Origin of the sequence: Ureibacillus sp. FSL W8-0352 (assembly GCF_038004345.1) — a bacterium.
Lineage (GTDB): Bacteria > Bacillota > Bacilli > Bacillales_A > Planococcaceae > Ureibacillus > Ureibacillus thermosphaericus.
The window spans coordinates 115,344-173,014 of sequence record NZ_JBBOQT010000001.1 but is presented as its reverse complement, the minus strand read 5'-3'; the positions used below and the strand labels follow the sequence as shown (position 1 = coordinate 173,014).

Annotated in this window: 64 protein-coding genes and 1 pseudogene (1 of these 65 only partly in view); 1 reads left to right on the top strand and 64 read right to left on the bottom strand. The window is 36.1% G+C overall.

What is annotated here, in order from left to right; all coding sequences use genetic code 11:
- Nucleotides 1–229: 229 nt before the first annotated feature.
- From frr to NST98_RS00645, 52 genes and pseudogenes are all read right to left on the bottom strand, one after another.
- Nucleotides 230–787: a ribosome recycling factor gene (gene frr / locus NST98_RS00900; protein ID WP_016836789.1), complete on the bottom strand. Its 558-nt coding sequence runs from the start codon at nt 785–787 to the stop codon at nt 230–232.
- On the bottom strand, nt 787–1,512 hold the full coding sequence (gene pyrH, locus NST98_RS00895; RefSeq protein ID WP_016836788.1) for a UMP kinase: 726 nt from the start codon (nt 1,510–1,512) through the stop codon (nt 787–789). Before pyrH ends, frr begins: the two co-directional genes overlap by 1 nt.
- 95 nt (nt 1,513–1,607) lie before the next feature.
- Nucleotides 1,608–2,492, bottom strand: a complete 885-nt coding sequence (gene tsf / locus NST98_RS00890) for a translation elongation factor Ts (protein ID WP_340714141.1) — start codon at nt 2,490–2,492, stop codon at nt 1,608–1,610.
- Between the two features lie 127 nt (nt 2,493–2,619).
- Nucleotides 2,620–3,339, bottom strand: coding sequence for a 30S ribosomal protein S2 (gene rpsB / locus NST98_RS00885; protein ID WP_016836786.1), 720 nt, complete (start codon nt 3,337–3,339; stop codon nt 2,620–2,622).
- 161 nt (nt 3,340–3,500) lie between these two features.
- The gene (locus tag NST98_RS00880; protein ID WP_340714140.1) at nt 3,501–4,106 is read right to left on the bottom strand and encodes a hypothetical protein; all 606 of its coding nucleotides are present in this window, start codon (nt 4,104–4,106) and stop codon (nt 3,501–3,503) included.
- An 8-nt stretch (nt 4,107–4,114) separates the two neighbouring features.
- Nucleotides 4,115–4,429 carry an RNA polymerase subunit sigma gene (locus tag NST98_RS00875; protein WP_340714139.1) on the bottom strand — a complete coding sequence of 105 codons (315 nt, stop codon included), beginning with the start codon at nt 4,427–4,429 and terminating at the stop codon, nt 4,115–4,117.
- A gap of 14 nt (nt 4,430–4,443) precedes the next feature.
- Nucleotides 4,444–5,208, bottom strand: coding sequence for a FliA/WhiG family RNA polymerase sigma factor (locus NST98_RS00870; RefSeq protein ID WP_096550672.1), 765 nt, complete (start codon nt 5,206–5,208; stop codon nt 4,444–4,446).
- Between the two features lie 172 nt (nt 5,209–5,380).
- Entirely contained in the window at nt 5,381–5,743 is a 363-nt protein-coding gene (locus NST98_RS00865; protein WP_340714138.1) for a hypothetical protein, read from the bottom strand.
- Entirely contained in the window at nt 5,740–6,243 is a 504-nt protein-coding gene (locus NST98_RS00860) for a chemotaxis protein CheD (protein ID WP_340714137.1), read from the bottom strand. The genes NST98_RS00865 and NST98_RS00860 overlap by 4 nt, the downstream gene beginning before the upstream one ends.
- Nucleotide 6,244: 1 nt before the next feature.
- On the bottom strand, nt 6,245–6,868 hold the full coding sequence (locus tag NST98_RS00855; protein ID WP_340714136.1) for a chemotaxis protein CheC: 624 nt from the start codon (nt 6,866–6,868) through the stop codon (nt 6,245–6,247).
- A gap of 24 nt (nt 6,869–6,892) precedes the next feature.
- Entirely contained in the window at nt 6,893–7,339 is a 447-nt protein-coding gene (locus NST98_RS00850) for a chemotaxis protein CheW (RefSeq protein WP_340714135.1), read from the bottom strand.
- Between the two features lie 23 nt (nt 7,340–7,362).
- The gene (locus tag NST98_RS00845) at nt 7,363–9,435 is read right to left on the bottom strand and encodes a chemotaxis protein CheA (RefSeq protein ID WP_340714134.1); all 2,073 of its coding nucleotides are present in this window, start codon (nt 9,433–9,435) and stop codon (nt 7,363–7,365) included.
- Nucleotides 9,436–9,450: 15 nt separating this feature from the next.
- A pseudogene (locus NST98_RS00840) lies at nt 9,451–10,523 on the bottom strand (protein-glutamate methylesterase/protein-glutamine glutaminase).
- Between the two features lie 51 nt (nt 10,524–10,574).
- Nucleotides 10,575–11,444: a MinD/ParA family protein gene (locus tag NST98_RS00835; protein WP_096550667.1), complete on the bottom strand. Its 870-nt coding sequence runs from the start codon at nt 11,442–11,444 to the stop codon at nt 10,575–10,577.
- Nucleotides 11,441–12,577 (bottom strand): flagellar biosynthesis protein FlhF, encoded by a 1,137-nt coding sequence (gene flhF / locus NST98_RS00830; protein WP_126434462.1) that lies wholly within the window; start codon nt 12,575–12,577, stop codon nt 11,441–11,443. The genes NST98_RS00835 and flhF overlap by 4 nt, the downstream gene beginning before the upstream one ends.
- The gene (gene flhA, locus NST98_RS00825; protein WP_016836774.1) at nt 12,574–14,607 is read right to left on the bottom strand and encodes a flagellar biosynthesis protein FlhA; all 2,034 of its coding nucleotides are present in this window, start codon (nt 14,605–14,607) and stop codon (nt 12,574–12,576) included. The genes flhF and flhA overlap by 4 nt, the downstream gene beginning before the upstream one ends.
- Nucleotides 14,608–14,625: 18 nt before the next feature.
- Nucleotides 14,626–15,714, bottom strand: coding sequence for a flagellar biosynthesis protein FlhB (gene flhB / locus NST98_RS00820; protein WP_016836773.1), 1,089 nt, complete (start codon nt 15,712–15,714; stop codon nt 14,626–14,628).
- Nucleotide 15,715: 1 nt separating this feature from the next.
- Nucleotides 15,716–16,489 carry a flagellar biosynthetic protein FliR gene (fliR, locus tag NST98_RS00815; RefSeq protein WP_016836772.1) on the bottom strand — a complete coding sequence of 258 codons (774 nt, stop codon included), beginning with the start codon at nt 16,487–16,489 and terminating at the stop codon, nt 15,716–15,718.
- A gap of 5 nt (nt 16,490–16,494) precedes the next feature.
- Nucleotides 16,495–16,764, bottom strand: a complete 270-nt coding sequence (gene fliQ, locus NST98_RS00810) for a flagellar biosynthesis protein FliQ (protein ID WP_016836771.1) — start codon at nt 16,762–16,764, stop codon at nt 16,495–16,497.
- A 13-nt stretch (nt 16,765–16,777) separates the two neighbouring features.
- A complete protein-coding gene (gene fliP / locus NST98_RS00805) occupies nt 16,778–17,443 on the bottom strand; it encodes a flagellar type III secretion system pore protein FliP (protein ID WP_340714133.1) in 666 nt (221 codons plus the stop codon).
- Entirely contained in the window at nt 17,443–18,057 is a 615-nt protein-coding gene (locus NST98_RS00800) for a flagellar biosynthetic protein FliO (RefSeq protein WP_339288854.1), read from the bottom strand. The genes fliP and NST98_RS00800 overlap by 1 nt, the downstream gene beginning before the upstream one ends.
- Before the next feature lie 44 nt (nt 18,058–18,101).
- Entirely contained in the window at nt 18,102–18,464 is a 363-nt protein-coding gene (locus NST98_RS00795; protein WP_016836768.1) for a response regulator, read from the bottom strand.
- 24 nt (nt 18,465–18,488) lie between these two features.
- Nucleotides 18,489–19,721: a flagellar motor switch phosphatase FliY gene (fliY, locus tag NST98_RS00790; RefSeq protein ID WP_016836767.1), complete on the bottom strand. Its 1,233-nt coding sequence runs from the start codon at nt 19,719–19,721 to the stop codon at nt 18,489–18,491.
- Nucleotides 19,714–20,709: a flagellar motor switch protein FliM gene (gene fliM / locus NST98_RS00785; protein ID WP_016836766.1), complete on the bottom strand. Its 996-nt coding sequence runs from the start codon at nt 20,707–20,709 to the stop codon at nt 19,714–19,716. Before fliM ends, fliY begins: the two co-directional genes overlap by 8 nt.
- 28 nt (nt 20,710–20,737) lie before the next feature.
- Nucleotides 20,738–21,166 carry a flagellar basal body-associated protein FliL gene (gene fliL / locus NST98_RS00780; protein ID WP_016836765.1) on the bottom strand — a complete coding sequence of 143 codons (429 nt, stop codon included), beginning with the start codon at nt 21,164–21,166 and terminating at the stop codon, nt 20,738–20,740.
- Nucleotides 21,156–21,377: a flagellar FlbD family protein gene (locus NST98_RS00775; RefSeq protein ID WP_016836764.1), complete on the bottom strand. Its 222-nt coding sequence runs from the start codon at nt 21,375–21,377 to the stop codon at nt 21,156–21,158. Before NST98_RS00775 ends, fliL begins: the two co-directional genes overlap by 11 nt.
- 91 nt (nt 21,378–21,468) lie before the next feature.
- A complete protein-coding gene (locus NST98_RS00770) occupies nt 21,469–22,509 on the bottom strand; it encodes a flagellar hook-basal body complex protein (protein WP_016836763.1) in 1,041 nt (346 codons plus the stop codon).
- A gap of 77 nt (nt 22,510–22,586) precedes the next feature.
- Complete coding sequence (locus NST98_RS00765; RefSeq protein ID WP_026018946.1) at nt 22,587–22,958, bottom strand: TIGR02530 family flagellar biosynthesis protein; 372 nt, start codon at nt 22,956–22,958, stop codon at nt 22,587–22,589.
- Between the two features lie 13 nt (nt 22,959–22,971).
- Complete coding sequence (flgD, locus tag NST98_RS00760; RefSeq protein WP_016836761.1) at nt 22,972–23,631, bottom strand: flagellar hook assembly protein FlgD; 660 nt, start codon at nt 23,629–23,631, stop codon at nt 22,972–22,974.
- Nucleotides 23,632–23,634: 3 nt separating this feature from the next.
- Nucleotides 23,635–24,891 (bottom strand): flagellar hook-length control protein FliK, encoded by a 1,257-nt coding sequence (locus NST98_RS00755; RefSeq protein WP_016836760.1) that lies wholly within the window; start codon nt 24,889–24,891, stop codon nt 23,635–23,637.
- Between the two features lie 15 nt (nt 24,892–24,906).
- Entirely contained in the window at nt 24,907–25,518 is a 612-nt protein-coding gene (locus NST98_RS00750) for a magnesium transporter MgtE N-terminal domain-containing protein (RefSeq protein WP_040764304.1), read from the bottom strand.
- Nucleotides 25,519–25,522: 4 nt separating this feature from the next.
- A complete protein-coding gene (fliJ, locus tag NST98_RS00745) occupies nt 25,523–25,972 on the bottom strand; it encodes a flagellar export protein FliJ (protein WP_016836758.1) in 450 nt (149 codons plus the stop codon).
- A complete protein-coding gene (fliI, locus tag NST98_RS00740; protein WP_026018945.1) occupies nt 25,972–27,294 on the bottom strand; it encodes a flagellar protein export ATPase FliI in 1,323 nt (440 codons plus the stop codon). Before fliI ends, fliJ begins: the two co-directional genes overlap by 1 nt.
- Nucleotides 27,295–27,299: 5 nt before the next feature.
- The gene (fliH, locus tag NST98_RS00735) at nt 27,300–28,097 is read right to left on the bottom strand and encodes a flagellar assembly protein FliH (RefSeq protein ID WP_340714132.1); all 798 of its coding nucleotides are present in this window, start codon (nt 28,095–28,097) and stop codon (nt 27,300–27,302) included.
- On the bottom strand, nt 28,081–29,097 hold the full coding sequence (gene fliG, locus NST98_RS00730; RefSeq protein ID WP_096550657.1) for a flagellar motor switch protein FliG: 1,017 nt from the start codon (nt 29,095–29,097) through the stop codon (nt 28,081–28,083). Before fliG ends, fliH begins: the two co-directional genes overlap by 17 nt.
- A gap of 18 nt (nt 29,098–29,115) precedes the next feature.
- The gene (gene fliF, locus NST98_RS00725) at nt 29,116–30,714 is read right to left on the bottom strand and encodes a flagellar basal-body MS-ring/collar protein FliF (RefSeq protein WP_340714131.1); all 1,599 of its coding nucleotides are present in this window, start codon (nt 30,712–30,714) and stop codon (nt 29,116–29,118) included.
- 60 nt (nt 30,715–30,774) lie between these two features.
- Nucleotides 30,775–31,044 carry a flagellar hook-basal body complex protein FliE gene (fliE, locus tag NST98_RS00720; protein WP_408056478.1) on the bottom strand — a complete coding sequence of 90 codons (270 nt, stop codon included), beginning with the start codon at nt 31,042–31,044 and terminating at the stop codon, nt 30,775–30,777.
- 70 nt (nt 31,045–31,114) lie between these two features.
- Nucleotides 31,115–31,570 (bottom strand): flagellar basal body rod protein FlgC, encoded by a 456-nt coding sequence (gene flgC, locus NST98_RS00715; RefSeq protein WP_016836753.1) that lies wholly within the window; start codon nt 31,568–31,570, stop codon nt 31,115–31,117.
- 2 nt (nt 31,571–31,572) lie between these two features.
- Nucleotides 31,573–31,965, bottom strand: coding sequence for a flagellar basal body rod protein FlgB (gene flgB / locus NST98_RS00710; RefSeq protein ID WP_340714130.1), 393 nt, complete (start codon nt 31,963–31,965; stop codon nt 31,573–31,575).
- A gap of 367 nt (nt 31,966–32,332) precedes the next feature.
- Complete coding sequence (locus NST98_RS00705; protein WP_172597782.1) at nt 32,333–32,482, bottom strand: hypothetical protein; 150 nt, start codon at nt 32,480–32,482, stop codon at nt 32,333–32,335.
- Between the two features lie 523 nt (nt 32,483–33,005).
- Nucleotides 33,006–33,785: a GTP-sensing pleiotropic transcriptional regulator CodY gene (codY, locus tag NST98_RS00700; RefSeq protein ID WP_016837419.1), complete on the bottom strand. Its 780-nt coding sequence runs from the start codon at nt 33,783–33,785 to the stop codon at nt 33,006–33,008.
- 78 nt (nt 33,786–33,863) lie between these two features.
- Complete coding sequence (gene hslU, locus NST98_RS00695) at nt 33,864–35,252, bottom strand: ATP-dependent protease ATPase subunit HslU (protein WP_340714129.1); 1,389 nt, start codon at nt 35,250–35,252, stop codon at nt 33,864–33,866.
- Nucleotides 35,252–35,788 carry an ATP-dependent protease subunit HslV gene (gene hslV / locus NST98_RS00690; RefSeq protein WP_040764442.1) on the bottom strand — a complete coding sequence of 179 codons (537 nt, stop codon included), beginning with the start codon at nt 35,786–35,788 and terminating at the stop codon, nt 35,252–35,254. The genes hslU and hslV overlap by 1 nt, the downstream gene beginning before the upstream one ends.
- Before the next feature lie 25 nt (nt 35,789–35,813).
- Nucleotides 35,814–36,713, bottom strand: a complete 900-nt coding sequence (gene xerC / locus NST98_RS00685) for a tyrosine recombinase XerC (RefSeq protein ID WP_172597855.1) — start codon at nt 36,711–36,713, stop codon at nt 35,814–35,816.
- A 280-nt stretch (nt 36,714–36,993) separates the two neighbouring features.
- Nucleotides 36,994–38,307: an FADH(2)-oxidizing methylenetetrahydrofolate--tRNA-(uracil(54)-C(5))-methyltransferase TrmFO gene (gene trmFO / locus NST98_RS00680; RefSeq protein ID WP_340714128.1), complete on the bottom strand. Its 1,314-nt coding sequence runs from the start codon at nt 38,305–38,307 to the stop codon at nt 36,994–36,996.
- A 19-nt stretch (nt 38,308–38,326) separates the two neighbouring features.
- Nucleotides 38,327–40,405, bottom strand: a complete 2,079-nt coding sequence (gene topA / locus NST98_RS00675; protein ID WP_340714127.1) for a type I DNA topoisomerase — start codon at nt 40,403–40,405, stop codon at nt 38,327–38,329.
- Between the two features lie 108 nt (nt 40,406–40,513).
- Entirely contained in the window at nt 40,514–41,395 is an 882-nt protein-coding gene (dprA, locus tag NST98_RS00670; protein WP_340710106.1) for a DNA-processing protein DprA, read from the bottom strand.
- Nucleotides 41,396–41,515: 120 nt separating this feature from the next.
- Nucleotides 41,516–42,418 (bottom strand): succinate--CoA ligase subunit alpha, encoded by a 903-nt coding sequence (gene sucD, locus NST98_RS00665; protein WP_016837427.1) that lies wholly within the window; start codon nt 42,416–42,418, stop codon nt 41,516–41,518.
- A gap of 18 nt (nt 42,419–42,436) precedes the next feature.
- Nucleotides 42,437–43,597: an ADP-forming succinate--CoA ligase subunit beta gene (sucC, locus tag NST98_RS00660; protein ID WP_340714126.1), complete on the bottom strand. Its 1,161-nt coding sequence runs from the start codon at nt 43,595–43,597 to the stop codon at nt 42,437–42,439.
- A 175-nt stretch (nt 43,598–43,772) separates the two neighbouring features.
- Nucleotides 43,773–44,048: an EscU/YscU/HrcU family type III secretion system export apparatus switch protein gene (locus NST98_RS00655; protein ID WP_340714125.1), complete on the bottom strand. Its 276-nt coding sequence runs from the start codon at nt 44,046–44,048 to the stop codon at nt 43,773–43,775.
- The gene (locus NST98_RS00650; RefSeq protein ID WP_340714124.1) at nt 44,045–45,901 is read right to left on the bottom strand and encodes a hypothetical protein; all 1,857 of its coding nucleotides are present in this window, start codon (nt 45,899–45,901) and stop codon (nt 44,045–44,047) included. Before NST98_RS00650 ends, NST98_RS00655 begins: the two co-directional genes overlap by 4 nt.
- The gene (locus NST98_RS00645; RefSeq protein WP_340714123.1) at nt 45,898–46,677 is read right to left on the bottom strand and encodes a ribonuclease HII; all 780 of its coding nucleotides are present in this window, start codon (nt 46,675–46,677) and stop codon (nt 45,898–45,900) included. Before NST98_RS00645 ends, NST98_RS00650 begins: the two co-directional genes overlap by 4 nt.
- A 148-nt stretch (nt 46,678–46,825) precedes the next feature.
- Here NST98_RS00645 and NST98_RS00640 point away from each other — a divergent pair, with 148 nt between their 5' ends.
- Nucleotides 46,826–47,311 (top strand): PCYCGC motif-containing (lipo)protein, encoded by a 486-nt coding sequence (locus NST98_RS00640; RefSeq protein ID WP_096550647.1) that lies wholly within the window; start codon nt 46,826–46,828, stop codon nt 47,309–47,311.
- 52 nt (nt 47,312–47,363) lie between these two features.
- On the opposite strand, the gene ylqF is transcribed toward NST98_RS00640, so the two are convergent.
- The 12 genes from ylqF to smc all read right to left on the bottom strand — a co-directional run.
- The gene (ylqF, locus tag NST98_RS00635) at nt 47,364–48,239 is read right to left on the bottom strand and encodes a ribosome biogenesis GTPase YlqF (RefSeq protein ID WP_016837436.1); all 876 of its coding nucleotides are present in this window, start codon (nt 48,237–48,239) and stop codon (nt 47,364–47,366) included.
- A 54-nt stretch (nt 48,240–48,293) separates the two neighbouring features.
- Nucleotides 48,294–48,857, bottom strand: coding sequence for a signal peptidase I (lepB, locus tag NST98_RS00630; protein ID WP_016837437.1), 564 nt, complete (start codon nt 48,855–48,857; stop codon nt 48,294–48,296).
- A gap of 108 nt (nt 48,858–48,965) precedes the next feature.
- A complete protein-coding gene (gene rplS / locus NST98_RS00625; RefSeq protein ID WP_016837438.1) occupies nt 48,966–49,310 on the bottom strand; it encodes a 50S ribosomal protein L19 in 345 nt (114 codons plus the stop codon).
- A gap of 194 nt (nt 49,311–49,504) precedes the next feature.
- Nucleotides 49,505–50,242, bottom strand: coding sequence for a tRNA (guanosine(37)-N1)-methyltransferase TrmD (gene trmD / locus NST98_RS00620; RefSeq protein ID WP_340714122.1), 738 nt, complete (start codon nt 50,240–50,242; stop codon nt 49,505–49,507).
- Nucleotides 50,239–50,760, bottom strand: coding sequence for a ribosome maturation factor RimM (rimM, locus tag NST98_RS00615; RefSeq protein WP_096550645.1), 522 nt, complete (start codon nt 50,758–50,760; stop codon nt 50,239–50,241). Before rimM ends, trmD begins: the two co-directional genes overlap by 4 nt.
- 141 nt (nt 50,761–50,901) lie before the next feature.
- Nucleotides 50,902–51,132 carry a KH domain-containing protein gene (locus NST98_RS00610; protein WP_016837441.1) on the bottom strand — a complete coding sequence of 77 codons (231 nt, stop codon included), beginning with the start codon at nt 51,130–51,132 and terminating at the stop codon, nt 50,902–50,904.
- A gap of 23 nt (nt 51,133–51,155) precedes the next feature.
- The gene (gene rpsP / locus NST98_RS00605) at nt 51,156–51,434 is read right to left on the bottom strand and encodes a 30S ribosomal protein S16 (protein ID WP_016837442.1); all 279 of its coding nucleotides are present in this window, start codon (nt 51,432–51,434) and stop codon (nt 51,156–51,158) included.
- Between the two features lie 102 nt (nt 51,435–51,536).
- Nucleotides 51,537–52,898, bottom strand: coding sequence for a signal recognition particle protein (gene ffh, locus NST98_RS00600; protein ID WP_340714121.1), 1,362 nt, complete (start codon nt 52,896–52,898; stop codon nt 51,537–51,539).
- A gap of 12 nt (nt 52,899–52,910) precedes the next feature.
- The gene (locus tag NST98_RS00595; RefSeq protein ID WP_016837444.1) at nt 52,911–53,243 is read right to left on the bottom strand and encodes a putative DNA-binding protein; all 333 of its coding nucleotides are present in this window, start codon (nt 53,241–53,243) and stop codon (nt 52,911–52,913) included.
- A 145-nt stretch (nt 53,244–53,388) separates the two neighbouring features.
- Nucleotides 53,389–55,041 carry an IS1182 family transposase gene (locus NST98_RS00590; protein WP_340714120.1) on the bottom strand — a complete coding sequence of 551 codons (1,653 nt, stop codon included), beginning with the start codon at nt 55,039–55,041 and terminating at the stop codon, nt 53,389–53,391.
- A 170-nt stretch (nt 55,042–55,211) separates the two neighbouring features.
- Entirely contained in the window at nt 55,212–56,453 is a 1,242-nt protein-coding gene (gene ftsY / locus NST98_RS00585) for a signal recognition particle-docking protein FtsY (protein ID WP_340714119.1), read from the bottom strand.
- A gap of 1 nt (nt 56,454) precedes the next feature.
- A protein-coding gene (gene smc, locus NST98_RS00580) for a chromosome segregation protein SMC (RefSeq protein WP_340714118.1) crosses the window boundary here: on the bottom strand, nt 56,455–57,671 show its end. It continues 2,356 nt past the right edge of the window; only the last 1,217 of its 3,573 coding nucleotides appear in the window; the start codon falls outside the window, past its right edge; the stop codon is at nt 56,455–56,457.

Below are 57,671 nucleotides of genomic sequence, written 5' to 3'. Positions count from 1 at the left end.
AACGTTTTGGACGTATTCTTATTAATAATATCAAAAACAAATATACGTGTCTTTTATTTCCTTGATAATTATTCGTATTTTTTGTAATGTTTTACTATCATATGTATTTTTTGTTCAATCATATCAATAATAATTGATGGATAAAACATAGATGAGATAAATGAAAATGACGTCCTAGATGAAAGGACGTCACATTCCTACAGAAAGTTCTGTTATAACTGAGTAAGCATTAAATTGCAAGGATTTCTTCTTCTTTTTCTTTTGCCAAATTTTCTACTTTTGCAATAAAATCATCAGTTAATTTTTGAATATCATTTACTTGACCACGTAGTTCGTCTTCCGTAATCTCACCATTTTTCTCCATTTTCTTCAAATCATCATTCGCATCACGACGAACGTTACGAATTGCAACTTTTGCGTCTTCCGCTTCTTTTTTCACGATTTTCACTAATTCTTTGCGACGTTCTTCTGTTAAAGGTGGAATTGTTAAACGGATTACATTTCCATCGTTTGTAGGCGTAATACCAATATCAGATTTTAAAATCGCTTTTTCAATTTCACTTAAAATTGATTTATCATAAGGTGTAATGACAAGGAGTCGTGCTTCTGGAACCGAAATACCAGCAAGTTGGTTAACCGGTGTTGGTACCCCATAATAATCAACAGTGATTCGATCGAGTAATGAAGCGTTTGCTCGACCAGCACGAATTGAAGCAAGTTCGCGGGTAAAGGCAGCAATGGATTTGTTCATTTTTTCCTTCGCTTGTTCATATACATTATTTGACATTATGCATTCCTCCTAACAACTGTCCCAATTTTATCACCTAAAACGGCACGTTTAATATTACCTTTTTCCATAATAGAGAATACTATTAATGGGATGTCGTTGTCCATACATAAAGTGGAAGCAGTGGAATCCATCACTTGTAAACCTTGTTGAATGACATCTAAATAAGTGAGTGTATCATATTTCACTGCATCTTCGTGAGTTTTTGGATCCGCAGAATAAACACCATCGACATTATTTTTCGCCATTAAAATGGCTTCTGCTTCTATTTCTGCAGCTCTTAATGCAGCTGTTGTATCTGTAGAGAAAAATGGATTTCCAGTACCAGCAGCGAAGATTACTACACGTCCTTTTTCAAGATGACGCACTGCTTTTCTACGTATGTAAGGTTCCGCCACTTGGGTCATTACGATTGAAGATTGCACTCGAGTTTCCACGTTGAGTTTTTCTAATGCATCTTGAAGTGCAAGAGAGTTCATCACAGTCGCAAGCATTCCCATATAGTCGGCAGAAGCACGATCCATTCCCATTTCACTTCCTATTTTACCACGCCAGATGTTTCCTCCGCCAACTACAACTGCAACTTCAACACCAAGATCTACAACTTCTTTAATATCTTCAGCAACTGACTTAATGATTTTTGGCGAGATGCCGAATCCTGCTTCTCCTGCCAATGCCTCACCACTAATTTTGATTACAACTCGTTTATACTGCGGCACACTCATAGTAAACCTCCGTTATGTGAATAATGTATTTTCATTTCTGAAAAATAGGGAACACTTAGAGTGCTCCCCATAAAGTTTGTGTATTTATCCTACAATTATTTACCTTTCACTTGGCTCATAACTTCTTCTGCAAAGTTGTCTGCACGTTTTTCAATACCTTCTCCAACTTCATAACGCACGAATGAAGTTACGTTACCGCCAGTAGATTTCACGAAATCGCGTACTTTTTTATCAGAATCTTTAACAAATGCTTGATCAAGTAAGCAAACTTGTTCGAAGAATTTTCCAAGACGACCTTCAACCATTTTTGCCACAATATTTTCTGGTTTACCTTCGTTTAATGCTTGTTCAGTTAACACTTTGCGTTCACGTTCAACTTCTTCCGCAGGTACTTCTTCGCGAGTAATGTATTTTGGATTGATTGCAGCGATATGCATAGCGATATCTTTTGCAGCATCAGCATCTGTTGAACCTTCAAGTACAACTAAAACTCCGATACGTCCACCCATGTGCAAGTAAGAACCGAATGTATCAGCATCTGTTTTAGTTTTCACTTCGAAACGACGAAGAGTGATTTTTTCACCAATTGTTGCAACAGCAGAAGAAATTTGTTCTGCGATGCTAACACCTTCTTCATTTTTTACTTCTAAAGCAGCTTCTAAAGATTCAGGTTTAGCTTTTAATAATTGTGCCGCTAAGCTTTTTACTAATTCTTGGAATTGGCTGTTTTTCGCAACGAAGTCAGTTTCAGCGTTTACTTCTAAAATTACAGCATCGTTACCTTCAGTTAAAATGTAAGTTGTACCTTCCGCAGCGATACGATCAGCTTTTTTACTTGCAGATGATAAACCTTTTTCACGTAGGTAATCGATTGCAGCATCGATATCACCGTTCGTTTCTACAAGGGCTTTTTTACAATCCATCATACCTGCGCCCGTTTTTTCACGAAGTTCTTTTACTAATTGAGCAGTAATTGCCATTGAAAGTTCCTCCTTGGATAATTTATGTTTACTATAAGTTTTAGCCTTTTTATATAATAAGAAACCGTAGTTTCTTAAAAAAAGGTGATAAGTGAAACATCCACTTATCACCCTTTGTAGTAGTGAATTACTCAGCAACTACTTCTTCAGCTGGAGCTTCTGATTCACCTTGTTTAGACTCGATAAGAGCATCTGCCATTTTAGCAGTTAATAATTTTACAGCACGAATCGCATCATCGTTTGCAGGAATTACGTAGTCAATTTCATCTGGATCGCAGTTTGTATCTACAATTCCTACAATCGGAATATTTAATTTACGAGCTTCAGCTACAGCGATACGTTCTTTACGTGGGTCTACTACGAACATTACGTCAGGTAATTCAGTCATTTCACGAATACCGCCAAGGAATTTCACTAAACGTTCATGTTCTTTTTTCAATTTCGTAACTTCTTTTTTAGGAAGAACGTCAAAAATTCCTTCTTCTTCCATTTTCTCAATTTCTTTCATACGAGCAACACGTTTTTTAATTGTGTCGAAGTTTGTTAACGTTCCACCTAACCAACGTTGGTTAATGTAGAAGTTGCCTGAACGTTCAGCTTCCTCTTTAATAGCGTCTTGTGCTTGTTTTTTTGTACCAACAAAAAGAACTTTTCCGCCATTAGCGCCAACTTCACGCATGAACTCGTAAGCTTCTTCTAATTTTTTTACAGTTTTTTGTAAGTCGATAATGTAAATGCCGTTACGTTCAACAAAAATGTATTTTTTCATTTTTGGATTCCAACGGCGAGTTTGGTGTCCGAAATGTACACCAGCTTCAAGTAATTGTTTCATTGAAATTACTGACATGAATTTTCCTCCTAAATATATTGGTTTTGTTCCTCCGCATTTCTCATCTGAATAAGCAACTTAAAAGATTACTTTTAAGCACCACTTATTCATCAAAATGCGTGTGTAATAATCACACCACTTGGTAATATAACACAATCCCTTTTACTGTGCAAGAAATTTTATGAATTGAACTTTAATAAAAGTTCAATTTCCGTTTTTCCTTTTTGCGTAATTTTTGCGATTTCCTCAATCGATTTACCTTCTTGATGAAGAGCAACGATTTTTTCTTTGAGTGTTGGTGATGTCATTTGTAAATTAGTTTCAGTGAGTTTTTGCTGTTTTTCTTCATTTACCGCCTCTTCATTCACCTTCTCTCTATTAGACGTATGAGATTTTTGTTGTTGAATGTAGGCATTTTTTGCAACAGCTTTCGGAATCACTTGCAACTTTTCTATTTTTGGATTCCCATTGTTTTCTTCATTTTTTAATTGAACACTGTCTTTATTAATATGATCAGAAATTTGTTTATTTATTTGTTCATTTGCCATGTTATAGCTTTCATTTGATTGAGGTTTTGATAGCTTTATTAATTCATCAATAAAACGCTCATTTTCTTCCTTCACTTCCAACAAATAGACGCTAATTGCATTTTCCATTTCTTCCATTAATTTATCTTGTCGCAATTCCAAATCTTTAAATTTAGCGATTTTCGCATTTAAAATGAAAATGAGGAAAAAGCTAATCAATTGAGAAATAATCAATAGAATGATGATTATGGTAGTCATAAAATCTCCTATCCGGTAAAATCTATATACTTTCCTTTATATGGATGTTGTACTCTCTGCTGTTCTTGTTGTTGTTTCTTTTGTCCATTGTGATTGTTGGATGATTGTTTTCCTTTTCGTTTTTTTTCTTTTTCTTCTTCAGAAACTTCTGAGATTTTTTCGGTGTCATTCACGCTAAGCTGCTTTCTTTCAATCTCTCTTTTTAACGACTCGTTAGCATGATATTGTTGCTGAACGACGTGCTGTTGATGCTCCCCAACCATTTTCCCAGCGTCAACAGTTTTCGGAATAGCAATTTGTAATTCAACACCTTTTAAACTCATTAGCTCCTCCTAATTTAAGCATTAGCCTCGCTTGATAGCAGTTTTCTCAATTTCAATAACGCTTTTGAGTGAATCTGCGAAATACGAGATGTGGATAAATCTAACATTTCTCCAATTTCCGTCAATGTCATTTCTTCAGAATAAAATAGACTTAATACAAGTTGTTCCTTCTCACTTAACTTTTTAATATTTTCAGCAAGTTCGTCCACTAGTTCTTTATGAAGCGCCTCTTGTTCAGGTGTTCGTGTATTTTCATCTCGAATGACACAAGCTTTCCCATCAGTATCTTCAGAATCTTGCTGCGTTTCGTTTAGAGATAATATATTTGAAAAGAAATGTTCTTGTACTGTTTGATATACTTCTTCGACAGGCATATTCATATGTTCTGCCAGTTCTTCAGGTGTTGCATGGCGCATTAATTTTTGTTCTAATTGTTCAATTGTAGCTTCCATTTTTTTCGCTTTTTCCCTTGCAGTACGAGGTAGCCAATCCTCTTTTCTTAGGCCATCAATAATGGCTCCCCGTACACGAAAAGATGCGTATGTATCAAACTTTAAATCTCTATTAATATCAAATTTATTTAAAGCGTCAAATAGTCCCATCATACCTAAGCTAGTCAAATCATCCCGAGACACATTTTTTGGCAATCCAGTACCTATACGTTGAACATGATAGGACACAAGCGGTATGTATTTTTTTATTAGTAAATTCCCTGCATGCGGATCTCGATCTTTTATCCAGCTATTCCATAATTTTTGTTCATCTAGCTTACTTACCATCGAATCCACCTTTCTTTAACAAACGCTTTTCTTTCCATTATTATACCAAATATAGGTTTAAAAAACACAGCATTCTATAGGACTAAATCATTTACTAACCATTAGAAAATTCCTCTTAATAGATATGAAAAAAGAGCCTAAATTCGGCTCTCTACAATTTATAAAATAGTTCTTAGGTATCTCTTTCTTCTAGCAACCTACGCACGACATCTGCAATTTCTTCTGGATTTTCATCTTGAAAATCATTAGAAGCTCTTCTAAATCTATTATCCATTTCCTCATCCATTATATTTTCACTGTTCTTAGATGCAACTTCTTCAATAAAATCTGCAAAAAGCGCGTCATCGGGTGTATACAAAATATAGCCTATTAAATACCGTATAGCGAACATTACAACAAAGGCAGCGAGTGCAACAATGAATGAAACAAGTAAAATCTGCGAAGGAAATATAGAAATTTGAAACATAATCGCAAAGGTAATGGTAAATGCTATTAAACTACCCCAACAATTATAAAATATAGAGCCATACATCATATTTCGCTCACCCCTTTATTGACTGTTCGAATCATTAATTTACTAGTATCAGGATCAAATTCAATCGTCCTACCGCTATTACCACCTGTATCTTCCGCAATGAGAGGAATCCCCAATTCTTTTAATACTTTTTTCACAGCTTCAACATTGCGAGGACCTATTCTCATCATATTCTTATCTGAAGCAAATTGGAACATTTGGGCTCCACCAGCTATTTTGGCCTTTAACCGATACTTTCGAGCCCCTTCTACTAATAACATCTCTAGTAGACCTTGAATACCAGTATCGGCAAATTTTGCACAATTGATTGTTTCTGAACGGCTTAATGAAGAATCCGGTAACATAATATGAACAAGCCCTGCAACCTTCTTCGTTTCATCATATAAAACGACTCCCACACATGATCCTAGTCCCGAAGTTCGAATCGTATCCGGAGATTTGACTACATCCATTTGGGCAATTCCAACTTTAACTACCTTTCCTTCCTTCGATGCAAACATACTATTCGACCCCTAACGCCTTAAATATTACATTAAAAGACTCAGGGTCAGGTAATAATAAAAAGTGCCCTTTCATTTCTGTATTTTCAAGCCCTTCTTCCGAAATGGATGTATTGATGACAATCACATAGTCGCTTACTTGAGAAATTTCAATGAGGCCAATACTAATGATTGCCCCAAACATATCAATGCTTAAACCAGGTACTGTAGGATACATTTTTAATTGCAAAAAATCAGACAAGGCGGATAGATAAGATCCAGATAATATGTTTCCCATTTCTTGCATTGCGGACATTCCGATGAAAGAGCCATTGGATTGAAAATCGAACTGGTCATCTTGAATGAGATGTTGAATGAACCGATTGGCCTGTTCAATCGGCAATATGAAAAACATGCTTCCTTCTAAATCGCCTTCGATTCGCAAGAAAATACCTACAACTACTTTTTCCGGTCCGCCAGCTAAATTCATCATTTCATTAAATGTAATCATTTCTACTTTTGGGACGCGCATTTCGATTTTTTTCTTTAGCAAATCCGATAAAGCAGTCGCTGCATGAGCTGCACCTATATTTCCAATCTCCTTCAGAATGTCTAAATGCATAGAATTAATTTTAGGATGCCCCATATGAATCCCTACTTTTTTAATATACTATTCAGATTTATTTAATACTTTATCTAAATGTAGCAATATTAATAAACGATTATCAATTTTAGCAACCCCTGAGATGAATGCTTCTTCTATCACACCTACTACTTCTGGTTGAGGTTCAATAGAATTCACTGGAAGATCTATGACATCGTTCGCGGAATCTACTACAAATCCTACTTCCATGTCATCATACTGAACAATGATAATTCTTACGGATTCAGTATTTTCCGATGATGGAAGACCAAAACGTTCACGCAAATCAATAATAGGTGTTACAACTCCGCGCAAATTGATGACACCTTTTACGAACTTTTCTGTTCTTGGTACTCGAGTAATATGCATCATTTTCTCAATACCTTGAACTTGGCTTACAGGAATAGCATATTCCTTATCCATTAATTGGAAAACTATTACTTTTATACTTTCTTGCTCTACTACAGTTGCCATTTACAACACCTCATTTCATGGAATTATTTCATTAACGCATTAATATCAATAATTAACGCTACTTGTCCATTACCTAAAATTGTTGCACCTGAAATGGCAAAAATATTTTTTAAATAGTTGCCTAATGTTTTTAAAACAATTTCTTGTTGGCCAATGAATGAATCAACGACTAAACCAGCTAATTTATCACCTTTTCGAACAATCACAACAGATAAATACTCATCATCATAAATTTCATTGCGCGGTACTTCAAATACTTCATCTAAGAAAATTAACGGAACAACTTTTCCTCGGAAATCAATTACTTTTTGATTATGAGCATTTAAAATCTCAGATTTCTTAATAATTGAAGTTTCGATAATTGATGATAACGGAATCGCATAAATTTCTTTCTCAATTTCTACGAGCATGACAGAAATAATAGATAGTGTTAATGGCAATTGAATGGAGAATTTCGAACCAACATCTTGTTCTGACTCAATAGAAATGCTGCCTCCAAGAGACTGAATCGTTGTTTTTACTACGTCTAAGCCGACACCGCGCCCAGAAACATCCGTTATCTTTTCGGCTGTTGAGAAACCTGATTCAAATATGAGTTCATTAATTTGCTTATCGGTTAATACTAACGCCGATTCTTTCGTCACAATACCTCGATCGATTGCCTTTTTTAATACTTTATCTTTGTTGATTCCAGCTCCGTCATCTTCTATTTCAATAAATACATAATTTCCACTATGATATGCCCGTAAGATGACCGTACCTTCTTCTGGTTTACCTTTTGCTTTTCTCACTTCCGGACTTTCGATACCATGGTCTACAGAATTACGGATTAGGTGAACTAACGGATCGCCAATTTCATCGATTACTGTACGGTCTAGTTCCGTTTCTGCACCGATAATTTCCAGATTTATTTTTTTATTTAAATCTCTGGATAAAGAACGAACCATTTTAGGGAAGCGGTTAAATACCGTTTCAATTGGAATCATGCGCATTGTAAGGACAATATTTTGTAAATCTCCCATCGTACGGCTCATTCGCTCAACTGTTTCTGTTAATTCTGAATGTTTAACATCTGTCGCAATCGATTGTAATCGTCCCCGGTCTATTACTAATTCTTCAAATAGATTCATTAAAATATCAAGGCGCTCGATGCTTACCCGAATCGTTTTTGACTGTGCACTTTGTTTCGTCGCATTCGATTCTTTCTTTAACGGTTCAGATTTTTTCTGCTGTTTTGAAGGTTGTTGTTCAGATTTTTTTGATTCTTGTTGAAGTTGTTCTTTTGAAACCAATTCTTCTTTGCTTGCTTCTTTAATCATTTCTTTCGTCAATGGTATTACTACAACTTTATCAATCTCAGAAACTTTATTAATTTTCTTTTGAATTTCTTCCGCAGAATCTTTCGTAATGAATGTTACTTGGAATGTTTGATCGAACTGTTCTTCCTCAAGCTTTTCAACCGTTGGAAAAGATTTTAATACTTCACCATTTTTTTCCAAAACCTCAAAAACCATGTATACTCGAGCTGCCTTTAATAGACAGTCAGGTCGAAGGGAAACAGTAATTTCATAGACATTAAACCCTTGTTCTTTCGATTGTTGCAATACTGTAACATCGTACTCATCATAAATTAAATATCGGTCAGTAGTAGGTTCTTCCGTGTATACATCTGCTGCCATTTCTTGTTCAGTTGGAGTGCTTGTAGGAATCAGTTGACCTGCTTCAATCGCTTTTAATTTCGATACTATATCGGAAACATCCCGTTTCCCATCACCGCCATTTGCTATATCCACTATCATCGCTTCTAAATGGTCTACCGATTCAAATACAATATCTAATAGATTTGAATCAACAACGATTTTTTCATTTCGAATGGCATCTAGAACGTTTTCCATTTTATGTGTTAAATCCGCTAAGTCTTCAAATCCCATCGTAGCAGCCATTCCTTTTAATGTATGAGCCGAGCGGAAAATCTCATTAACGATGTATAAATCATTCGGATTCTTTTCAAGTTCTAATAATTGATCGCTACAAGCTTGTAAATGTTCTTTACTTTCTTCTATAAACATGTCCAAATATTGCTGATTCATTTCCATTCGAAAACACTCCCTTTATGACAAATATTTCATCATTGTCTCTGAAATTTCATCTAAATTGACTACTTCATCAACTAACTTTGTCTCAACGGCAGCTTTTGGCATACCATAAACGATACAAGTTTCAGCTGATTCAGCAATCGCGATGACATTTCCAGATTTCTTCAATGCCATTAACCCTTTAGAACCGTCATTACCCATCCCAGTCATGATGATTGCAATTTTATCCAATTCATTAAACTGGCTAATATTTTCAAAGAGAACATCAACGCTTGGTCTGTGGCCAGCTCTTGGTGGTTCCTGATTATCTAAAACAATTTGATAATGTTGGCCATTTTTTTCATTTTTAAATGGTAACCACCTGGTGCAATATAAGCTGTTCCTTTTTCAACGATTTCACCCTGTTCAGCTTCCTTCACTCGGATTTTACTAAGATGGTTTAACCTGTCTGCTAATGATTTTGTAAACCCTGGTGGCATATGTTGAACAATTAATATGGGTGCCGATAAGGATTCAGGCAAATTTGTAATCACTTCTTGCAAAGCTCGCGGCCCACCAGTTGATGTACCTATTAATACAATCTTCTCTGAAGTTTTTGTCCAATTTTTATTACTAGTAGATGAAAATTCTGTTACTACTTGCGTTTCATTAGTGTTTAGGGTTGTTTCTTGTTGAATATTGTTTATATAATGTTTTTTTGGATTAATTTGCTTTCTTAATTTTTCAATCGGAATTTTTGAAGCGAGCTCTACTTTTCGAATAAGCTCGTCCTTAACTTTATGTAAATCAAGAGAAATCGTGCCCCCAGGTTTTGTCACAAAATCAACTGCCCCATATTCCATTGCCTGCAATGTTTTCTGAGCACCTTTTTCAGTAAAACTGGATATCATAACGACAGGAACAGGGGAAATTTCCATTATATGCTTTAACGTTTCAATACCATTTAATTCCGGCATTTCAACATCCATTGTGACAACATCTGGGTTTAGTTGTTGAATTTTTTGAATTGCATCCTTTCCATTCCTTGCTGTACCAATTACTTCAATCGATGGATGTTGATGAAAGAAATCACTGATTACTTTCCTCATGAAAGCGGAATCGTCTACTATTAGCAATTTATGTTTTTTCGAAGGTTCCAATTAATCACGACCTTTCGAGAAAATACGTTTTAGTCTAGTAATAAATGAATTGGATGAAAGAGGAATCTCTTCTCCTAACTTATTATGAATAAAACGATTTACAATTTCATGTAATGATTTTGAAATTTGAGCATTTGGATATGAAATTGAAAAAGGAACTTGCTCAATCACTGCTTTTCTGACTGCACTATCCTCTGGCAACCAACCAAGAATCACAACTTCTTTTGATAAAAATTTCAACATTGCATTTTTTAGCCTCTGCAACGTTTCCCTTCCTTCTTCATTTGAAAACGCTCGATTACATAATAGATAAAATGTTTTACTCGGTTCTTTTAAATAAATGAATTTCATCATTGAATAGGCATCTGTAATCGAAGTTGGCTCAGCAGTTGTGATTACAATGACTTCCTCAATGGACGTAACCACATCTAGCGCCCAATTTGTTGCTCCTGCTCCCATATCGAATAAAATATAATCATAATTTTTCTGCAATTCTTCAAATGCATGTATGAAGGCATCAAACATCTCTTCTGACCATTCAATGACCGATGAAAAACCGGAACCTCCGGAAATGTAATGAATGTCTTGTGGACCTGCATAAATGATTTCTTCGAATGAAACATGTCCTTCTAAATAGTCCTTTAAATTATATTGAGCCTGTTTTCCTATTAAAATGTGAACATTTGCCATTCCGAGATCCATATCTAATATGACAACTTTTTTCCCACGTTTCGCTAGATTAATAGCAAAGTTTGTTGTAAAATTACTCTTTCCTACTCCGCCTTTACCGCTAACAACAGCAATGGATCTCCCTAATGCACCTTGACGCTCCAACATTTTCATTCGTAATTTTTCTGCTTGATCTCTCATTTGAATTCTCCTTGGAAGAACAATTCAAGTAATTTGTCTGCAGTTGCTTCTTCAATATCTTCCGGTACTTCTTGCCCAGTTGTATAGTAAGCAAGTCCTTTATTATATTTAATCATTAAATTATACATCGCGCCAATAGAATTTGTTTCATCAATTTTAGTGAAGACAAACTTCTCAACAGGTAATTCATTAAATTGTTCGATTATCGTTTCAATATCTTTCTCTTTAGCAGTCAAAGATAGAACAAGATAAGATTCAACTTCTTCATCGAAAGAAATCAGTTTCTTTAATTCATTCACATATTTTGCTTCTTTATAGTTGCGCCCAGCTGTATCAATGAACACTAAATCTAAATGTTCAAATTTTTTTATTGCTTCTTTATAATCATTGAAGTTGTAAACAATCTCTACGGGGGCTTGAAGAAGATTAGCGTATGTTTTTAACTGTTCAATTGCTGCAATTCGATATGTATCGGTTGTTATAAATCCGATTCTTTTCTTCTTCTCCAAAACACTTCGAGCTGCCATTTTAGCAATCGTCGTTGTTTTTCCTACCCCTGTCGGACCTAAGACACACACGTATTTTTTCTCATAGGATAAACCTCCTAATGGGAGGGGAGAAAGTTTCGCTTGTAAAATTTTTTTTGCAATGTTTTTTATTTCTTGATTAGATATTTCCTTCGTCGTTTGCATATGTACAAAAAGCTCATCACAAATGGCCGTGATGAGCTCTTGATTAAGCTCTTGACGTTTCATATATTCAGCAAATGGTTTAAGTTCATCAGGCAATGAAGATTGAATTGATTCATGTTTCATTGATTGTAATATTTTTTTTAAGCTGTCAATCTCTTCTTTTAGCTCCAAAACATTTCCTGCTATAGGTAGTTCGTCTTTTTTTGGAACGATGGGCTGAACTTTAACAGGGCTATCCATTTGTTCTGGCATATCAAATTTTGGACGTTCAACTACGTCAATTCCAGCCAGAACCTCAAAATTTTTCTGTCTTATCAATCCGAAAAATTTCTTTTTGACAATTACTTTAGAATTGATGATGACAGCATCTTCACCTAATTCTGAACGCACTTGTTTCATCGCTTCAGCAATAGAAGGCGCTATATATTTTTTCATTTTCATTCAACAGTCACCACCCCAACACTTTGGATTTCAACGTTGGCATCCAATTCGTTATAAGACAATATAGGAATTTGTGGGAAATATCGTTCCGTTAATTGTCTTAAATACATTCGAATACCTGGTGAACATAAAATAATTGGCGTTTGTTCCATGTATGAGACTCTTTCCACTTCTTTTGCAATGGACTCAAGAACGTTTTGAGATTCTTGCGGATCCATCGCCAAGTAATTTCCATGTTCTGTTTGCTGAACGCTATCTGCAATGATTTTTTCTAATTTTGCCGGAACGGTAATTACTTTTAATTGCGATCCGTCTTGTACATATTGCCTTGTAATTTGTCGTGCAAGGGCTTGTCTTACGTATTCTGTTAGTACATCCGTGTCACTTGTCAATTTTGCATAATCTGCCAAAGTTTCAAAAATAACTGGTAAGTTGCGAATCGAAACATGTTCCTTTAATAATTTTGCGAGTACTTTTTGAATTTCACCAATCGATAATGGGGTTGGTGTTAGTTCGTCGACTAAAATAGCATGTGTTTCTCTCAAATGATCGATTAGTTGCTTTGTTTCTTGTCGACCGAGTAGTTCATGAGCGTTTGCACGAATGACTTCTGTTAAATGTGTGGATACAACACTTGGCGGGTCAACAACAGTAAATCCTCGCATCTCCGCCTCTTCTTTTACTTCCTCAGTAATCCATTTTGCAGGGAGACCAAAAGATGGTTCAATTGTATCAATACCTTCAATCGAATCGTCATCACCAGGGCTCATCGCTAAATAATGGTCTAATAATAATTCTCCCCTTGCCATTTCATTTCCTTTAATTTTAATACGATACTCATTCGGCTGTAATTGGATGTTATCTCGAATGCGTACAACAGGAATTACAAGACCTAGTTCTAATGCAAGCTGACGACGAATCATCACAACTCGGTCAAGCAAATCCCCACCTTGCTGCGCATCAACTAAAGGAATTAAACCATAACCAAATTCAAATTCAATTGGATCAACATTTAATAAATTGACAACATTTTCTGGACTCTTCATTGTATCGGTTACTTGTTCTTCCTCAATTTCCAGCAATTCTTCTGGGTCCTCTTCTTTTTTGCGACTCATTAAAAAGGCTCCAATGGCAAGTAATGCAGCAATTGGAATTGTAATCCAGTCAGGAATCGGAGTAAAGAGGCCAAGCAAGAAAATGGTTCCCGCTGCTACATAAAGCAATTTTGCTTGAGAGAATAATTGCCCTATTATATCTTCTCCGAGATTACCATCGCTTGCTGCTCGAGTTACTACAAGACCTGTTGCTGTTGATACAAGTAAGGCTGGAATTTGAGCAACGAGACCATCACCGACTGTTAATTTGGAGAAGTGGTCTGCCGCTTCAGAAAAAGAATATCCCATTTGTAACATCCCAATAAACAAACCAAAAATTAAGTTTATAAATACCATGATGATGGAAGCAATGGCGTCACCTTTTACAAATTTCGTAGCACCATCCATCGCCCCATAGAAATCTGCTTCTTTCGCAACTTTATCGCGACGTTCCCGTGCTTCCTTTTCAGAAATTAATCCTGCATTCAAATCTGCATCAATACTCATTTGCTTACCAGGCATCGCATCTAACGTGAAACGTGCTGCTACTTCCGCAACCCGTTCTGAACCTTTCGTAATAACGATAAAGTTCACAATGACAAGCAACATGAAAATAACTAAACCAACTAGTATATTACCGCCCGTTACGAATTCCCCGAACGTTTCAACGACGTCACCGGCATCTCCTTGAGAAAGAATGGCACGAGTAGTTGAAATACTCACACCAAGTCGGAACAACGTCAAAATCAATATAATTGACGGGAAAATCGCAAATTGCAACGCCTCTTTCATGTTCATTGCAGTGAGCAATACAAGTAAAGAAAGCGTAATATTAATGATGATTAAAAAACTTAGCAACCATGTTGGTAGAGGGATTACGAGCATCGCTACTATCACGATGATAAATGCTAATACTCCTAAGTCGCGAAATTTCATGTTTTTCCCTCCTACAAACTAAATTTTACGTTTAACTCGATAAACATAAGCTAATATTTCTGCCACTGCTTTGAAAAATTCTTCAGGCACTTCTTCACCAATTTCCACTTGATCATATAGCGCTCTTGCTAATGGTCGATTTTCTACCATGACGATATCATTTTCCTTTGCAATTAATTTGATTTTTTGTGCTACAAAGTCGACACCTTTTGCAACGACTTTAGGAGCTTCCATGGACTCATCATCATATCTTAAGGCAACTGCAAAGTGAGTTGGGTTTGTAATAACCACATCCGCTTTCGGAACTTCTTGCATCATGCGTCGCATAGCCATTTCTCTCTGCCGTTGCTTAATTTTCGATTTGATGAGTGGGTCCCCTTCCGTATTTTTATACTCATCTTTAATGTCCTGTTTCGACATTCTTAATTTTTTTTCATAATCGAATTTTTCATATATGTAATCAAGAATAGCGACTAATAGTAAGGCAATGGCACTAGCGATGCCCATCATAGCCGTTAGTTTTGCAACTATTATTAATGCTTCCCAAGGGCTATGAAATGCTAAAGACAATACATCGTCAAAATTAAGCCAAATAACAAATCCAGTTACTGTCCCAATAAATGCTACTTTTAACAAAGACTTAATTAAGTTCACAATAGCTCTTAATGAAATAATTTTCTTAATCCCTTTTATTGGATCAATCTTTTTCAAATCAAATTTCATTGTTTCTGTTGTAAACAAGAAACCAAATTGTAAAAAGTTAGAGAACATTGCCACAACCATTGCTACTACCATCACCGGTAATAAAATGACAGCCATTTCTGAAATAGAATCAACATAGATATTCATGATGGTATCGACTGTCACTGTCTCAAAAAGTATGTATTTTTCAAAGGCTTGTATAAAAAAAGAAAGGAGACCTTTAAACATAAACGGTGCCATAAAGGTGAGAAAAAGAAAAAGGATTAAAAACAAAATCGCTGACGAAAAATCTTGGCTTTTTACAACTTGTCCCTTTTTTCGAGCATCTTTCCGTTTCTTTGGAGTCGCTTTTTCTGTTTTTTCACCAGCAAAATATTGTAAGTCTAAAGGAAGCAGTAACTTCAAATTATGCACCACCTAAAAACTGCATGAATTCACGCATAACGGTAATCATTAATTCAATCACCTTTTGCATCACTTCAATCATAATCCCCATTGAAATGAACAATACAAGAAATCCTACGATAATCTTTAATGGAAATCCGATAATAAAAATATTTAATTGAGGAACCGTTTTTCCGGTAATACCAATAGCAAGCGTTAATAAAAACAATGCTGCTACTAAAGGTGCTGACATTTGAAAAGCAACCGAAAAGACTACAGCAATCAACTTTACTGTAAATTCCGCCATGCCAGCATCCCCAAAGTTCGGAAAATGATTAATTGGAATAAACTGATAACTATAGTAAATTCCATCTAAAATAAGGTGGTGACCGTTAGTAGCAATTAATAAATATAAAATTAGTAAGTTAAAAAATTGTCCCATCATTGGACTTTGTGCACCGGTAAGCGGATCAACGATATTTGCCATGGCAAATCCCATTTCAAAATCGATAAAACCACCAGCTATTTGTACGATGGATATTATGATGGTTGCAGCTAATCCAATAATAAGCCCAATCATCGCTTCTTTCATAATAAGCAATATGTAATTCCCATCAATTGGAATCACTTCTGTTTGAATCGTATAATACATCATCCAAGCAAGCATTAAAGCTAACAAAATTTTTAATTGGGGTGGTATCGTACGATATGAAAAAAAAGGGACGGTAACAAAAAATGCAGAAATCCTTACAAACATTAATAGGAATACAGAAAATTGTGGTATGATTTCTAACATTTATGTCACCCTATGTATCGCGTTAAGTTGTTCAAGATGTCAATAAAGTATTCTGACATTTTTGACACCATCCATGGTCCAAAAAATACGATGGCTACTAACACCGCAATTATTTTCGGAGCAAACGCCAATGTTTGTTCTTGAATAGACGTTGTAGCTTGGAAAATGCTGATGATTAGACCAGTAACTAAAGCGACTAACATTAGTGGACCTGCAACTAAGAGGACAACCCATACCGCTTGTTCAGCTATTTGAATGACTGTTAATTGTGACATTGAGTTTCCTCCCTTAGAAACTTTGGAGTAAAGATTTAATGACTAAATACCATCCATCGACAAGTACAAATAATAAAATCTTAAATGGCAACGAAATCATGACAGGCGGTAACATCATCATCCCCATAGACATGAGTACACTTGCTACAACCATATCAATGACAATAAACGGAATGAAAATCATAAATCCCATTTGGAAAGCGGTTTTCAATTCACTCAAAGCATAAGCCGGTACCAATATGGTTAAAGGAATCTCCTCAATGGATTGTGGTCTTTCTGCTTGACTATATTGTAAAAACAGTTCCAAATCTCCTTGTCTTGTATGTTTTGCCATAAATTCCTTAAATGGAAGACTTGCTCTAGAATATGCTTCTTCAAGGCCAATCTCTTCGTTAAAGAGCGGTTGCAATGCTTCATCATTTACTTGTTGGAAGGTTGGAGCCATAATAAAGAAAGTTAAAAATAATGCTAACCCAATAATTACTTGATTGGGAGGCGTTTGATTCGTCGCTAAAGCTGTCCGAGTAAACGAAAGGACTATGACGATACGTGTAAATGATGTCATTAAAATTAAAATACTTGGTGCAAGTGATAATACTGTCAATAATAATAGTAATTTTATAGAAGTAGCGACGTTCGTAGGATCAGAGTCAGAAAAGAATGAGATAAATTGTTCCATTATTTATCGTGCTCCTTTTCCTTCCATTTTTCGAGCTCGTCGCGACGCATCTTTTGAATTTCAGATAAACGCTGATTTAACATATTCCCGAAATCTGAATGATTACTATTTTCACGCGTTTTTGACTGCCCTTTCAATTTTTTAAATAATTCTGCAATGAATGGTGGACTTGTTGTTAACATTTGTTTTTCATTGTAAAGATTAAGCAACTTGTCAATTTCATCACGATTTGAAATTTCCTTAATGAGTTCTACATTTTCACCTACACCAACGATGTACAGCTTATCTCCAATTTGCAAAATTTGAACAGACTTTTGTGAACCTACTGAAATACCACCGATATTTCGAACAATTTGATTTTGTTGAAAATGATAGCTTTTTTTATTAATAAACTTTAACACCCAAATTAATAATAAGAGTACAAAAATGAGTGCGAGCAGCATTTTGATATAATCCCAAGCTGTAAGACCTACAGCTGCCGATTCTTTGACAGCTGTAGAATCTTGATTGAAAGTTTCAGGATTATCAAAATAGCCTTCGTCAATCATTTTATTTTTTTGGTTCGCAAAAGTGAGCTGTGCTGGAGCAGTCATTATAAAAACTGCGAACAACATAAGGACAATGCTAATTTTTTTATAAAGGTTTTTCATCTTTCCTATCAACCTATTGCTTTTTGGATTGCTTCAATAACACGATCTGCTTGGAATGGTTTTACGATAAAGTCTTTCGCACCCGCTTGGATGGCATCAATGACCATCGCTTGTTGACCCATAGCTGAACACATAATTACAACAGCGTTTGGATCAATCGATTTAATTTGTTTCAATGCTGTTATGCCGTCCATTTCTGGCATCGTGATGTCCATTGTCACTAAATCTGGTCGCAATTCATTATATTTTTCTACAGCCTGCATTCCATCTGCTGCCTCTCCAACTACTTCATAGCCATTCTTCGTCAAAATATCTTTAATCATCATGCGCATAAATGCTGCATCGTCAACTATTAAGATTTTTTTAGACATAGTAAGATTCCTCCATTATTACATCTATCTTAGATTATTGATGCGTTCTTTCTGACTGATAATATCTGTAATTCTCACACCAAAGTTTTCATCAATGACTACAACTTCACCCTTCGCAATTAGACGATTATTTACCAATATATCAACTGGCTCACCAGCAAGACGATCTAGCTCTATAATGGAACCTGAAGCTAATTGTAAAATTTCTTTCACTGAATGCTTCGTCCGTCCTAATTCAACAGTTACTTGTAAAGGAATATCAAGTAACATATTTAAATTTCGAGCTTCTGCCTCTGTCATCTTCGGTTGTTCAAATGTTGCAAATTGTGCTTGTTGAACATTTACCGGCTGAGGTTTTGGTTGTGAATAAGTTGTAAAACTTGGTATTTCATGAGTAGTAGCAGCTTGCTGCTGATATACTGGTTGATTAGCCTGTTGTATTGGTTGTTCCAATTGCGATGTTGTGCTTTGTTGCATTGGCGATGCAGTTAATTGTTTCGGCTCAGCTTGTGCATGAGGTTGTGCCTCAGGTTGATTCGCATCTGCATTTTCACCGAATAAGGATTTTACAAGCTTTTTACTTAGATCTAATGGTAGTAATTCCATGATTGTAGAATCTACTAAATCCCCGATGAGTAAACGGAAGGAAACTCTTACCAATATTTCATCATCAGGAATATTCTCTTCACCTTCATTTTCCTTAATATTTAGTAAAGCTAGAGAAGGTGGTGAAATATCTACTTTTTTGTTAAACATCGTAGACATGGAGGTTGCAGCTGAACCCATCATTTGATTCATCGCTTCTTGAACAGCACTTAATTGGATTTCTCCTAAATCTGGGTTCGGATTGCGTCCATCTCCTCCAAGCATTAAATCTGCAATGATTGCAGCGTCTGATTGTTTAATGACTAATAAATTCACACCGCTTATACCAGTTGTATATTCTACTGATACAGCAACATATGGATGTGGAAATTCTTCTTCCAAATTATTTCTATTAATTAGTGACACTACAGGAGTTGTTATTTCAACTTTTTGCCCTAACAATGAAGATAGTGCAGTTGCTGAGCTCCCGAAAGAAATATTTCCTATTTCACCTAACGCATCGCGTTCCATTTCTGTTAAATAATCTTCAACAACTAATTTTTCGTTTGAATTTGTTTTAGAATTTGAAGCCATTTCCTCGATTTTATCATCTAGTGTTTCACCTCGAAGTAGGGCTTCAATTTCTTCTTGGGAGAGCATATCATCACTCATCTTCTTCTCCTCCTTTCAAAGTCTCAATAATCTGAACTGCCATTTTTTTCTTTAATTTACCCGGCTGAACAGTAAATTTTGGAATATCTCCAATTCTAAGAATTAATGGATCAGAAATTTTCTGATCGAGCTGGATGACATCACCGATATTCATCGTTAAAAAGTCTTCGATTGAAATCGTAGATGTACCGAGTTCAGCTACGAGCTGTAAGTCAGATTGTTTTACTTTTGTTTCTAACGCTTTGATTTGTGCTTCTGTTGGCTCTTTTGTATTCGATTGCATCCAGTATTGGACAGACAAATTATGTATAATTGGTTCCAATACGACATGTGGAATACAAATGTTAATCATGCCAGAAGTTTCACCAATAACGGTATTCATTGAAATAACGATTACTGTTTCATTTGGTGAAATCATTTGTAAAAATTGTGGGTTCACTTCGAGTTCAACAAGCATTGGGTCAATTTCAGCGATATTTTCCCAAGCTTCACGCAAATTATCGAAGGAACGTTCAAATAAGTTTGTCATGATTTTTTGTTCGATTTCAGTTAAATTGTCAACATTTGAATAACTTGTACCGCTACCACCCATGAGGCGATCTAACATGGAGTAAGCAATGTTTGGATTGATCTCCATTAAAATATTACCATCTAAAGGCGGTACTTCAAATACATTTATTAATGTCATATTTGGAATCGAGCGAACAAATTCTTCAAAGGGAATTTGGTCAACAGATGCTACAGAAATTTGTACATATGTTCTAAGTTGAGCAGAAAAGAATGTAGTTAAAAGTCTTGCAAAGTTTTCATGAATTCGCGTCAGACTTCGAATTTGATCCTTTGAAAAACGAAGGGCACGCTTGAAATCATAAACTTTGACTTTTTTCTTTTCTTCTTCTTTCTTCATTTCATCTGCTGACATTTCCCCAGTAGAGATTGCTGAAAGCAGCGCATCGATTTCCGATTGGGATAATACATCACCTGGCATTTGACCACCTCCATTTCAACAGATTTCTTTACTGAATGATGTAGGAGGTAATGTATACTTGTTGCACTTCACCCTCTTGCATCAATTCATTTAATCGGGCTTTAATCGTTGATTCTAATAGAATTTTTCCTTCTTTTCCTTTTAGGTTTTCCTCCGTTAATTCAGATAGCTCCTCTATGATAATGTTATTTGTTTGGAAGTCGCGTTTAGCTAGTTCCTTTGCTGCTTTAGGGCTATCTGTTTGAATTTTCAATTCAATGCGAATATAATTTCCATCTGCTAAATTGGTCGTTATTTCAGGTACATCTACGCTAGATTCGATAATTTTATCGATGGTTGGTTCGAGGGTTGTAGATTGTTTATTGAATTGAGTCAATAAAACTACAAGTACAACCCCAATTAACGTAATCGACACTAAAATGATGAGCATTACTGTTAATAATTTATTATTCTTCATTTTCATCACCTCGTAGATGGGGGTTAGAAAGCACTTGAATCGTGCGATAATAATTTGTCACTTTTTTTCTAACTTCTTCTTCAGTTTCCTTTACAATATATTTCCGCCCAGTCGTTAGCGTAATGGTCGTATCTGGAAAGGATTCGACTGTTTCTATGTATAAAGCATTCAATGAAAATGTTTTGCCATTAAGGCGTGTTAGTTGAATCATTGAAATAGGGCCGGGAAGGATAGAGCCGGCCCGACCCTCCTTTTCTTTAAAATAATCCAAAGACTAGTAAGTTAAAAGATTACTAGATTGATTATCGTTTTAAGTTCACTAATTCTTCTAAAATTTGATCGGAAGTTGTAATTACGCGAGTATTTGCTTGGAAACCGCGTTGTGCCACAATCATTTCCGTAAACTCTTCTGATAGGTCCACATTTGACATTTCAAGGAACCCAGATTCGATAGAGCCTATACCTGCTACGGTTGCAACTTGTGTATAGGCAGCTCCTGAGTTATTCGTTTCTTGATAATAGTTGTTTCCAACTTTTTGAAGACCACCTGCGTTAGGGAATTTTGCCAACACAATTTGCCCTGCCCATTTTAATTCACCATTTGCATCAACAAATGTCACAGTACCATCTTGCCCGATACTCATTTCTGTTGCATCTGTAGGAATTCGAATTGGTTTATATATAACATCCATACCATCAATTTCATCTTCAACTGGTGTAATCCATGCAGGATCGTCAGATGGTGATAAATCCTCATTACCGTCTATGTCTGTGTTTTTCCCAGGTATTGTAGGGAAATCTAATGAGTTAATAACATCGTCACCATTTTCATCATCGACTACAGGTGCTACACCAACTAAATATTTCCCTTCAGCATTGACAAGGTATCCTTCATCATCCAAATAAAAATTCCCCGCTCTTGTATATAAAATATTCGTGAAGTTAGTTTCACCTACCCCCTCATCACTAATCTCTTCAGCAACATCTGGTTCATCTGAGCTATATCGTTTAAAATCAATTACTGTATCAGCCACCATAAAGAACCCGTCACCTGAAATCGCTAAGTCAAGAGTGCGAGAAGTAGATTGAAGGGCTCCAGTAGAATGAATGACATCAATTGCTGCCATTGTAGAACCTAATCCTACTTGTTTTGGATTGACACCTCCACGTGTTGCTGTTGCACCGGAAGCACTACCGATGTTTTGAGAAATCATTTCTTTAAATACTGTTCTACTTTTCTTGAATCCATATGTGTTAACATTGGAAATGTTGTTCCCAATAACATCTAATTTTGTTTGATGGTTTCTTACTCCGGAAATAGCAGAGTACATTGAACGTAGCATGTTTTTCCTTCTCCTTTCGATTGTATATTGTTTGCTTCTGTCAGTCCGCAAACGAAGGCATCCAGATTGGTCCTGCCTTAAAGTACAATAGTGCCATCAATATTTGTAAATAATTGTTCTTTTGCTTCATCTCTCTCCATTGCTGTAATGACTGTTCCATTTTTAGCGCTCACGATTAACGCAGCTTGATCCATTAATACGAGTGGTTGTTTAATCCCTTTCGAACGAGCTTCAATTACTTTGTCCGTAATTTTTTCCCACTCTTCTTCTGAAATTTGAATATTTCGTTCCCGAATTCTTTCATTAGCATGTTTGCTTATTTTCAGTTCATTTTTCGCTTGTTCAAAATGCTCAATGAAGCTTGTCGTCTTTTTTTCTGTTGTTGGTTTCGAGCTATGTTTTAGATGAATCGGTTGTAATGGTACGTGCTGAAATTGTATTCGATGCATGGATTCACCAACCTTATTCACTGACAATTTCAAATTGCTCTTTCTTTAACCGAACTTGGTTATCTAAAATATATTCAATTGTTTGATTGTTTGTTGTCACAGCTTCGATGATTCCTTGAACAAACTCACCGTTTTCATTTTGGTATTTGACAGTTTTTCCAATAAGTTTACTTGCCTCTACTAGAGGATTTTCAACTACAGGTTTTTCGCTATTCTTTTTTAAAATAGAAGAAATATTGCCTGCAGTAATTTCTTTTCCATCATCTAATATAAACAATGGCATGCCGTTTTTAAATTTTATTTCAACGATAACCCCTTGGCCTTCGTTAATAATCGGCTTTCCTTTTTCATCCAATTTATCGGTAATTTCATGCCATTTTACTTCTTGCCCTATGAAAGATGTGTATGCCATCAATTGCGTTTGCAATTGTGATTCGAGCAAATCCTCCATTGCTTTCGTCATGTTCTGCATTTGTTCTAATGTTGAAAACTGAGCCATTTGAGCAATGAATTCTTTATCTTCTACTGGATTAGTTGGATCTTGATGCTGCAACTGAGTGATTAGAATTTTTAGAAAATCATCTTTACCAAGGATAGAGTTTCCTGTACGTTTTTCTACTTTTTTATTGTTAGATAAATAGTAATCATTTGTGATTTTTGACATTTCTGCCATATGCTACACTTCCTCATTTACTAAAAATTCTTTAAAAGACAGTTTTTCATCATCTTGCTGCTCTTCTGAATCTTTATCATTTTCTTCAGACTGTTGCTGACCTTTAAACATATTGTTAAATAAATTTTGGTCGCGTAAATCCGTCTCTTGTAAACTTTGTTGAATATCGATTCGATCAAGTTGAATGTTTTGTTGAACAAACGCTTGCTTTAATTGATGAATTTGACTATCCAGTAATTCTTTTCCAAGTGCAGTTGAAGCAAGCAATCTAGCAGAAATCACACCGTCTCTTTGTACTAATTCGATTCGAATAGATCCTAAATGTTCAGGATAAAGTTTTAATAATAATTTCGTTGTTCCTTGAGAATTGGATATTTGGCTACGTTGTAATATCGATTCAATTTGTTTTACTAATGATTCAGCCTGTGATCCATTATTTGTATTTGGCAAAGTAATCGTAATTGTTTTCGTTTCCGAATTTTGATGTAAAGAAATATTGGAAGTTGTATGAGCGTTAGAATCAACTTCTGTTTTTACCTGTTTAACTACGACTTGCTGGAAATTTTCTAATGAAAATTTGCCAGTTGATGTTGTCATTTCCTTTATAATTGTTTTTTCAATATTCAGTAAGAACGTTTTTAAGTTAGAAATCTGTTCTTGTTGTTCTAATTTTAATTGAGACTGTTCGCCAACTAATTGGGCTAATTTTATTACTTGCAAAAATTTTACTACATCTCTTTGTAATCCATTCTCTTCGCCAAATAAAATTGAAGTCATTTTGTCCAACAATTGCGACTCAACGTTGGCGTTTAAAGACTGCTGTTCATGATTTACGAGATGAATGAAATCCCAAATATTATCGATGCGAACTTCTTCTCCCAAAAGCTCTTGAGCAATTTCATTTAGTTGCTCAGTATTCATATTTAATAGTGTTAAAATGTCATCGATGTTTGACATTAATTCTTCTATTGTAATTACTTGCTCTTCTTCACCTTGGGAGAGTATAATCAATCCTTCATCGTTAGGAATTTCGAGTAAATCAAATATGTCTTCTACGGAATCAGCTTTTAATAGTGGTTGAATTTCTTTTTCTACCGTTTCCATAATTCCGGATGACATTTTCTCTTCACTTTGAACAACCTTATTAAAAACATCACCAAACTTACTAAAACCTTCTTTGTTTTTGAAAACATTTTGCTGTCCTTTTATGGATCCTAACGATTGGGATTGAGATATAATAAAGGGCATTCCTATACTCATTCTTTCACCTCCTTTCTAGTCGGTATTTGATTCTTTGTTTTTAGATAATAATTCTGTATATCTTGCAGCCTCTTTCGGATCCATTTTCGCTAAAACTTGAGAAAGTGTATCTGGCTTCAAATTCGATAATATTTCCAACGCTTGTTCATCTTTCATTTCTACAATGATTGGTGCAACAGCTTTGGCCGACATTTTTTCATAAGTGTTAACAATTTCTTTCAAATCTTTTTTTGATTCTTGTTTTCCAGATTCTAATTCTTCAATTCTTTTTCGCAATTCTTTCTGTATTGCTATATGATTTTCGTTCTCAGCTAAAGCAGTATCCAATTCGCTTTGTAATTTTTCAATTTGCGCATCTTTTTCTTGAATTTGCGCTTGTAATTCAACAATTTTATTGTCCATATCAATAGCGCTGGCAGGTGTTTCTTCGTCAGTACGAGGCAACATTTCAGAAGCCTTTTCAAAGATGTTCGTATTTGTAAATTGAGCAACGACGAGCAAAATGGCTATAACGAATAGTAGCGGAATAATCACCCAAGCGAAGAATTTTTGAAAAAATCCTGGTGATTTTTTTTCCATAAAATCTTCAGTATAATCATTTTTCAGCTTTTTGTTCACTTTCACCATAAAATCACCTAAATATCTTCTTGTTGTACATAAGTGAGGAAATCTCGTCCAAGTGTTGGGCCTCTAGGCGATTTTGTTCCTCTTGAAATGCACTATAATCCTTCTCTCGCATTTTTTCATACTTACGTACTTCCAAGTTTTTTTCTACTAATTTTTGTTCATACCATTGCATTTTTACACGTGCTTGTTTTACTTTTTGTTGTACTTCATCAATGGTATGTTCCAAACTATCAATAAACTTTGCAAAATGGTGGATTTCATCAATCGTTAGTCCATTTTTTAACCGCTCATTTTGATATTCTATTAAGTTTTCTTTTTTCTTTAACAATTCATATAATTGTGTCGCTACTTTTTCAAAAGATCGAACCGATTCTTTGTAAGCCATTTCTGTTTGCTGTTTTTCTTGTTCGCGAATTGTTAATAGTTTTTCAAATCGATACGTATATTGAACCATTATTTGCCACCGCCATTCGCTAAAGCAATTAGTTCGTTAACACTTTCTTCAAGTGTTACTTTTTCTTTAAATCCTTGTTTTAAAAATTGAGTAATAAGGGGTTCATAATAAATCGCTTCGTCAATTTCTTTCGACGTTCCTTTTTTATAAGCCCCAATGTTTATTAAATCTTCTGATTTTGCGTATGTATAATACAATTCTCTAATTCTCTCAGCAGCTTTTACATGTTCTTCAGAAGAAATATGATTCATTAAACGGCTGACACTTTTTAGTACGTTAATAGCCGGATATTGTCCCTTATTTGCTAAGGTGCGGTCTAATACGATATGTCCATCTAAAATACCTCGAACCGCATCTGCAATTGGTTCATTCATATCATCCCCATCAACAAGCACCGTATAAAAGGCCGTTATACTCCCTTTCATGCTTGTCCCGGTTCTTTCTAACAATTTCGGTAATATTGAAAAGACTGATGGCGTATAACCTTTTTGAGCAGGCGGTTCACCTGTTGCTAATCCAATCTCCCGTTGTGCCATTGCAACACGAGTAACAGAATCCATCATTAACATGACATTTAAACCTCGTTCTCGGAAATACTCAGCAATGGCTGTCGCAGTAAAAGCACCTTTTATCCTCATTAATGCAGGCTGATCACCTGTAGCTGCAATCACGATGGATCGTTTTAATCCTTCTTCACCTAAATCACGTTCGATAAACTCCCTCACTTCTCTGCCGCGCTCACCAATAAGAGCTATCACATTTAAATCTGCTCTTGTGTTACGTGCAATCATGCCGAGAAGAGTACTTTTACCCACACCAGAACCTGCAAAAATACCAACCCTTTGTCCGCTTCCTACCGTCAGCATCGCATCAATGGCTTTTACTCCCACTTCCAATTGCTGATCAATGGGCGGACGATGCAAAGGATTTGGAGGTTCGTTTTCTGTAGGTACCGAAACTAATCCTCTCGGAAGAGAAGTCCCATCAAAAGGGTTGCCTAGCGAATCTAGTACTTTTCCAATTAATTCAGGACCGACTTTAACTTCTAATGGACTTCCTGTTCCTTCCACTAAACAGCCAATGGAAATTTCTCGTACGGAAGTAAAAGGCATTAACATAACATACTCATCTTTAAAGCCTACTACTTCCGCTAAAATTACTTCGTGCCCTTTTTTCGTACGAACATGAATTTTGCATACGTCATTGATGGAACATTCTGGACCTTGAGATTCTATCAATAGTCCGACAACTCTCGTAACTTTTCCATATTTTTTGAACGTGTCGATGGCAGGTATATTGTTGACCAAGTCAGCCGCTTTCATCGGAATCAATCCTTACTCTCCAAAATTTCGCTAAGCTTTAAGCGCAATTCTTTCAATTGTTCATCAATTGATAATACGATGCGCCCATGATTTGTTTCAATGTAGCTATCTGTATCGTTCAAATCTTCATTTACAAAGATTAAGAACGGAACATCCGGCGGGAACATTGCTGCTAGTTCATCTCGATTTTCAGTTACCAACTTGTAATATACTGGTGATAAATATAGTTTAATTTCTTTGCTTTCTTGCGCTTCTTTTAAACCTCTTCGAACTATGGATAAAAATAACGCTTCATCTTTTTCTAGCGATGCTCCAATAATCTTTTCCGCTGATTTAATCGCCAAATCTAAAATAACATGTTCCTGCTCCTCAACATATTTCATTCCATTGATGTGAGCATTCTCAACAGTTTCATTCGCTAGTTTTAACGCATTTTCCATATCTGCAGTCGCTTTCTGAATTCCTTCTTCATAACCTTGTTGAAAGCCTTCATCATATGCTTCTTTTTGAAGAATGAGCTTTTCCTCTTGCCATTGCTGTCTTAATTTCTCGATTTCTTCTAGTTTCGCTTGGCAATACAATTCAAATTCTTCCCGCTTTGAAGAGATTTCTAGATTCGCTTCTTCAAGAATGCGATCTCGCTCTTTGTACACCTCGTCTAATGTGATTGAATGCTCCTCTTCGCCTATATCCAGGGTAGAATCAAACTGTTTCGCAAAAAGATTTCGAATTTCAATTTGAACCGGCCCATTTTGCTTTTTAATTGCCTCGCTCGAACGGATTAGCTTAGACAATGACGTCATCTCCTCCACCTCGAGCTATAATAATTTCTCCAGCTTCTTCTAATCGACGAATGATAGCAACAATTCTCATTTGTGCTTCTTCTACATCACGTAGGCGTACAGGTCCCATAATTTCCATCTCTTCTTTAAATGTATCCGCCATTCGTTGTGACATATTGCGGAAAATAATTTCTTTTACCTCATCACTACATACTTTCATTGCGAGCAACAAGTCTTCATTTTCACAATCTCGAATAACTCGTTGAATTGAACGATTATCGAGAGTCACAATATCTTCAAATACAAACATGCGTTTTTTGATTTCTTCTGCCAACTCTGGATCTTGAATTTCAAGCGCATCGAGTATTGTTTTTTCTGTTTGGCGATCCACACCGTTTAATACTTCTACTACAGCATCGATGCCGCCAGTTTCCGTATAATCTTGCGTAAAAGTGGATGACAATTTTCTTTCCAATACCGATTCAATTTCACTAATGACTTCTGGTGAAGTCGATTCCATAGTGGCAATTCTTCTTGCGATATCCGCTTGCACTTCTTGTGGTAATGAAGATAAGATAACACCAGCTTGCTGCGGATCTAAATATGACAAAATTAACGCAATTGTTTGCGGATGCTCATTTTGTATAAAATTTAAGATTTGTGATGGATCAGCTTTTCTAGCAAAGTCGAAAGGTCGAACTTGCAAGGAAGATGTTAAACGATTGATAATATTTTGTGCCTGTTCAGGACCTAACGCCTTTTCTAATATTGTTTTTGCGTAGCCGATACCACCTTGCGAGATATAATCTTGAGCTAGAGCAATGTTATGAAATTCTTCGATAATCTGTTCTTTCACTTCAGGTTCAACTTTTTTCACTGCTGAAATTTCTAATGTAAGTCGTTCAATTTCCTCTTCAGATAAATGTTTATAAACATTTGCGGAAACTTCTGGTCCTAAAGAAATTAACAGCAGTGCAGCTTTTTGTTTTCCTGTTAAAAATTTCTTTTCTTTTTTAGACACAGTCGAACCTCCTATCCATTAATCTTCAGCTATCCAGCTCCGCAATAATTTTGCAAAATCTTCCGGTTTTTCTTTTGCCATTTTTTCTAATTGCTTGCGACGAACTGTAGATTCTGTTTCTTTTTCTTGATTAATATCTTCCACAAGCAACTCTTCTTGTTCTTCAATAATTTCCATAGCTTCTTCTTCCGCTTTTCGCTTTTTCGAACGCAAGATGTAAACAATAAGAAGAAGAATTGCAGCAACTAAAATTCCACCAACAACCCAAATCCACCATGGAATCACTGGTGTTTCTTCGATATTTTCTACGTCATTGCCATAGAATTGTTGAACAGAAACAACAATTTTGTTTTCAATTTCTTCATCTGTTAATTCTCCAGCAGCTTCTTTATCAATTGAAGTTCGGACAATAGTTGCTAAAATTTGTTCAATATCTTCCACAACTGTAGCTGAAAGGGATGTTGGATCTTCAGGAACAGGTGGCTCAACCATGACTTGAATACCAATATCGCGAATTTTGTACGGGCTTTCTTGGATTACACGATTAATGCGATTTACATCATTATTAATTGTTTCTTCAATTCGTTCGTAATCACCATTGCCGTTTAAAACTTCTTGATATCCGGTTGCATTATCAGTCGGATCGCCCATCTCCGTTGGACCTGTTGCACCATTCATACCTGTATATGTTTCAGTAATGCGTTGGGCACTGATTTCAATGCCTTCCATATTCTCCTCATCTACAGGTTTTACTAATTTCTCCTCACGATTTTCTTTCTTAAAATCGATATCTGTAGTGACTGATACAACAACTTTGTTTTGTCCCATTAATGTTCCAAGCATTTTTTGAACTTGACGTTCAAGGTCACGTTCAATCGTTTTCTTTACATTCATTTGACCTTCTACAGAGTCGATTGAACCACTTCCAGCTATAGCGGATTCTAAATCGTAATATTCAGAATACTGATTAGATATTGTAATATTGTCTGTGCTTAAATTAGGAACACTTTTCGATACAAGGTTATATAATGTTTTAATTTGGTCATCAGTGAACTTATGACCTGGTTCAGTATGTAATACGACAGCAGCAGAAGCGTTTTGATTCTCCGCATTCTGATTAATGAATACACCTTTTTCTGGCATAGAAATCATAATTTTTGCATCTTTTACCCCATCGATTTTCTTTATGAGGTTTTCAAGTTCTGTTTCTAGGGCTTTATGCTTGATGACGTTAAATTCATTATCCGTCATACCAAAGCCAGCATTTTCTGTGAAGAATGTTGTACTAATTCCTCCAGTTTCAGGGTATCCTTGTGCGGCTAAGGAAACTTTTATGGAATCAACTTGCTTTTCTGGAACTAAAATGTTCGTTCCACCTGGAGCAATTTCATATGTAACACCTTGAGAGCTTAATACTTCCGCAATCTCCCCAGTTTCCTTTGCTGATAATTCTGTGAAAAGGGGAACCATGTTTGTTCGAGTAGTAAAATATGTAATAATAGCCGCTATCGCTATAACCCCTACGAAGGTTCCAATTATTGCACCTTTCTGCTTCTTTGTCCGACTTTTCCAAAAATTAATGGAATCGGTTTTTAATTTATTAAGTCGATCATTCATTACAAATCCTCCGGTACTAGTGAATACACTAACATTTTATATTCCGTGCGTAACCGTAGATTATACAGTCATTCGCATAACTTCTTGATAAGCTTCAATTACTTTATTGCGAATTTCAACCGTAGCATTTAATGTAATGCTCGCCTTTTGTGCTGCAATCATTACATCATGCAACTCAACGTTTTCTCCATGAATCAACTTATTTGTTAATTCATCTGATTGAACTTGGTAATCATTTACTTTGTCAATCGCTTCTTTTAATGTATTGGCAAAACTTTTTTGCGCTTCAAATGGCGTTTGTTGATTGGATATCACTCTATTACCATTCACATTTTGAAGTGGAATAGATAAGTTTACTTGGTTTATTGCCACATCAATTTACCCCTCTCATTGTTCACCCTTATTTACCTATTTCTAAAGCCTTTGTTAACATCGCTTTACTTGCATTTAAAACGGTTATATTTGCTTCGTATGAACGAGTAGCAGAGATCAAATCGACCATTTCTTTTAACACATCGACATTAGGCATTTGTACATATCCATCCTCGTTTGCATCTGGATGGCTTGGATCATATACGAGTTTGAACGGCGTTTCATTATCCTCATTTATTTTTGTTACTTTTACTCCATTGCCTACGCCATTGCTCTTCCCTACTGCTTTATTTAAAAAGGATGAAAATGTACCTTCATTTGCAGTAAGTGTCACCGTTTTCCGACGGTACGGCTCCCATTCACCATTCACTTGTCTAGCACGAGTTGTATCAACATTCGCTATATTTGAGGAAATGACATCCATTCGTAAGCGTTGAGCAGTTAAAGCTGATGTTGTTGTATTGATGCTAGAAAAGATTGACATTACTATTTCCCTCCTTTAATGACTGTATTTAATGTATTGAATTTACCGTTAATGCGATCAATCAAAGCATTGTAGTAAATCGTATTTTTCGCTAATTCTGCTTGTTCTTTATCCATATCTACACCGTTGCCGTTATGGCGATATTGAAAGTTTTCATAACTATAAACAACATGGGTAGATTGTTCAAAACTAAAATCATAATGTCTCTTATCTGATTTGTTCGCCCTAAGTTGTTTTTCATTTTCATCATTCAATAGTTTTTTAAATTTGACATCTTTTGCCTTGTAATTAGGCGTATCGACATTTGCAATGTTATGTGCAATAGTCTTATTTTTTAGCGATGCGTATTTTAAACCATGCTCTAAGTTAGTTATTGTTCCTCCAAACAAGTTCAAACCGTTCACCTCGTTCTATTTCATTACAAAAATGACAAATTTCTTACTCAACACTAGTATTTATTGTAAATAAGATAATTCACAGTGTCTATCGTCTTTTGGCACTTTTTCATAGTCTATCTGAATCAATTTTTCATGCCAAGTTTTTCAAAAAGTTCACATTTCGATAACAAAAGTTTCAATTCGACAAAATTTTTGACCTTGCAATTCCCAAAAGTTACTATCAGCTATCACTTAATTGATAAAAAAGTACTACAATTATATAAAACTATTCCCTTAATGAAATTATTAAAAGGAATCGAGTAGGAGGGAGTGATTAGCTCCCGTCCTCTCACACCACCGTACGTACGGTTCCGTATACGGCGGTTCAATTAAGATGATTGACGCAAGTCTTTATATAACTTCCGTGAATAGCTGTTCTCTTTATGCCAGTGGTCACTCCACCCTCCAAGAGGTCCCCCACGGGATTCACCGCTTCCTTCCTCAAGTGAGGTACTACGTTTTCTGTGTTCATCATGACTCACTGAATGCCAAGGGCTATTCTCTCTTAATTGTTCGGTCCTTCTTAGTAGTTCTAAACCAACTAATACTATGACCTCTGCTGACTTCTGACGGTTCAGCTACTTATCACTAAGTAGGTTATGAAGCGAACTTCACCTATCCGCCAGACCTCCCCGGGTAAGTACATGCACTTTCACACCATCTATCCGCCTCATTTACTCGATATGACCTTCGACAGAAAGAGCTTTGTTTTGTTTTGCAAACTCACTCAATCATACCTAGCCTTATATGAGGTTCGTGTTCCTCGGACCGGTGTTTTGCCTCCAGCTTCCTTCAGATTCCGCGTCACCACGGACACCCTTGCTCTTGGCTAACCTCTACTTCTGTCTTCGGGGTTCGGGACTTACACCCTATAGTTCATGTACATGCCGGGCGCACAAATAAAAAGGTCTCATTAATAATGAGACCTTTTTAATAGTTGTAGTTATTACACAACAATATTGTTATGAATTCATTATTCTAGTATAGGAAGAACTTGCTTATTTCATTTTAATTTCAGCTAAAGCCGTCAAAAACTTATCATTTAATACTTTAATATATGTTCCTTTCATGCCGAGAGATCTTGATTCAATTACTCCTGCAGACTCAAGTTTACGTAATGCGTTAACGATTACTGAACGCGTAATACCAACACGATCAGCAATTTTAGATGCAACGAGTAAACCTTCATTTCCATCTAGTTCCTCAAAAATATGTTCAATTGCTTCTAATTCACTATAAGAAAGGGAGTTGATAGCCATTTGCACGACTGCTTTACTGCGAGCTTCTTCCTCAATTTCTTCAGCTTTTTCACGCAAAATTTCCATGCCGACTACCGTCGCACCATACTCTGCTAAAATTAAATCATCGTCACCGAATCGTTCCTCTAATCGCCCTAAAATCAACGTACCTAAACGTTCACCACCGCCGATAATAGGCACAATTGTCGTTAAACCATTTTTGAAAATATCGCGGTTTTCAATAGGGAAAATTGTATAATCACTATTGATATCAATATTTGAAGATGTTTCATTGATGTCTTTCAGACTATTTGTATATTCTTCAGGGAATTGACGTTCTTCTAACATTTTTTTCATTCTGTCATTCTCGATTTTTTGATGAATGGAAATCCCCAATAATTTCCCTTTTCGACTAACAATAAATACATTACTATCAATCGTTTCACCTAATGTATCTGCCATCTCTTTGAAATTAACTGGTTTTCCAGCTGTTTTTTGCAACAATGCGTTAATTTTTCTAGTTTTTGTTAATAAATCCATATTAATTGCCTCCTAGGGTTACATTGTTCAATTATTATCGTAGAAAATGCTTTATACTTATTTGCTAAAGTATTCATGTTAAAGGATAAATTGTGACAAATCCTTGTTCTTTGAAATTTCACCAAGTTTTTTGTCTACATATGAACGAGTGATTTGAATATGTGTTGGAGCAATTTCAGGTGCTTCGTAAGATAACTCCTCCAATAATCGCTCCATAATCGTATGCAATCTACGTGCACCAATATTATCCGTTTCTTGATTTACTTCCGTTGCAATTTCCGCAATGCGTTCAATTGCATCATCAGAAAAATCAATAGATACGCCTTCAGTTTCAAGTAAGGCTCTATATTGTAAAATAAGAGATTGATCAGGTTCTTTTAGAATCCGAACAAAGTCTTCTTTTGTTAACTTATCCAACTCTACTCGAATCGGGAAACGACCTTGTAACTCTGGAATTAAATCACTCGGCTTCGACATATGGAAAGCTCCTGCAGCAATAAAGAGCATATAATCCGTTTTAACAGGTCCATATTTTGTCGTCACTGTTGATCCTTCTACAATTGGGAGAATATCTCTTTGTACTCCTTCACGCGAAACATCCGCAGACGAATGCTGACCTCTGCTTGCAATTTTATCAATTTCGTCGATAAAGATTATTCCAGATTGTTCTGCACGTTTAATCGCTTCTTGCGCTAGCTCTTCGGAATCGATTAATTTGTTCGCCTCTTCGATTGCTAATACTCGACGAGCATCTTTCACTTTCATGCGACGCTTTTTCGTTTTTTTCGGCACAAGACTTGATAACATATCTTGCATACCGCTAGAGCCTAGTTCAGGCATTCCCGGAATCATCATGTCTAGAAATGCTGTATTTTGTTCAGTCACTTCTACAGTTACCCATTCGTCTTCCAGTTTACCTGCTAATAAGTCTTCCTTTACTTTAGAACGTTTTAATCGAATTTCAGTTTCTTCTTGAGAATCCGTTTGGCTTTCCGTTTTTTGTCCACCAAATAAAAGTTCAAATGGATTTTGCGTCATTTTTGACTTAGATTTAGAAGGAACAAGCAATTTTACTAACACTTCATTAGCCTGTTGTTCTGCTTGATCCTTAACTTTTTCCATCATCTCTTCTTTCACAAGTCTTCTGGAAGCTTCAACAAGATCCCGAACCATCGATTCCACATCTCGGCCAACATAGCCCACTTCGGTAAACTTTGTTGCTTCAACTTTGACAAACGGAGCATTTGTTAACTTAGCTATTCTTCTTGCTATTTCCGTTTTACCGACACCGGTAGGACCAATCATCAATATATTTTTTGGAATCACTTCACTTTTTAGTTCATCGCTAAGAAGCGATCTCCGGTATCTATTTCTTAATGCAATCGCTACTGACCGTTTTGCAGCATCTTGACCAACAATATATCGGTTTAATTGTTCTACAATTTGTCTTGGCGTAAGTGTCGTCATCAGTTTAGCGCCTCCACAATAATGTTATGATTTGTATAAACGCAAATATCGGCTGCAATTGTTAGGGCCGCCTTTGCAATTTCTTCCGCTGTCATATGCTGCCCCGCATGTTGCTTTAAAGCTCTCCCTGCTGCAAGAGCATAGTTTCCTCCAGAGCCGATTGCAAGTATTCCATCATCTGGCTCAATTACTTCGCCAGTACCAGAAATAAGAAGCAACGTGTTTTTGTCCATGACAAGTAATAGCGCCTCTAATTGTCGGAGCATCTTATCTCCACGCCATTGTTTCGCTACTTCAACAGCTGCTCGTTGCAGATTGCCGCTATATTCATTCAATTTGGATTCAAACATTTCAAACAGCGTAAACGCATCAGCAACAGAACCCGCAAATCCCGCTAATACTTGCCCGTTAAATAATTTTCTCACTTTTCTAGCTGTATGCTTCATAACAACGGAATTCCCTAATGTAACTTGCCCATCTCCTGCCATTGCACATTTGCCATTATGATGAATGGCAAAAATCGTAGTAGCGTGCATTTCCAATTTTTATTCCTCCCTACCATTATGCTCTTGGATGCGACTTCATATAAGTACTTCGAAGGTGTTCCTTCGTCACGTGTGTATAAATTTGAGTGGAGGATAAATTCGCATGTCCTAGCAATTCTTGAACTGTACGTAAATCTGCCCCATTATTCAATAAATGCGTCGCAAAGGTATGTCTTAACATGTGAGGGTAAATTTTCGTATGCATACAAGCATTTTGAATCATTTCATTTAAAATATAATGGACACCACGAGCAGTAAGTTCGCCTCCACGCATATTCACGAATAACCTGTTGTGCTTATTATTTTTCATAATCAATGGTCTTGCTTCATTGATATATTTTATTAAAGCATCATGAGCATATTGCCCAAATGGAACAATTCTTTCTTTCCTCCCTTTTCCCATCACCCGAAGAATGGAATAATGAAAATCGATATCGTCTAATTCAATCGATGTGCACTCACTTACACGAATTCCTGTAGCATATAGTAATTCAAGTAGCGCCATATTGCGTAGTGATTTTAAATCGTCGCCTGCATTTGCTTCAAATAACTGTGCAAGTTCATCTTCATAAAAAAAATTGGGTAGTAATTTTTCTTTTTTCGGATGATATAAAGATAGAAAAGGCGAAAGGTCAATCCCATAATCTCGATTTAGAAAACGAAAAAATGTGCGAATGGAAGAAATTTTTCTAGAAACTGTTGTACGAGACAGTTTTTCTTCATATAGTTTGGTCACAAACAACCTTGCATGTATATACTCCACTTCGCGTAAATCGTCAACTCCTTCTGCTCTTAAAAAGGTAAGGAATTGGGTAATGTCTCGTTCATATTCCTTTACCGTATGAACAGAAAAGTTTTTTTCCAATTGAATTACTCGGAGAAACTCATCCAAAGCTTTTGTTGGTTGAATATTCAACTTGGGTCACCTCTATTTCGAAGTACCATGAAGAAAATTGCGGCATTTAGGGCATATTTTTCGTCATTTCTTTATTGGAACACATACAGTGAAAACATCCATTCTCGACTGTATACCGAACTTCGAGATATATCAAGCAAAAAATCAGTAATTTTGTAAAAAATCAGTTTACCTTCACAAATTGTTAAAAATTTAACCTTTTTTATCCACGTTTATTCAAAGATGATGACATAAATAATAGCCTCTAAACATTATATCAACATTTAGAGGCTAAAATCAATTATATAGTTTGAGTATTCATAAAATTCCGAATTGTTTCAATTGCTCGCTCAGCATGTTTTAATGCTCGTTCTTGCTTAGATTTTATTCGTTCACCTAATTCCGGGAAGATACCAAAGTTAACGTTCATCGGTTGGAAGTTGTTTGGATCTGCTTCAGTAATATAGCGGGCCATGCTACCTAACGCCGTTTCAATTGGGAATTCAATCGGTTCTTTCCCAAGTGCCAAGCGGGCTGCATTCACTCCCGCAATAAGTCCGCTACCAGCCGATTCAACATAGCCTTCCACTCCCGTCATTTGACCAGCAAAGAATAAATTAGAACGAGATTTCAATTGATAAGTTTTCTTTAATACTTTTGGTGAATTAATGAATGTGTTACGATGCATTACCCCGTAGCGTACAATCTCTACATTCTCTAAACCAGGAATTAATCGAAATACTTCTTTTTGCGCTCCCCATTTTAAATGAGTTTGGAATCCAACAATGTTATATAATGTGCCAGCTGCATTGTCTTGTCGTAGTTGTACAACCGCATATGGACGTTCGCCAGTTCTTGGATCTTCCAATCCGACTGGTTTTAAAGGACCAAATAATAATGTTTGCGGTCCACGCTTTGCCATCACTTCAATCGGCATACAACCTTCAAAGTAAATTTCCTTTTCAAATTCTTTCAATTCGACTACTTCTGCATTTACTAAAGCATCATAAAATCGTTCAAACTCTTCCTTTGTCATTGGACAGTTTAAATATGCAGCTTCTCCTTTATCATAACGTGATTTTAAATACACTTTATCCATATTGATGCTATCTTTTTCAACAATTGGGGCAGCAGCATCATAGAAGTAAAGATAATCTTCACCTGTCAATTGTTGAATTTTCTTAGCCAAAGTTTCAGAAGTTAATGGTCCAGTTGCGATTACCGTAATGCCTTCAGGTATTTCCGTTACTTCTTCATTAACTACTTCAACAAGAGGATGATTTTTTAATTGTTCTGTAATAAATCCAGAAAATTCATGGCGATCGACTGCGAGAGCGCCTCCTGCTGGAAGGCTAGCCTGGTCAGCAGCTTTAATAACTAATGAGTTCATCAATCTCATTTCTTCTTTTATAACTCCAACTGCGTTTGTAAGCGCATTCGCTCGCAATGAGTTGGAACAAACTAATTCTGCAAATTTGTCTGTATGATGAGCTGGTGTTTGTTTTACAGGTCTCATTTCATAAAGTTTTACTTTTACACCACGGCTTGCAATCTGCCATGCCGCTTCGCTTCCTGCTAGTCCTGCACCAATTACATTTACTACTTGTTCTGTCATAATTATCATCTTCCTAACTTCATTGTGTTGGTTGTTCTTCGTAGTCACAATTTGTACATTGTACTTGAATACCTTTTTTCACTTTTTTCTCAACTAATAATGAACTACATTTTGGACAAGGTCTGCTGATCGGTTTATCCCATGAGACAAAATCGCATTCAGGATAATTTTCACAACCGTAAAAAATGCGTTTCGTTTTACTTTTTCTCTCCACAATTTCTCCAGTTTTACATTTTGGACATGTTACGCCGATTGGTTTTGTAATCGTCTTTGTATTTCGACATTCTGGGAAATTGGAACAAGCCATAAATTTTCCATAACGTCCTAATTTAAATACCATTGGTGCTCCGCATTTTTCACAATCTTCTCCAGCAGGCTCATCTTTAATTTCGATTTTTTCAATCGCTTCATCAGCATGCTTTACATGTTTTTCAAATTCTTTATAGAAATTATCGATAATTTGAATCCAATCAGTTTTTCCTTCTTCAATTTTATCTAAATCAGCTTCCATTTTCGCGGTAAATTCAATATCGATAATTTCCGGGAAAAACTCCATCATCAATGAATGGACAATTTCTCCAAGCTCCGTCGGGACAAAACGTTTATTATCAAGTTGCACATAACCACGTCTTTGGATAACGTCCACAGTCGGAGCATAGGTGGATGGTCTTCCTATTCCAAGTTCCTCTAATTCTTTCACAAGTCTGGCTTCCGTATAGCGTGGAGGTGGTTGTGTAAAGTGTTGCTTTGGAATGATTTCAACTGATTTGATTTTGTCTCCAACGTGCAACTCTGGAAGTATTTTGGTTGTTTCTTCCGTTTGATCGTCAGTTCCTTCAATGTATACTTTCATAAATCCTGAAAATTTCAGTTGAGATCCATTTGCTCGGAAAATACAGCCAGAATTTTTTAATTCTACAGATACTGTATCTAGAATAGCTGGAGCCATCTGACTTGCTACAAATCGGTCCCAAATGAGACGATACAGACGCAATTGATCACGAGTTAATACATCTTTCAATTGGTCTGGTGTTCTTAACACGCTTGTTGGTCGAATCGCTTCGTGAGCATCTTGAGCATTTGTTTGTTTTTTCGCCTTCGGAATTTCTTCAGAGACATATTCTTTGCCATATTTATCGTGAATATATTGAATTGCTTCTGCTTTTGCAGCATCCGAAATACGTGTGGAATCGGTACGCATATACGTAATTAAACCGATCGTACCCTCATCTTTACCAATATCAATACCCTCGTAAAGTTGCTGAGCAATCATCATTGTTTTCTTTGCTCGGAAGTTCAATTTTCGCGCCGCTTCTTGTTGAAGTGATGAAGTTGTAAACGCTGGAGCAGGATTTCTTTTTCTCTCTTTCTTTGTCACATTTACAACTTCAAATTCGGATCCCTCTATTTTTTTTAAAATTTCTTCCACTTGTTGTTGATTTGTGAGCTTTACTTTTTCCTTTTCATCTCCATAGTAAAGCGCTTCAAATTGCTTTTTATTCTTTTCAAATTTTCCTTCAATTGTCCAGTATTCTTCTGGAACGAAATGTTTAATTTCATTTTCTCTATCGATAATCAACCGCATTGCAACGGACTGAACACGTCCTGCGGATAATCCTTTTTTCACTTTTCGCCACAAAATTGGGCTTATGTTATAACCAACAAGCCTGTCTAATACTCTGCGAGCCTGTTGAGCATCCACAAGATGCTTATTAATTGGACGCGGATATTTAAAAGATTCTAACACCGCATCTTTTGTAATCTCGTTAAATACTACTCGACAATCGCTTTCAGTATCGATATTTAAAGCTTTTGCTAAATGATATGCGATTGCTTCTCCTTCGCGGTCAGGATCGGCTGCAAGATACACTTTTTTTGCCTTTTTCGCAGCTGTTTTTAACTCTTGTAATATAGGCCCTTTTCCACGAATGGTGATATATTTAGGTTTATAATTATCTTCCGTATCAATCCCCATTTGGCTCTTCGGAAGATCAATTACATGTCCAATGGATGCTTTTACTTTATATTTTTTTCCTAAATATCGTTCAATGGTTTTCGCTTTCGCTGGTGATTCTACTATCACTAAATAGTCTGCCATCTTCAACTTCCTCCTCACTAGAGGCACCTTTATATATTTTTAAAGAAATTCCTGTTGCAAAATGTATAACAGTTTGACTAATAATGCAACTTTTTTTCAATATATTTCCTAAAAAAACAAATTTAATTCATCTAAAATTTGTTGACCGTTCCATACAGGAATTGCTCCTTCTCTTAACAATCGATTCGTTCCCTCTGAAAGTTTTGAATCAATAGGGCCTGGTACTACAAATATATCTTTTCCATGTTCTAAAGCATGATCTGTAGTAATTAACGTACCGCTTTTCACCGCAGCTTCTGTTACTACAATCGCTTCACTAATACCACTTATAATACGATTCCTGAGTGGAAAATGCCACCTTTTGGGACCAACATAGGGTGGAAATTCCGTTACCAATAAGTGTTGATTAGCCATTATCGTCGCTAATTTCTTATTTTCTTTAGGATAAATATGAAATAATCCATTCCCTAATATACCAATCGTTTTCCCGCCGTATCGAATAGTTGCCTCATGAGCCATTCTATCTGCACCTTTTGCCAATCCACTAACGACAACTATATCCTTTTCAATTAAAGGTGGAACAATCGACTCCAGCGCTTTCACAGTATATTGTGTAGCCATTCTAGAACCGATAATAGCAATTTTTCTTCTAGTTAATAAAGATATATCCCCTTTCGCATAAAGCACAGTAGGTGAATCGACTAATGTAAGTAAAGATAGGGGATAATTTGGATCGGTATAAGGAATTACATGTATTCCTTCATGATTATATGCATCAAGCAAATTTTTCTTTAACATTCTCTTATAATTAGTTAGGATTTTTTCTGCTTTTTCCGATGAAATTTGGAGAATGGACGTTAATTTTGTAGGCGATAAAAATTGCAGTTCATGAAGGGAGGAAATTTCATCTAATAATTTGTGAAATTGATTTAGTGGAAGTGGGTAAACATAGTGGAAGGTAATCAACTCATCAATTGAAAATGAGCTCACATTACCCCTCCTATAGTAGAACATATCCTTTTCGTGACCGCACAAAGAATTGTCCAAAAAATATTATAAAATAAAGAAATGAAAAAGTGTAACGCAAATAGATGCGCTACACTCTTTATATTAATGGGTTTTACATTTTTCGTATAGCCCTTTTTCTTTTAATACTTTAATTAATGTTTCACCAATTACAGACGGTGTTGGAGCGATTTCAATTCCCGCATCATTCATCGCCTTAACTTTTTCCGCTGCTGTACCTTTACCGCCAGAAATAATCGCACCAGCATGTCCCATTCGTTTTCCTGGAGGTGCTGTTTGACCTGCGATAAATCCTACAACCGGTTTTTTCATATTTTCTTTAATCCATGCTGCTGCTTCTTCTTCAGCTGTACCACCAATTTCACCAATCATCACAACTGCGTATGTTTCCGGATCTTCATTGAATTCTTTTAATACATCTACAAAGTTTGTACCGTTAACAGGGTCACCGCCAATTCCCACAGCAGTTGTTTGGCCAATACCAGCATCTGATAATTGAAGTACTGCTTCATATGTTAAAGTACCAGAGCGGGATACTAAACCAACATGACCTTTTTTCAAAATATATCCAGGCATAATACCGATTTTACATTCTTCAGCTGTCACGAGTCCAGGGCAGTTTGGACCTAGTAAGCGCGTTTTCTTCCCTTCCATAAAACGCTTAACTTTCACCATGTCTAATACTGGAATATGTTCCGTAATACAGCATGTAAATTCTAATTCAGCTTCTACTGCTTCCATAATCGCATCAGCAGCAAATGGCGCCGGTACGAAAATAACAGAAGCATTCGCTCCTGTAGCTGCTTTTGCCTCAGCTACCGTATTAAATACAGGTACTCCTTCGATTACTTGTCCACCTTTACCAGGTGTTACCCCTGCTACGATTTTTGTACCGTACTCCAACATTTGTTTTGTATGGAATAAAGCTGTTTCACCAGTAATACCTTGAACAATTACTTTCGTATCTTTATTTACATAAATCGCCATTGTTCTCCCCAGCCTTTCTTACCTTACGAGTTCTATAATTTTTTGTGCACCTTCAGCCATTGAAGTCGTTCCGATAATATTTAATCCAGATTTATTTAGTATTTCTTTACCAAGAGCAGAGTTTGTTCCTTCTAAACGAACAACTAACGGAACATTTAAACCAATTTGTTTCGCTGCTGCTACTACACCTTCAGCGATGACATCACATTTCATAATGCCCCCGAAAATATTTACAAAAATACCTTTTACGTTCGGATCAGAAAGAATAATTTTAAACGCTTCTGTTACTTTTTCCGTATTTGCACCACCACCAACGTCTAAGAAGTTGGCTGGAGAGCCTCCATAATAGCTGATTGTATCCATTGTTGCCATCGCAAGACCTGCACCATTAACAAGACATCCGATATTTCCGTCTAATGATACATAGTTTAAATCGTACTTTGATGCTTGAATTTCTTTTGGATCTTCTTCATCAAAGTCACGTAATTCAACGATATCAGGATGGCGATAAAGAGCATTTGCATCAAAGTTAAATTTCGCATCTAACGCCATAATTTTATCGTCTTCTGTTAGCACAAGTGGATTGATTTCAAGAATAGAAGCATCTTTTTCCACAAAAGCAGTGTATAATCCAATCATGAGTTTAACAGCTTGATTTACTAACTTTGGTGGAATTTCCATATTAAATGCTAATCTTCTTGCTTGGAATGGTAATAATCCTGTTATCGGATCAATTACTTCTTTAAAGATTTTTTCAGGTGATTTTTCTGCTACTTCTTCAATCTCCACTCCACCTTCTGCTGAACCCATAACAGTAATGCGCGAAGTGGATCTATCCAAAATAAAACTGATATAGTACTCTTTTTTAATTTCGCAACCTTCTTCAATATAAAGGCGTTTTACTTCCTTACCTTGTGGACCTGTTTGTTGCGTAACTAAAATTTTTCCTAATAAATCCTTCGCATATGCACGAACTTCATCCAAATTTTTGGCTACTTTTACCCCGCCGGCTTTCCCACGTCCACCAGCATGGATTTGAGCCTTCACCACTGTGATATTTGATCCAAGTTCTTTTGCAACTTTAACTGCTTCATCCGGTGAAAAAGCAACTTTTCCGTTTGGAACTGCTACACCATAATTCCTAAGAATTTCCTTACCTTGATATTCATGGATATTCATTTGCCATCCTCCAATTCACCAATTTGGGAAATAGTTTGTTACCAATACTATTTTAATCAAACAGTAACCCATTGTCTATGTTCGCATTTTTTTCGTATTTTTCTTAATTTTCGACACATTTTTCTACTTCGCGTAAAATAAGCATTTTTGCTTTTACAATACTACAATAGTCATGTTAAGAATGTGAAGAAACTTTTCGATCTAATCGATAAATAAAAGCAAATACTTCTGCCACTGCTTCATATAAGTCTTGTGGTATCAACTCGTTTAAATCGAGTTGTCCCAGCAATTCTACTAGGCTGGGATCTTCATATATAGGTACATCGAATTCTTGCGCTTTTTGCAGGATATTTTCTGCAATTTTCCCTTTACCTTTCGCAATCACTTTCGGACTATTTTCTTCAGGATTATACATAAGGGCAACTGCTTCTTTTCTTTTTTCCGAATTCATACGCGAATATCCACTCCCCTTTGTACTGCCCCTTTGTCATTCAATTTTTCAATATTTTTCTCAAGATTTTTTTGCAAAGTTTTTTTATAAGATTTAATCAATACACCGGATAAATGATAGTTTTTTTCTTCAAGGCCCACTTTTAAAGCTTTTTTTAACGGCTCAGCTAGTACATCTAACCCTTCCAGTTCATTGTACACATAAATTGAAACAATTCGGTTCTGCACCTGCATATCAATCACCGTTTCTTTTAATGCTTCCAAATTTAGATAAAATAAAATCCGAGCATAGTTGGAATCAATTTTTCCATCTTTTTTCATTCTTCCATTCCATTGAATGGTCGCATCTACGTGCTTTCCTAAAAATTGCAATGGAAGTTGCATAATTATTTGATGCTGATGACCTGTTTCTCCAGAAAGCAGTTGCATTCCATTTAATCGGGCTAACACCATCTCAGCACTATTCTTCAATTCTGTAGATGCCTTCTCATCTTGAATAAGGGACAATAATTGGGGCTTTATAGATTGGATGAGGTTTGTAACATCCTCTCCTTTGTTCAGTGCAACTTCATAACTTAAACCAAGCCTTATTAATATTTGTTGAATAGCTTTTTGTATCCCTTGACTGTTCAACGATGACTCCAAAATTGCTTGAGATTCCGCCATCATAACTTGTGTAGATGGTTCTTTAGATGCTTGAAAAGCTTTTGCCATTTGAATAAATTCCATGTCGCTCTTTATAGTCATTTCCTGTTTTAGTAGTGACAATAAATGCTCCTTCGGGGAAACTCCATCTTCGTTTAAAAATAATCGATTTACTGTTTGTTCTGAAAAGGCTTTTAACAATTGGACATGGAGTTGTTTAGCCAATTGTTCAACATGATTAGTGTTTTCGAAGGATTTGAGCAATTCATGAATGGTATTTTTCTGTTGTTCTGTAAGCGTCACTTCCCCTTTAATCCAATGGGTAATCTGTTGAATTGTTTGAGCAATTGAAACAGTTGAACTTGATTGCAACTGTCGGACAAAGAATCCTGCTGTTTCATTGCGAGAAGAGAGCGTTGCGGTGTTCAACCAATTATTAAGTGTTGCATCTTTTGGTAAAATATTTGCTTCTTTTAAAATATTTAACGCTTCAAGTTGCTTTGTTTCTTGTCCATCACTTTGTAGAAGAATTTGCACAGAGCGTGCAATCATCATTCCCGCTGTTTCTGCTTCGAAAGGTTTGGCAATGGACTGCAACGCATTTAGTAAATTTTCTTTTATTTGAGGTGAAATTAAGTGATTTTGTTGCAATAATTGGGTAAGTTGTTCAAGGTTATTGGAAATGCCACTTGTTTTCGAACCGAGTAGTAGCGCCTTAAATGTTACTTCCGAAAAAGGAATTTTCAATTCCATCATCTTTTGCAATGTTTGTAACGCTTCTTGCTTTGTTACTCCGTCAGGTAAATTTTTCAACCATATTTCCGATTGCAATATTTGTTCCTTAACAATAGGAAGCTGATGTTTGATGAAATGCGTCAACAGTTGCTGCATTTCAGGAGACTTCGGCAAATGCAATGTTTCAATCAATTGTTGCACATTTACAAATTCCTTCGTCATTGGCCCTGTAACCACTTTTAACTCTGTCTGGGGGGAAGTGCTCATCACTTGGAAATAATGCGAATCTCCCGCTTTTAAAGGCGTTTCCAGTTTTGCTATGAGACGATGCTCGCCAATTTGGATTTCCGCCATTTGATTTGGATATAATTGTTTAATCTTTCCATGGAATACTTGTCCTTGTTTCAACACAAGAGGATTTATTTGTGCGGACACTTGTTGTTGTTGAATCGGTTGAAAGGAAGGAATTGTCATATCATCACCTTCTTCTCCAGCATTGTTTTAATTGGTTCAAATGATTTGCGATGATGAATGGTTGGCCCAAATTGTTCAATTGCTTCTAAATGTTGCTTTGTGCCATAACCAGCATGCTGATCAAATCCGTATTGAGGATATTCTTTATGTAACTTTTCCATATATAAATCCCGTTCGTGTTTAGCTAATATCGATGCCGCTCCAATCGCAAGACTTTTCGCATCGCCTTTTATTATATTTTTTTGAGGTATATCAATCGGGACTGTAACTGCATCTACAATGCAAAAATCTGGGCGTATTTTTAAACTTTCAACACACATTTTCATCGATTGTTTTGTTGCTTCTAAAATATTCATCTCATCAATGATTTCCGCGCTCTGAAAATGTATTGAATAATCAAGAGCATGCTTTTTAATTAACTCAGCAAATTCTGCGCGTTTCTTTTTGGATAGTTGTTTTGAATCATTGACTCCAACAAGTTCTGGACAATCCTTTGGTAAAATGACTGCGCAAGTGACAACTGGTCCAGCTAGAGGACCTCTTCCTGCCTCATCTATTCCAGCTAAATAGGCATCTTCAAAGGGAAGAAAACTTGCATCAAATGCTTGCTTTTGACGAAATTGTTCAAGTATTTTCTCCTGATTTTGTAATCTCTTTTTAAACTGTAAAAAAGCTTTTTGTACTCCCGCTCTTTCGTCATTTTCAAGTTCCTTCATCCATGGCTCATATGTATTCGCACTTTTTAATGCTTCTGTTATTTCCTTAATTGTTTTCATACTTGCTTTCTCCTAATATTTTTATTTTATATCGGCTTAAATAGATTTCTTATAAGATTGACTAGAGTGATTCCATGATTCCACTCATGCTGTACTTTATCATAAATTCATTCTATAATGAGGGGGAATATACTGTGGAGGAAAAGAAATGAAAAAAATATACATATTGCTCTCTCTTCTTTTTATACTGAGCGCTTGCAAAGGCGAAACAACTCAACAAGAAGTTCACAGTGATACAAGCCATATTCAGCACAATCCATTGTCGGGAGATTTACAAGAACTAACCTCTATTAATGAATTGCCTTCTTTTTTACAAGAAAAACATGAAAACATAACGACTGTATACAAAATCGCATTCGAACATGCCGATGTGTTGCAATGGATTCCTTGTTATTGCGGTTGTGGAGAATCAGCTGGCCACCGAAGCAGTTTAAATTGCTTCGTTGCTGAAATTCGCGACGAACAAGTTCTGTGGGATGACCATGGAACTCGCTGTCTCGTTTGTATGGAAATTGCAGTTGAATCTGCAAAGCTCTCAAATGATGGAAAATCCATTAAAGAAATTCGAAAATATATTGATGAAAAATATCAAGAGGGCTTTTCGAAACCAACTCCGACTGAAATGCCTGCATAAAATTAAACCATCCATAAAGTTTCTCGATGGGACTTTTGGATGGTTTTTTCATCTAATTGTGAACAAGTTCTTTTTTTAATTCTTCATCAACAAAATCAAAAGTTAATTTCCCTAATTCTAAATTGCGAATATCGCGTACAATCAATTCTGAAACTTTATCATAGTCAATTGTACCACCAGGACCTAATACATTGCGCAATTTTCCGATATGGTCATAAGTCTTTACGATATCTTCATCTACTGAACTAATACCATAGCGTTCATTCATTCGCTCAGGATAATGGGTAGATAAAAAATTCAACGCATAAGTTGCTAAATCTTCCATATTGAGGATTGTATCTTTAATTGCTCCCGTTAAAGCCAGTTTTAAACCTACCTCTTTATCTTCGAATTTTGGCCATAAAATTCCTGGCGTATCTAATAATTCTAATTCTTTTCCAACTTTAACCCATTGCTGGGCTTTCGTGACCCCCGGAGTATTACCAGTCTTGGCTATGTTTTTTTTGGCTAGACGATTGATTAAAGTTGATTTTCCTACGTTCGGAATCCCTACAATCATCGCTCGAATGGCGCGGGGTTTCATCCCTTTTGCTTTCATGCGAGCCCATTTTTCTGCTAATATTTGTTGAGCAGCTTTTGTGACCTGGTTTAATCCTTTCCCTTCAAAGGAGTTGATGGCAATTGCCGTTAATCCTTTATTTGAAAAATATTCAACCCATTTTTTCGTCTCTGTTTCATCAGCCATGTCTGCTTTATTTAATAATATCAATCGAGGTTTTTGGTTAATGACTTCATCAATCATTGGATTTCTTGAAGATAATGGCAATCGGGCATCAACTAATTCAAAGACAATATCAACAAGTTTTAAATGTTCTTGAACTTGTCGTTTTGCTTTTGCCATATGCCCAGGAAACCATTGAATTGTCATTGTTATTCCTCCTTCAGTCAAAAAAGAAAAGGAGTGTTCATCTACTCCTCTTTTTTATTTCACAATTTTTATTTCACTTAAAGGCCAAAAGACTACGCTTGTACTGCCAATGATTTCATCTTCACTGACGACTCCGATGTGGCGGCTATCCTTGCTGAATCGTCGGTTATCCCCCATTACAAATACATAACCTTCCGGAATTACGTCAAGGCTTGGATCAATATCTTGGAGGGTAAAATCTTGGGTTAATTGACCTTCTGAGAGTTGTGATTTATATTCATCTAAATATGGTTCATCGATGGGTTCACCGTTAATATACAGCTGGTCATCTTTATATTCAATATGTTCACCAGGCAATCCAATAACTCTTTTGATATAGTCTTTGCCTTCTGGTGCATGGAATACAACAATGTCAAACCGCTTTGGTTCACCTAATCGATATCCGATTTTATTGACGATCATCTTGTCGCCATCTTTTAGCGTTGGCATCATCGATTCTCCATCTACCACAATAGGTGTAAATAAAAAGTAACGAATAACTACAGCAATGAGGAGAGCAATGATTAACGCTTTTGTCCATTCCCAAATCTCGTTTTTTTCTTTTTTTACTTTTTCCACGAGAGCATTCCCCCAAATCCACTATCTACATTTTATTTCATTCTTATTCTTTATGACAAGCAAAAGAAAGGAGGCTTTTTAAAACAAAGCCCCCCTTTAGTAGAATGATTATCGAATTTCTTTAATACGTGCTGCTTTACCACGTAAATTACGTAAGTAGTAAAGTTTTGCACGGCGCACTTTACCGCGACGAACAACTTCTAACTTTGCAATTTTTGGTGTGTGAACAGGGAAAGTACGTTCAACCCCTACACCGTAAGAAATTTTACGCACTGTAAATGTTTCGCTAATTCCACCACCGCGACGTTTAATTACTACGCCTTCGAATACTTGGATACGTTCACGGTTACCTTCTTGAATACGAACGTGTACGCGAACTGTATCACCAGGGCGGAATTCAGGAAGATCTGTGCGAAGTTGTTCTTTTGTAATTTCTGCAATAATATTTGACATGTTTATTCTCTCCTTATACCGAATGTTCATATAGTCTTATTCACTACAGCGGAACACCGTAATTAAAGCTTCTCATAGAAGCACAGATTGAATATTATCATACTTTAAATCAACGTGCAAGGAAAATTCTAATCACGAATCAATAATCAACTAAAAGGGACTGTTTATTCATATTGATTATTTTTATAAAATATTCATGATTTTTCATTTTTTCTTTTTAAAGTTTCAAGATATTCCAGTTGTTTTGGTGTTAGTTCAATATTTTTCAACAAGTCAGGTCTTCGCTCAAAAGTGCGCTTGATTGATTGTTCCATACGCCATTCTTCAATTTTTTGATGATTTCCTGACAATAGCACATTTGGAACTTTCATTCCTCTAAATTCTTGGGGTCTTGTGTAATGCGGGTGTTCTAACAGCCCTGTAGAAAATGAATCATGAATATGTGAAGCTTCTTGTCCCAATACTCCAGGAATTAAGCGAACAACCGAATCAATAATCGCCATTGCCGGTATTTCTCCACCAGTCAATACAAAATCCCCAATGGATATTTCATCGGTTACAAGATGCTCTCGAATACGTTCATCATATCCTTCGTAGTGTCCGCAAATAAAAACAAGTTCCTCTTCTTCCGCCAATTCTTCCGCTTTCGACTGAGTAAACCGTTCTCCTTGTGGACACATGAGAATAACGCGAGGATTTCGGCCTTCAGTAATGGATTCAACCGCATGAAACACTGGCTCAGGCTTCAACACCATGCCAGCTCCCCCACCATAAGGATAATCGTCTACCTGTTTATGTTTGTTGTCGCTGTAATCACGAATATTGGTTACTTGAATATCAACGATTCCTTTTTCTTGGGCTTTTTTTAAGATGGATGAACCGAACACACCATTAAACATTTCAGGAAATAAGGTAAGCACATGTATTTTCATGATAATAATCCTTCCATCACATGAATGGTAATTCGTTTATTGTCAACATCAATATCTTTAACTACATCTTCAATATAAGGGATATAATGTTTTTTCCCTTTTCCGTCTTTTAATTCCCAAACATCGTTAGCGCCAGTTTCTAAAATATTTGTGATTTCCCCTAAGTGTTCTCCTTCTTCTGAATAAACTTGGCAGCCAATGATTTCAAAATAATAATATTCGTTTTCGCCTAATTCGTCTTCTTTTAATTGGTCTTTTGAAATTTTTAATACACTGTTTTTAAATGGTTCTACTTGATTGATGTTATAATATCCTTCAAATGTTAACAAAATAAAGTTTTTATGTCTCCGGGCATTTTCTACTGTCACCCAGATTGGTTCTGCATTATCACTTTTAAAAATAGCAAGTTGCGATCCTTTTTTGAAACGAATATCTTCAAAATCTGTGGAAGAAATGACGCGCACCTCTCCACGAATGCCGTGTGTATTGACAATGCGACCCACATTTAACCATTCCATCAAACGACACCTCTTTAAATTGGAAGTTTTCTAATTTACTGGCTTTTCTCCAACTAGTTCATCATGGTACACGATATAGTTTGATTAACCTAGGAAGATTTTATATGTATAAAAAAGGGGCTGAAGTAGCCCCTTTTTGCATTAGTCCAATATATCGACGTAAGTTTTTTTCTTTTGGTGACCGCTAGCTGAATAAACAATAGTACGAATCGCCTTCGCAACACGACCTTGTTTACCAATCACTTTTCCTCGATCCTCTGGATTGACAAAAAGTTTATAAACAATGCGACTAGCATTTTCATCTTTTTCAACGCGAACGTCTTCGGGATAATCAACTAGTGGTTTGACAATTGTTTCAATCAGCTTTTGCATGCGGACACCTCCAAAGTTTTTTATTAAGCGTTTTTATTGAATTTTAAATTGTGGAATTTTTCCATAATTCCTTGTTGTGAGAACAAGTTACGTACTGTATCAGATGGTTTCGCACCATTTGCTAACCATTTAAGAGCTTTCTCTTCATCGATATTGATTGTTGCTGGAACAGTTAGAGGATTGTAAGTACCAACTGTTTCAATTGAACGTCCGTCACGTGGAGAACGAGAATCAGCAACTACGATACGATAGAAAGGAGATTTTTTAGCTCCCATACGTTTTAAACGAATTTTTACTGCCATGTTTATTGCACCTCCGAATTAGTTTCACACAAGATAGAATAATATCAGTGTTTGATTTGTTTGTAAAGTGTTTTTTCTTAACAGTTCATTTTTTCTTTTATATTAAAATTTAAATAATGAATCGAATCCAGGAAGTTTCATTTTCTTCTTGCCTTTTCCCTGTGCCATGCTCGTCATTTGCTTCATCATTTTTTTCATATCTTCAAATTGTTTTAATAATCGGTTGACCTCCTGAATGGATGTACCAGAACCTTTTGCGATTCTCTTTTTACGGCTAGCATTGATGATTTCTGGACGCTCTCTTTCTTCAGGCGTCATGGAATAAATAATAGCCTCCAGGCGATCGATTTGTTTTTCGTCGATTTGAATATTATTTAAACCTTTTATTTTATTGGCACCTGGAAGCATTTTTAATAAGTCTTCCAACGGTCCCATTTTTCGGACAGCTTTAATTTGTTCTACAAAATCATCGAAAGTAAAGCTTTGCGTTTTAAACTTTTCTTCCAATTCTTTCGCTTTTTCTAAATCCACATTTTCCTGTGCTTTTTCAATTAGCGATAGGACGTCGCCCATCCCTAGTATACGAGAAGCCATACGTTCTGGATGGAATGGCTCTAAAGCGTCCATCTTCTCACCCATACCAACAAATTTTATTGGCTTTTCTGTCACAGCACGAATCGATAACGCAGCACCACCGCGTGTATCTCCATCTAATTTTGTTAAGATGACGCCTGAGATGCCAATTGCATCATTGAAACTTTGAGCAACATTAACTGCGTCTTGTCCGGTCATGGCATCAACAACTAAAAATACTTCGTCTGGTTCTTTAATGGCCCGAATATTTTTTAATTCGTCCATCAGTTCTTCATCGATATGTAATCGACCAGCTGTATCGATAATGACCACGTCATAATGTTCTTTTTTTGCATGTTCGATTGCTTCTTCCGCAATTTTCACAGGAGAAACATCCGCACCAAGAGAAAACACAGGAATCGAAAGTTGTTTTCCTAATGTTTCCAATTGTTTAATGGCTGCTGGACGATATATATCAGCAGCAACTAAAAGCGGTTTACGATTGTATTTCTTCCTTAAAACATTTGCAAGTTTTCCGGAAGTCGTAGTTTTACCAGCACCTTGCAAACCTACCATCATAATGACTGTTGGAGGCTTTGTATTAAATTTAATTCGACTCTGTTCTCCACCCATCAACTCAGTCAATTCATCTTTTACAATCTTAATGACTTGTTGACCAGGTGTTAAACTTTTCATGACTTCAACGCCGACTGCTCTTTCACTTACTTTTTTTACAAAGTCTTTTACAACTTTTAAATTTACGTCGGCTTCAATTAATGCAAGGCGCACTTCCCGCATCATTTGTTTTACATCTGCTTCAGTAACTTTTCCCTTGCCTTTAATTTTTTGGATTGTGCTTTGGAGTCGTTCTGATAATCCTTCAAATGCCAAACTTTTCGCCTCCTAATCCGTTTCTTTTAATTGATCTATTAACTTTAATTGTTCTTCAATAGAGGCATTGCCTTTGATTGCAGCGGCTAGCTTTTCAATCGTTTGCTGACGCTTTTGAAACTTTTCAAATAACTTTAGTTTTTCTTCATATTCTTCAAGCATTGCTTCAGTGCGACGGATATTATCGTATACAGCTTGTCGAGAAACTTTGTAGCTTTCTGCAATTTCACCTAAGGAAAGATCGTCTAAATAATATAGCTCCATATATGCCCGCTGTTTATCCGTTAACAAAGCTTGATAAAAATCGAAGAGAAAATTCATCCGCGTCGTTTTTTCAAGTAACATCGAATGTCTCTCCATTCATATTTTTTCTACTGTATCATATCGGTTTTACTTATAAGTGTCAAGTAAATTCCCTTTAACACTGATAATATACACGAATCGGAAAAGTTATTGCTAGCGCCATTAAGTATTTGGGGCTGGGACAAAACTAGCTTCTAGATAGGAAAAAGGAGAATTTGAGTTGGCTCAAATTCTCCTTTTTCCATTTATACCCATTATTTTTTGTTAGTTGATCTTTGTTGGCCGTGTATTTTCGTAAATTCACGGCCATTAAGGCAATGCCCATTTCATTTTCCACTTTCGATTTTCCTCGAACGGAAAATCGAGTGAAACGCAAATTAGCCTTCAAGAATCCAAAAACTGGTTCTACGTCTATTTTACGTTGACGGAAAATAGAACCAGCTTTTTCTTCTGAAAGCTTCGCTCTTACATATTCTTTTTGTTGTTCCCATTTTTCATTCACCATGACCTTTCGGTGATTGCCTTCCTTTGCTTTTGTGCATGATGAACGAAATGGACATCCTGAACAGTTTTCACATTCATAGATTTTCAATTCTCGTTTGAAACCAGTCTTATCTGTACGTACAGAACGATAACGGAAGGTTACTCGCTGCTGATTTGGACAAATGTAGGTATCACTTTCTTCGTCGTACATCCAATTGTCTGGATGAAATGGATTTTGTTTATATTTCTTCTTTTGTTCTTTCTCATACATGGTATATGGAATGAGTGCCTCACATTTTCGATTCGAAAGGATGTCTTCATAGTTTTGTTCACTACCATAACCAGCATCTGCGACAATATACTTTGGTAACGGAAAATAATCCTTTTCTATCTTATTCAAGAACGGAATTAATGTACGTGTATCAGTAGGATTTGGAAAGATGCTATAAGCTAGTGCGTATTGACCTTCTGTTGCGATTTGTACATTGTATCCAGCTTTCAATTGACCGTTTTTCATATAGTCGTCTTTCATTCGCATGAACGTCGCATCTTGATCTGTTTTGGAATAACTGTTCCGTTCCCCCAAGATGTCCAAGTCTTTTTGGTATTTTTGTTTTCGTAGAATGAAGTCTATTAATTGTTTGTACGCTTGTTTTGGATATTTTCGTTCGCTTCTTAATGCTTTTCGTTCTGTGGCATCGGGCGATGTTTCTATCTTTTGGTCATATTCCTTAATGACTTCATCGACTTGTTGCACCATTTGAGCGAGTTCTTCTACGGACAGTTCTCCCTCATTTTCCCGCTCCATTTCAGGGATGATTTCTTTTTCTAATAGTTCGTTGTATAACTGATTGGACTTTTCAATTAAGTTTTGGTTGTATTTTTCAATGGATTTCTTCCATACGAAAGTAAATTTATTGGCATTCGCTTCAATCTTCGTACCATCGATAAAAATGGCTTCTTGATCGATTAACTTTTCTTCCACCAGTTGGCAACGGAATTGGACAAAACATTGACGAATTAATTCTTTTACTTCCGGATGCACACGAAAACGATTGATCGTCCGATAACTTGGTTCATATCCTTGTGCCAACCACATCATTCGTATACTGTCCTTTAATAGCGCTTCAATTTTTCGACCTGAAAAGACAGACTGCGAATAGGCACACAAAATAATTTTTAGCATCATGCGTGGATGATAAGCAGGACAACCTGTATTTCGAAGAAACGGCTGGAAGGCTTCATCTGGAATACTTTCAACTAAATGGTGAATATGGAAGGCAATATCATTTTCTTGTAATTTTATTTCTAAATCTAGAGGTAAAACTAATTGATTCATGTTATAATATTTAAACATAAGGACCCTTCTTTCTGTTAGTTTTGGTGGTAACTTAATTTTAACAGAAGAGGTCCTTATTTTTTATTGAAAAAATGAAGAACAGCTCATGAAATTTCATTCTAAAATTTCATGAGCTGTTTCCATTTTAGAGGGGGTTTTGTCCCAGCCTCCTTTTCAAATATCTCTTCTTATTGTTCAGCTTTTTTCAATTCTTGGTCTAATGAATCAGCAAATAATCCGTATACATATCGTTCCGCATCAAATGGTTGTAGGTCATCAATTTTTTCACCTAAACCAACGAATTTAACCGGAATATTTAATTTGTTACGAATTGCTAAGACAATACCACCTTTTGCTGTACCATCCAATTTTGTTAATACAATCCCCGTCACATTTGTCGCTTCTTTAAATGTTTGAGCTTGAATTAACGCATTTTGACCCGTTGTCGCATCTAACGCAAGCAACACTTCATGTGGGGCGTTTGGAATTTCACGAGAAATAACGCGATGCACTTTTTCTAGTTCCTTCATTAAGTTCACTTTATTTTGCAAACGGCCAGCTGTGTCACAAATCAACACATCAACACCGCGCTTTTTCGCAGCATTTATAGCATCATAAATTACCGCAGCGGGATCTGAGCCTTCTGATTGTTTAATTACTTCGCAGCCAACTCGATCGCCCCAAACTTGAAGCTGTTCTATGGCACCAGCACGGAACGTATCACCAGCAGCAAGCATCACTTTTTTTCCTTGATTTTTCAAACGATGAGCAAGTTTACCAATTGTCGTTGTTTTCCCTACACCATTTACACCCACAAATAAAATAACTGTTAGCTCACCATTTGGTTGCAAATTAAGTTCAGAAATGCCTTCCTCGCCCTTTTCATAAATTTCCACTAATTTTTCACAAATAATTTCATAAATGCCATCTGTATCTTTTATATTTTTTCGTTGTACTTCAAAGCGGAGTTCGTCCATTAATTCCATAACTGTTTCAAAACCTACATCCGCTTGCAATAATATTTCTTCTAATTCTTCAAAGAATTCTTCGTCTACCTTGCGATAACGTGCAATTAAATCGTTCACTTTAGAAGTAAACGTATCACGGGTTTTTGCAAGACCTATTTTAAATTTTTGAGTGATCGACCATGCGGAAGGCTTCTTCTCCTCTTCCTTTTCATCCTCTTGTTGAACCGTTTCAACGTCGTCACCAAGAGTTTCTTCCGCTTTTTTGCTGTCATCGGAAAAAGTTTCTTCAGTTTCTATCGTTTCATTTTTTTCTTCAATTACTTCTTTTGATGTTTCTTCCACATCATCAGCTTCATTTTGAACATCTTCGCTTTGTTCAGCCGTTTCCTCAACCGTGTCCTGCTGTAATTTTTCTTCTGATTTTCCACTTAATTTTTCCTTCAAACGTTTAAAAAAGCTCATATTATTCGCTCCTTTGTCCAACAAGTACTACTTCATCTTCCAATTTAACCGAAACGAGCTTCGATACACCAGATTCTTGCATCGTAATCCCGTATAATACATCGGCTCCTTCCATCGTTCCTTTTCGATGGGTAATCACAATGAATTGTGTATCTCGGCTTAATTTTTTTAGATAGGTACTATAACGCTCTACATTTGCTTCATCAAGAGCCGCTTCCACTTCGTCTAAAATAACAAACGGTACTGGGCGCGAATTCAGAATGGCAAATAATAGGGCGATTGCAGTTAATGCTCGTTCACCGCCAGAAAGTAAGCTTAAGCTTTGCAATTTTTTCCCTGGAGGTTGAGCTACTATTTCTATTCCTGTTTCTAGTAAATTGTTCGAATCTAATAAAATTAAATCTGCATGGCCGCCGCCGAAAAGTTCACGGAAAACTTCGCGGAATTGTAGTTGAATTTTCTCAAAAGACTCTTTAAAACGAGTCGCCATTTCTTCATCCATTTCTCTAATTGTTTCGTTAAGCGTTTGTTGCGCTTCAATTAAGTCATTTCGTTGTTCCGTTAAAAATGTATAGCGTTCTAACACCCGCTCATACTCTTCAATAGCAGTTAAATTAACCGGCCCTAATTCTTCAATAGACTGTTTTAACAATTTTACTTTCTTGCGAATCTGCTCTACATCGTCCAGTTCAACAGCTTCATTTTTCGCTTCATCAAAATCAATTTCATACTCTTCTTCTAATAGATTAGTTAATCGATTAATTTCAAATTCGATACGGCTTTTCTTTACATCGATTGAACGTAATTGTTCTAAAAAACCTTTATGAATTCTTTGCAATTCCTTGAACTGTTCGTCCAATTGATAGAGCTGTTGTTGGTACTCAATTCGCAATTGACGATTTTCTTGAATTGTGAACGAATATTGATCACGCTTTTCAGCCCACTCAGAAATCGCTTGTTCAATTTCTTCATCGGTCAAATGATTGTCTCGCTCATTTTGAATCCATTCAATTTCTCGTGAAATGGATTCCATTTGTTGAAGAACTTTCGAACGCTTCAAAGCGATATCCGCCGTTTGAATTTGAAGTTGATTTAATTGTTCTTGCAATACCGCAAGTTCTGAGCGTTTTTCAGCTGACTGTTCACGAAGCAAGTCTTTTTCCGTTTCGCTTTGAATTTTTGCTTTGGATAATTGCTCAACTTTGTCGTTTACTTTTT

Bases quoted from the DNA above. Each gene is read 5' to 3' on its own strand.
- frr (WP_016836789.1), bottom strand. From the start codon at position 787: ATGTCAAATAATGTATATGAACAAGCGAAGGAAAAAATGAACAAATCC.
- pyrH (WP_016836788.1), bottom strand. From the start codon at position 1,512: ATGAGTGTGCCGCAGTATAAACGAGTTGTAATCAAAATTAGTGGTGAG.
- tsf (WP_340714141.1), bottom strand. From the start codon at position 2,492: ATGGCAATTACTGCTCAATTAGTAAAAGAACTTCGTGAAAAAACGGGC.
- rpsB (WP_016836786.1), bottom strand. From the start codon at position 3,339: ATGTCAGTAATTTCAATGAAACAATTACTTGAAGCTGGTGTACATTTC.
- NST98_RS00880 (WP_340714140.1), bottom strand. From the start codon at position 4,106: ATGACTACCATAATCATCATTCTATTGATTATTTCTCAATTGATTAGC.
- NST98_RS00875 (WP_340714139.1), bottom strand. From the start codon at position 4,429: ATGAGTTTAAAAGGTGTTGAATTACAAATTGCTATTCCGAAAACTGTT.
- NST98_RS00870 (WP_096550672.1), bottom strand. From the start codon at position 5,208: ATGGTAAGTAAGCTAGATGAACAAAAATTATGGAATAGCTGGATAAAA.
- NST98_RS00865 (WP_340714138.1), bottom strand. From the start codon at position 5,743: ATGATGTATGGCTCTATATTTTATAATTGTTGGGGTAGTTTAATAGCA.
- NST98_RS00860 (WP_340714137.1), bottom strand. From the start codon at position 6,243: ATGTTTGCATCGAAGGAAGGAAAGGTAGTTAAAGTTGGAATTGCCCAA.
- NST98_RS00855 (WP_340714136.1), bottom strand. From the start codon at position 6,868: ATGGGGCATCCTAAAATTAATTCTATGCATTTAGACATTCTGAAGGAG.
- NST98_RS00850 (WP_340714135.1), bottom strand. From the start codon at position 7,339: ATGGCAACTGTAGTAGAGCAAGAAAGTATAAAAGTAATAGTTTTCCAA.
- NST98_RS00845 (WP_340714134.1), bottom strand. From the start codon at position 9,435: ATGGAAATGAATCAGCAATATTTGGACATGTTTATAGAAGAAAGTAAA.
- NST98_RS00835 (WP_096550667.1), bottom strand. From the start codon at position 11,444: ATGAGAGATCAAGCAGAAAAATTACGAATGAAAATGTTGGAGCGTCAA.
- flhF (WP_126434462.1), bottom strand. From the start codon at position 12,577: ATGAAAATGAAAAAATATATAGCGCCTTCTATTGCTGAAGCGATGAAA.
- flhA (WP_016836774.1), bottom strand. From the start codon at position 14,607: ATGAAATTTCGCGACTTAGGAGTATTAGCATTTATCATCGTGATAGTA.
- fliR (WP_016836772.1), bottom strand. From the start codon at position 16,489: ATGTTAGAAATCATACCACAATTTTCTGTATTCCTATTAATGTTTGTA.
- fliQ (WP_016836771.1), bottom strand. From the start codon at position 16,764: ATGTCACAATTAACAGTCATTCAAATAGCTGAACAAGCGGTATGGGTT.
- fliP (WP_340714133.1), bottom strand. From the start codon at position 17,443: ATGGAACAATTTATCTCATTCTTTTCTGACTCTGATCCTACGAACGTC.
- NST98_RS00800 (WP_339288854.1), bottom strand. From the start codon at position 18,057: ATGTTGTTCGCAGTTTTTATAATGACTGCTCCAGCACAGCTCACTTTT.
- NST98_RS00795 (WP_016836768.1), bottom strand. From the start codon at position 18,464: ATGTCTAAAAAAATCTTAATAGTTGACGATGCAGCATTTATGCGCATG.
- fliY (WP_016836767.1), bottom strand. From the start codon at position 19,721: ATGAGTGATGATATGCTCTCCCAAGAAGAAATTGAAGCCCTACTTCGA.
- fliM (WP_016836766.1), bottom strand. From the start codon at position 20,709: ATGCCAGGTGATGTATTATCCCAATCGGAAATCGATGCGCTGCTTTCA.
- fliL (WP_016836765.1), bottom strand. From the start codon at position 21,166: ATGAAGAATAATAAATTATTAACAGTAATGCTCATCATTTTAGTGTCG.
- NST98_RS00775 (WP_016836764.1), bottom strand. From the start codon at position 21,377: ATGATTCAACTAACACGCCTTAATGGCAAAACATTTTCATTGAATGCT.
- NST98_RS00770 (WP_016836763.1), bottom strand. From the start codon at position 22,509: ATGCTACGTTCAATGTACTCTGCTATTTCCGGAGTAAGAAACCATCAA.
- NST98_RS00765 (WP_026018946.1), bottom strand. From the start codon at position 22,958: ATGCATCGAATACAATTTCAGCACGTACCATTACAACCGATTCATCTA.
- flgD (WP_016836761.1), bottom strand. From the start codon at position 23,631: ATGGCAGAAATGTCAAAAATCACAAATGATTACTATTTATCTAACAAT.
- NST98_RS00755 (WP_016836760.1), bottom strand. From the start codon at position 24,891: ATGAGTATAGGAATGCCCTTTATTATATCTCAATCCCAATCGTTAGGA.
- NST98_RS00750 (WP_040764304.1), bottom strand. From the start codon at position 25,518: ATGGTGAAAGTGAACAAAAAGCTGAAAAATGATTATACTGAAGATTTT.
- fliJ (WP_016836758.1), bottom strand. From the start codon at position 25,972: ATGGTTCAATATACGTATCGATTTGAAAAACTATTAACAATTCGCGAA.
- fliI (WP_026018945.1), bottom strand. From the start codon at position 27,294: ATGAAAGCGGCTGACTTGGTCAACAATATACCTGCCATCGACACGTTC.
- fliH (WP_340714132.1), bottom strand. From the start codon at position 28,097: ATGACGTCATTGTCTAAGCTAATCCGTTCGAGCGAGGCAATTAAAAAG.
- fliF (WP_340714131.1), bottom strand. From the start codon at position 30,714: ATGAATGATCGACTTAATAAATTAAAAACCGATTCCATTAATTTTTGG.
- flgC (WP_016836753.1), bottom strand. From the start codon at position 31,570: ATGTCAATCTTTTCTAGCATCAATACAACAACATCAGCTTTAACTGCT.
- NST98_RS00705 (WP_172597782.1), bottom strand. From the start codon at position 32,482: ATGATGAACACAGAAAACGTAGTACCTCACTTGAGGAAGGAAGCGGTG.
- codY (WP_016837419.1), bottom strand. From the start codon at position 33,785: ATGGATTTATTAACAAAAACTAGAAAAATTAACGCATTGTTGCAAAAA.
- hslU (WP_340714129.1), bottom strand. From the start codon at position 35,252: ATGACGACACTTACGCCAAGACAAATTGTAGAACAATTAAACCGATAT.
- hslV (WP_040764442.1), bottom strand. From the start codon at position 35,788: ATGCACGCTACTACGATTTTTGCCATTCATCATAATGGCAAATGTGCA.
- trmFO (WP_340714128.1), bottom strand. From the start codon at position 38,307: ATGACAGAACAAGTAGTAAATGTAATTGGTGCAGGACTAGCAGGAAGC.
- topA (WP_340714127.1), bottom strand. From the start codon at position 40,405: ATGGCAGACTATTTAGTGATAGTAGAATCACCAGCGAAAGCGAAAACC.
- sucD (WP_016837427.1), bottom strand. From the start codon at position 42,418: ATGGCGATTTATGTAAATAAAGATACGAAAGTAATTGTTCAAGGTATT.
- sucC (WP_340714126.1), bottom strand. From the start codon at position 43,597: ATGAATATCCATGAATATCAAGGTAAGGAAATTCTTAGGAATTATGGT.
- NST98_RS00655 (WP_340714125.1), bottom strand. From the start codon at position 44,048: ATGAATTCGGAAAAAAGAAAAGAAGCAGTTGCCCTTATGTATAATCCT.
- NST98_RS00650 (WP_340714124.1), bottom strand. From the start codon at position 45,901: ATGACAATTCCTTCCTTTCAACCGATTCAACAACAACAAGTGTCCGCA.
- NST98_RS00645 (WP_340714123.1), bottom strand. From the start codon at position 46,677: ATGAAAACAATTAAGGAAATAACAGAAGCATTAAAAAGTGCGAATACA.
- NST98_RS00640 (WP_096550647.1), top strand. From the start codon at position 46,826: ATGAAAAAAATATACATATTGCTCTCTCTTCTTTTTATACTGAGCGCT.
- ylqF (WP_016837436.1), bottom strand. From the start codon at position 48,239: ATGACAATTCAATGGTTTCCTGGGCATATGGCAAAAGCAAAACGACAA.
- rplS (WP_016837438.1), bottom strand. From the start codon at position 49,310: ATGTCAAATATTATTGCAGAAATTACAAAAGAACAACTTCGCACAGAT.
- trmD (WP_340714122.1), bottom strand. From the start codon at position 50,242: ATGAAAATACATGTGCTTACCTTATTTCCTGAAATGTTTAATGGTGTG.
- rimM (WP_096550645.1), bottom strand. From the start codon at position 50,760: ATGGAATGGTTAAATGTGGGTCGCATTGTCAATACACACGGCATTCGT.
- NST98_RS00610 (WP_016837441.1), bottom strand. From the start codon at position 51,132: ATGCAAAAGCTGATTGAAACAATTGTCAAACCACTAGTTGATTATCCC.
- rpsP (WP_016837442.1), bottom strand. From the start codon at position 51,434: ATGGCAGTAAAAATTCGTTTAAAACGTATGGGAGCTAAAAAATCTCCT.
- NST98_RS00595 (WP_016837444.1), bottom strand. From the start codon at position 53,243: ATGTTACTTGAAAAAACGACGCGGATGAATTTTCTCTTCGATTTTTAT.
- NST98_RS00590 (WP_340714120.1), bottom strand. From the start codon at position 55,041: ATGTTTAAATATTATAACATGAATCAATTAGTTTTACCTCTAGATTTA.
- ftsY (WP_340714119.1), bottom strand. From the start codon at position 56,453: ATGAGCTTTTTTAAACGTTTGAAGGAAAAATTAAGTGGAAAATCAGAA.